The following is a 43,289-nucleotide window of genomic DNA, read 5'->3' as shown; positions in this document are numbered from 1 at the left end:
CCCGACACCCTCCACCGGACACCCATCGGCGTCTTCCGAAGCGTGCGGCGGCCCGTCTACGACACCCTCATGGCCGACCAGCTCGACGCGGCCGTGGAGCAACACGGCAAGGCGGACCTCGGGGCCCTCCTCACGGGGTCCGACGCATACGTTCTCGGACGGGACTGACCACCCCGCGGACGGCACGGAGGGGGCGGCCGCGGGGCCGCCCCCTCCGTACGGCGCCGTGCCGGGCCGCGGCCTCAGGTGCGCGACGGCGCGCCCAGCGGCGGGACGGCCTCGGCGGGGGCGGGCGGTCCCGGCGGGGTGCCGTCCCCGAACGGGCGCCCGCCCAGCGCCTCCCGGCCGTGCGGTTCGAGCCAGCCCGACGGGTCGGGGCCGGCGGGAACGATCCCGGACGGGTTGATGTGGCTGTGCACGACGTAGAAGTGCTGCTTGATGTGGTCGAAGTCGACCGTGTCCCCGAAGCCCGGCGTCTGGAACAGGTCCCGGGCGTACGCCCACAGCACCGGCATGTCCGAGAGCCGCTGCCGGTTGCACTTGAAGTGGCCGTGGTAGACGGCGTCGAAGCGCACCAGCGAGGTGAACAGCCGGATGTCCGCCTCGGTGATCGTGTCGCCGACGAGGTAGCGGGACGACTCCAGCCGCTCCGAGAACCGGTCGAGGCGGTCGAAGAGCGCCCGGTACGCCTCCTCGTACGCTTCCTGGGACTTGGCGAACCCGGCGCGGTAGACGCCGTTGTTCACGTCCGTGTAGATGTCCTCGTTGACCGCGTCGATCTCCGCCCGCAGCGCGGCCGGGTACAGCTCCGGCGCCCCCTCGCGGTGGTACGCCGTCCACTCCAGCGACATGTCCAGGGTGATCTGCGCGTAGTCGTTGGTGACCACCTCGCCGCTCGGCACGTCCACGATCGCGGGCACGGTGATGCCCCGGTCGTAGCCGGGGTCGCGGGCGAAGTAGGCCTCCTGGAGCCGCTCTATCCCGAGTACCGGGTCGCGGCCGTCCGGGTCGAGGTCGAAGGTCCAGCTGCGCTTGTCGTGCGTCGGCCCGGCGACGGCCAGCGGCAGGGCCTTCTCCAGCCCGAGGAGCCGTCGGACGATCGTCGCGCGGTGCGCCCAGGGGCAGGCGCGGCTGACCACGAGACGGTAGCGGCCGGGCTCCACGGGGAAGCCGTCGCGTCCGTCGGCGGTGATCCGGGTGGTGATGTACCGGCTGTCCCGCGTGTACCCCTTGTCGGGGCGTACGTTGCTCATTCCCGGGGCCTACCCAGGAACCGCGGCGGCGAGCGGTCGCTCCACCGGCGCTCCGGCGTTCCTCGTGCCGCGCGAGGGCCCCGCCACAGCCACGGAGACCGACCCCCGCCGCGCACGGGGCACCGGTGAAGTACGGCACCGGAGGCGACGAGAGCCGCCCCGGCGGCCTGCGCGCCCGGACGGCTCTCGTGCGTCTTCCCGTGTCTTCCCGCGTGACGGCTTCCGGCTACTCGGCGATGTAGGTGTGGCCGCTGTAGGCGTACACGAGGAGTTCGAGCTCGAGCTCCGTGTCCACCACGGTGCCCCCGGTGGGCTCGAAGTGTTCGTACCGGTTCCCGTTGAGGACCTTCACCTTCGCGGTGGTGTCCTCCACGTAGCGGATGCGGTCCAGCTCTTCGACACTGGACGAGGGTCCGCCGCTGAGTATGACGTTCGGGCTCTGCACTGTCATGGTCGTCGTCTCCTTCGGCCGGGTGCGGAGGCAGCAGACTCACTGCCTGCCCGCACAGGATCGGGGATACCGCTAAAGCCGGTCTAAAAGCGGAGGAACCGTATGCCCTACGACGCCCACGCGCCCGGGGTGCGGAAGTCCCCGTCCGCTGCGGGCCAATGGGCGCGCAGCGGCCGCGGATCGGGCGGGGCGATCTCGGCGCCCACCATCCGGGCCGTGAGCAGCAGGGCGATGGCCGCGACCTCCTCCAGCGTCGGGGACCCGCCGACCACGTGGAAGGCCGCCTGCTGGAGCTGCGCCTCGGCGGGGCTCACAGGGGGAGGTTCCCGTGCTTGCGGCTGGGACGCGGCACGTGTTTGCCGCGCAGCATCTCCAGCGCGTCGATGAGCCGGGACCTGGTCTCGGCGGGGTCGATGACGTCGTCCACAAGGCCTCGTTCCGCGGCGTAGTAGGGGTGCATGAGTTCGGTTTGGTATTCCTTGATCTTCATCTGGCGCACCGTGTCGGGATCGTCGGAGGCGGCGATCTCGCGGCGGAAGATGACGTTCGCGGCACCCTCGGCGCCCATCACGGCGATCTCGTTGGACGGCCAGGCCAGCGCGATGTCCGCGCCGATGGAGCGGGAGTCCATGACGATGTACGCGCCGCCGTAGGCCTTGCGCAGGATCAGCGAGATCCGCGGCACGGTGGCGTTGCAGTACGCGTACAGCAGCTTGGCCCCGTGCCGGATCACCCCGCCGTGCTCCTGGCCCACGCCCGGCAGGAAGCCCGGTACGTCGACCAGCGTCACCAGCGGGATGCTGAAGGCGTCGCAGAACTGCACGAAGCGCGCGGCCTTCTCGCTCGCCTGGATGTCGAGGACGCCCGCCATGCACGAGGGCTGGTTGGCGACGATGCCGACGGTCCGGCCGCCGAGCCGGGCCAGGGTGCAGACGACGTTCTGCGCCCATGCGGCGTGGACCTCGAAGTGTTCCCCGTGGTCGACGACCTCCTCGATCAGCTCGCGGATGTCGTACGACTGGTTGGGGCGCGCCGGCACCAGGTCGGCCAGGCGCTCGCAGCGCCGGCCGGGCGGGTCCTCGGTGTCGCCGGCCGGCGGCAGCTCGCGGTTGTTGGCGGGCAGCAGCGACAGCAGGTAGCGCACGTCCTCCAGCGCGCTCTCCTCGTCGTCGTACGCGAAGTGCGCGACGCCGGAGGTCCCCGCATGGCTGTCGGCCCCGCCGAGGGTCTCACTGGTGACGGCCTCGCCGGTGACCGCCTGGACCACGTCGGGTCCCGTGATGAACATCTGCGAGGTCCCGCGGACCATGAAGACGAAGTCGGTCAGCGCCGGGGAGTACGCGGCCCCGCCGGCGCACGGGCCCATGACCACGGAGATCTGCGGGATCACCCCGGAGCTGCGCACGTTGCGGGTGAAGATGCCGCCGTAGCCGGCGAGCGCGGTGACGCCCTCCTGGATGCGGGCGCCGGCGCCGTCGCACAGGCCCACCAGGGGAGCCCCGGTGGTCTCGGCGAGGTCCATCAGCTTGTGGATCTTCTGCGCGTGGGCCTCGCCCAGTGCGCCGCCGAAGATCCGGAAGTCGTGGGCGTACGCGAAGGCGGTCCGGCCGTGGACCAGTCCCCACCCCGTGATCACGCCGTCGGTGTGCGGCTTCTTGTACTCCAGGCCGAAGCCGGTGGCACGGTGCCGGCGCAGCCCTTCGATCTCGGTGAACGTCCCCTCATCGAAGAGGAGTTCGAGGCGTTCGCGGGCGGTCAGCTTCCCCTTGGAGTGCTGGGCCTCGGTCGCCTTGTCGCTCGGACCCCGTACCACCTCCTCCCGCAGGACGGCGAGCTCCGCCGTGCGCTCCCGCAGTGACGAGTACCGGATCTCCTCCTGGGTGCTCATGAGAGGGCCCCTTTCGACGCAGACGCGCCGGTCCGGCCGGTGCGCGGCGACGAGCGTCCGGCGGCGGGCTAAAGCCGGGCTTGCACGCGGCCGCCCGGACACCGCCGCCCGGACACCGCCGGCCGCTCCGCCCGGAGCCCGGGGCACCCCTACCTCGCCCGTGCGGACCCCACTGCATGCGCCGCGACCGGGACTTCGGGGGCCGGGATGCGTATCAGTGGAACGTCACGTCCGAACCGCCGGAGGCCTCTGTGAAGGAAATCCTCGACGCGATCGCCGCGTCGACCGCATCTGGCAGCGGCTCCCCCGCTGTCACCGCCGCCGACTTCGCGGCCCTGCCGCTGCCCGAGTCGTACCGCGCGGTGACCGTGCACAAGTCGGAGACGGACATGTTCGCGGGCATCGCGACCCGCGACCGCGACTCCCGCAAGTCCCTGCACGTCGAGCAGGTACCGCTGCCCGAACTCGGGCCCGGCGAGGCCCTGGTGGCCGTCATGGCCTCCTCGGTCAACTACAACACCGTCTGGAGCTCGATCTTCGAGCCGCTGCCGACCTTCGGCTTCCTGGAGCGCTACGGCAGGATGTCCCCGCTCGCCGCGCGCCACGACCTGCCGTACCACATCCTCGGCTCCGACCTGGCGGGCGTCGTGCTGCGCACCGGCCCCGGCGTCAACCGCTGGCACCCCGGTGACGAGGTCGTCGCGCACTGTCTGTCGGTGGAGCTGGAATCGGCCGACGGGCACAACGACACGATGCTCGACCCCGAGCAGCGGATCTGGGGCTTCGAGACCAACTTCGGCGGCCTGGCGGAGATCGCGCTCGTCAAGTCCAACCAGCTGATGCCCAAGGCGCGCCACCTCACCTGGGAGGAGGCCGCCTCCCCCGGCCTGGTCAACTCCACCGCCTACCGCCAGCTGGTCTCCCGCAACGGCGCCGGCATGAAGCAGGGCGACAACGTCCTGATCTGGGGCGCCAGCGGCGGCCTCGGCTCCTACGCCACCCAGCTGGCCCTGGCCGGCGGCGCCAACCCGATCTGCGTCGTCTCCAGCCCCGAGAAGGCCGGCATCTGCCGGGCCATGGGCGCCGAGGCCGTCATCGACCGCAACGCCGAGGGCTACAGGTTCTGGAAGGACGAGCGCACCCAGGACCCGCGCGAGTGGAAGCGCTTCGGCAAGCGGATCCGCGAGCTGACCGGCGGCGAGGACGTGGACATCGTCTTCGAGCACCCGGGCCGCGAGACCTTCGGCGCCTCCGTCTACGTCACCCGCAAGGGCGGCACCGTCGTCACCTGCGCCTCCACCTCCGGCTACATGCACGAGTACGACAACCGCTACCTGTGGATGTCCCTCAAGAGGATCGTCGGCTCGCACTTCGCGAACTACCGCGAGGCGTGGGAGGCCAACCGCCTCATCGCCAAGGGCAAGATCCACCCGACCCTCTCCAAGGTCTACCCGCTGGAGGAGACCGGCCAGGCCTCCTACGACGTGCACCGCAACCTCCACCAGGGCAAGGTCGGCGTCCTCGCCCTCGCCCCCGAGGAGGGCCTCGGCGTCCGCGACCACGAGCTGCGCGCCCGCCACCTCGACGCCATCAACCGCTTCCGCGACGGCCGTACGCTGCCGGAAACAGGATGACGGGTACGAGAGCCGCCGGGGCCGCCCTCCCCGGCGGCCAGGTGGCCCTCGCCCACGACGACGAGCTCCCCCCGGGCGGTGAGCTGCGCGCCCTGCTGGAGGACGTCCTCGCGGAGGTGCGCGGCACCTGCCCGCCCCTGGGCCAGCACCCGCCCGCCGTGGTGAGCGGCGCCCACGTGGTCGACCCGCCGTTCTACGGCAGCGGCGACATCGGGCGGATCGCCGTGTGCGCCACCGTCAACGAACTCGCCGCCGCCGGCGCCCGGCCCCTCGCCCTGACCCTGTCGGCGGTCGTCGAGGCGGGCCTGCCGCTGGAGCGACTGCACCGGCTGGCCCGCTCCGTGCGCGACGCGGCCCGCGAGGCCGACGTGGTGATCGCCGGCCTGGACGTCCGGGTCGTCCGGGCCGGCGAGGCGGACCAGGTCTACCTGCACACCACCGGGATCGGCGCCTTCCACGGCGCCCCGCTGCGCACCCGCGACGCCCGCCCCGGCGACCGCGTCCTGCTCAGCGCCCCGCTCGGCGGACACGGAGCCCACATCCTGTCGGTGCGCCGGGGCCTCGGCTTCGAGAGCCTGGTCCCCAGCGGCTGTGCGCCGCTGGCCGGACTGCTGGAGCGGGCCCGCACGGCCGGGTCCGGCGACGGGATCCGGGCCGTACGGACCGTGGCGCGCGGCGGCCTCGCCGCCGCGCTGCACGCGTACGCCCGCGAACTGGGCCACACCCTGCGCGTCGAGGAAAGCGCGCTGCCCGTGCAGTACGAGGCCCGGATGGCCCTGGAGGCCATGGCCGTCGACCCGCTGCACGCCTCCAGCGAGAGCTGCCTGTGCCTGCTCGTCGCGCCGGACGCCGCGGCCGGTGTCCTGGCCGCGCTGCGCAGCCACCCGTACGGGCGCTTCGCGGCCGAGATCGGCACGGTCGTCGAGGACGGCGCCGCCCCGGTCGAGCTGGTGCGCGACCAGGGCCGCGCGGTGCCCGTCACGCCCGAACCGGCGGCCTTCCCCCGGCTGGCGTGAACCCCGCCGGGGCCGCCGGAGCCGGAGCCGCGGCGGCAGCCGCCGCCCTCGCCGGACCGGCGGGGTGGTCCGGACGGGCCGCGGGCCGGAAGCCGCGCAGCAGCAGCAGTCCGCCCGCCGCGGCCAGCGCCGGGAGCAGCCCCATCCCCGCCAGGACCCCCCACGCGGCACCGGCGCCCTGGCCGGTGGCGTGCCCGGTGTCGGAGGAGACGTAGCCGGACGACTGGAGCACCAGCCCCATCAGGAACGGCCCGACGGCCATGCCCAGCGCCTCCCCGGCGCTGAACAGCCCCGACATCGCACCGGCCCGGCTGTGCCCGGTGCGGACGGCGTCACCGGCCGCGCACTCGGCGAGCATCGCGTACAGGAACAGCAACTGCCCCGCGTGCCCGGTCCCGACGACGAGGAGCGCCACCGGGGCCCAGAACAGCGGCAGCACGGGCGCGGCCGGCAGCAGCAGGGCGCCCCCGGCGAACAGGGCGCAGGACAGACCGAGCACCCGCCGGTGACCGTGCCGGGCGGCCACGCGGGACCACAGGGCCGTGGTGAACAGGTTCGGCAGGACGAACGCGGCGACCAGCACCCCGGTCATCCCGGGCCGCTCCAGGACGTGTTCGGCGTAGTAGGGGCAGCCGGCGAGCAGCACCCCGGTGCCGGCGACGAGGACGGTGGCCCCGCGCAGCAGCGCGGCGAAGTGGGCGTTGCCGCGCAGCACGGCGAACCACGCGCGGGGTCCGGCGGTGCGCGGCTCCCCCGCCTTCCCCGCCTCCCGCGGCGCGCCGGACGCGGTGGCCCGGGAGGTCCCGAAGAACACGCCGAGCGTTCCGACGGCGACCACGAGGGCGCCGAACAGCCCGGCCCAGCGGTGCCCGGACAGGCCCCCGCCGCCCGCCTCGACGACGGCGGGCGCGGCCGCTCCGGCGACCAGGGCGGCGACGGCGATGCCGGCCACCCGGCCCCCCACCAGCCGCACCCGGTCCCGCGCGCTCGTGGCGATCTCGGCGGGCAGGGCGGCGTACGCCACCTGGAAGAACGCGAACGCGGTCGCGGTGAGCAGGAAGCCCGCGGCGGCCCACAGCGCACCCGCCGGCCCCCGCGCGGCCCCCGCGAACATCAGGGCGAAGGCGGCGGCCACACCGAGGCCCCCGCCCAGGACGTGGCCGCGCCGCGGGCCCCACCGGCCGTGGGTCCGGTCGCTGATCCGCCCCGCGTACGGGGTGAGCAGCACGTCCCAGACCTTGGGCACCAGGACGACGGCCCCCGCCATGGCGGCGCCGACGCCGAGGGTGTCGGTGAGGTAGGGCAGCAGGAGCAGACCGGGCAGCGTGTTGAAGGCTCCGGTGACCAGGGAGCCGGAGGCGTAACCGAGACGTGTACGGGCGGACATGCCCCGATCGTCGCCGTGCCGGGCCGGCCCCACCAGTCGGTGCTTCTCCCCTTTTCCGCAGGTCGCGGCGGTCCCCGGGCGGCCGCCCCGGACGGCCCGTCAGGGAACATCCCGACACCCGGGCCCGGGACCCGGGTCGCCCTCCGCAGTAACTGACATGCAGGTAGTGACGGTACGGCGGGTCTGTGCGCGGGGACGCGGGTCGGCGAGGCTGCCGGAGGGGGGAACGCGTACACGAGGGGGATGCCCGTGCTTCACCAGCAGGAGCCGTTGGCGGCGGCCCGGACGCGGGACCTCGCGGTCCTCCACCGCGAGCTGCGGCTGGCCGGCGAGGGTTCCCGGTTCGTCCGGCTGACCGGCGAGCCGTGGAGCGGCAAGAGCCGGCTGCTGCGGCAACTGGCCGCCACCGCGCACAAGGAGGGGTGGACGGTGGCGTCCGGGCGGGTGCCCAGGGCGGGCCGGACCCGGCCCTTCGAGGTGGTGGCCGACGCCCTGGACGACCATCTGGCCCGCGCCGACGGCACCCTGTTCGAGCGGCTCGGCGAGGCGCGCACCCGCGCGCTCGCGCCCGTCCTGCCCGCCCTCGCCACCCTGCCCGGAGCCGGGGAACGGCCCGACCCCGGTGCGGCGGTCCGTGCCCTGCGCGTCCTGCTGGGGCTGCTGGGGGAGCGCGGGACGCTGCTGGTCCTGGACGACGTGCACCGGGCCGGTCCCGAGGTCCTCGACCTGCTCGACCACCTCGTCCGGCACCCCCCGCGGGGTGCCGTGCTGACCGTCTTCGCGCACCGCTCCGTGCCGGGCGGCCGCCACCTGGCGGCCGTGCCGTACGACGCGCCCGGGGTCCGCCACCTCGCCCTGGGTCCGCTGCCCCCGGCCGACGCCCGCGCCCTGCTGCCGCCCGGGACGCCGCCGCTCGCCGCCGAGCTGGTGCTCCGCGACGCGGCGGGCGTGCCGGGGCTGCTGCACGCCCTCGCCCGGGGCGCCGCGCCCGGTCCGTCCTTCCACGCGACGGCCGAACTGGCCACGGGCGTACCGCCGGTGCTCGCGTCCGACTCGATCGACCTGCACACGCTGTCGTCCCTCGGCTGGCGCTGCGCGTGCGCCGCCGCCCTGCTCGGCGACCCGTTCAGCGCCGCCGCGCTCGCCCACACCGCGGGCGTGCCGGTGGAGCACGCGCTGGCCGGGCTGGACGAGCTGCACGGCGAGGGGCTGGTCCGGCCCGAGGGCGCGGCCGGTACGCGGTTCCGCTTCGTCCGCCCGGCGGTCCGGGCGCTGGTCCACCACGCCTCGGGGGCCGGCTGGCGCAGTGCGGCGCTGGGGCGCGCCCTGGAGGCGCTGAGGGCCGAGGCCGGCACGGCGGCCGGTCCGCAGGACGCCCCGCAGGACACGCCGCAGGACGCCCCGCAGGGCGGTGACGCCGGGGCCGCCGGGGCCCGCAGGACGCTGGCCGCGCACCTCGAACACGCCGCCGGGATCGGCCTGGAGGACATCCGCGCCCTGGCGCTGAGCGCCCGCGACGGCCTGTACACCCGGCCCGCCCGCTCCGCCGCGGCCCTGCGCCGGGTGATGGCCACCGGTCCGGTACCGGTGGAGGTCCGCCTCCTGCTCAACAAGGCGCTGGTGCTGTCGGGCCGTCTGGAGGAGGCGGTACGCGGCTACGAGGAGACCGGACCCCGCTCGCACGAGGACCGGCTGCCCGGCGGCCGGACCGACACGGCGGTGTGGCAGGCCCGCGCCCTGCGCTGGAGCGGCCGCCACGCACAGGCCCGGTCCGTGCTCGACGGGGACGGCGGCCTGCCCCCGGCGGGCCCCGCCGCCGACGCGGAACGGGCGGCGCTGGCCCTGGAGCCGGAGGCGGGGGCGGACCCGCAGGAGGCCCGCGCCGCGGCCGAGCAGGCCGTGCGGACGGCCCCGGCGGACGACCCCGGGGCGCGGGCGCACGCGTACGCCCTGCTCGCCGCCGCCTGCGCGGCGGCCGGTGACGGTGAGTCGGCCAGGGCGGCGGCGGACGGGGCGCAGGCCCTGCTGGCGCGGACCGGGGAGCCGGAGCGGGCCGCGCACCTGGAGGCGCTGCGCTGGCTGGGAGCGGCCGAGACCGGGCTGGGCGAGCCCGAGCGGGCGGGCCGGCTCGTCGAGCGGGGCCTGGCGGCGGCACTGGAGCACGGGCAGGCGCATCTGGCGGGGCTGCTGGCCCTGGGGCTGGCGGAGGCCGCGCTGGCCGTCGGCGACACCGAGGGGGCACGGGCGCGCATCCGGCTGGCGGCCGCGCTCGCGGAACAGACCGCCGTGCCCGCTCTCGCCGCCGCGGCGCTCGGGGCGGAGCGCCGCACCGGGGCGCACGCGGGCGGATCCCCCGACGCCAGCCGGCTGTCCCTGCTCAGTGAGCGGGAGCGCATCGTCACCGGGCTGGTGGGAGAAGGCCGTACGAACCAACAGATTGCGGCCCGACTGGACATCAGCGTGAAGACGGTGGAGACGTATATGAGCCGGATCTTCAAGAAGCTCGGGATGAATTCCCGGACACAGGTCGCACACGTCGTCGGGTTGAGCGCCAATATCCGCTGACTACTGCCGGGTGCAAGTGCCATGGGCGGTATGTTTTGCTCATATCCCTGGCGCCCATTCATGCCGAAGCCCCGCTGATTTCGGAAAAACTTTTCCGAAATCAGCGGGGCGAACGGTCCGGCTCTACCGGCGGGGGATCCGGGAGCCCGTGCCCCGGATCATGCCCCCGCGCGCTTGTGGCCTGCTAAAGGCCGGTCCTCACGGGCAGGTGAGCTCCCAGCGGTCGTCCAGCGGGCAGTTGACGACCGTCTCGCTCACGCGCAGGTCGGCGAGGTCCTTCGGCGCGGTCACCGTGATCTTGGTTACGGGCTGGGACGCCTGGGCAACATTGGTCCAGGCCATTCCCCACAGGCCGAACGCGAGAACGGCGGCGGTTGTGGCTTTTCGGATGGAAGTGCTGTTCATGTCTAACCCCCGTGTCGACAACTTTTGTTTGCAGGGACATCCTGACCAGCGGACACGGCGGGCTCCAAGCCGAAAGGGCATGCGTAAAGTTGCCTGGCAGCAAGTCCTGTCAGCACATGGGGGTGTCAAACGGGATGTCGGGGAGTTCCCTACACGGGTCCGAGTTCGGGGAGTTGGACGACGCGAGTGCGTCCGCCTATCAGCACGCCGTCCTGTTGGGACGTTTCGTCCGTACGGAGATCGCGTCCGCCCTGCGCATGACGGAGCAGGAGGCCGGGCGAGTGGAGGAGGCGCTCACCACGCTCCGCCTGCTCCGCCCGATGCCCGGCCGCCCGGACGAGCTGGTCCCGGTGAGCCCGGACGCGGCGGCAGCGGACCTGGTCGGCCCCGCGGAGGCCGAGATCCGCGAGATGCAGCAAGCGGTGAGCAGCGTGAAGACGCAGATGCTGGGACTGCTGCCCGCCTACTTCGAGACCCGCCGCAGGCGCAATCAGGCGGAGGCCTTCGACGTCATCAGTGACGTGGGAGTGCTCCAGTCGATGCTGGACGAATGGGGTACGCGCTGCCGCATCGAGCTGCTGACCTCCCAGCCGGGGGGCTCCCGCCGGCCCGGCGCCATGGAGACGGCCCTGCCCCTGACCCTCGACCGGCTGCACCGCGGCGTGCACGTCCGGCACCTGTACCAGCACACCGTCCGCAGCGACCTGGCGACGACCGACTACGTGCGCGCGGTCACGGCCGAAGGCGCCGACGTGCGCACCACGGACGAACTGGTCGACCGGATGCTCATCTACGACCGCGAGGTGGCCTTCCTCCCCGAGCAGCACGTGGAGGGCCGCTCCCCGGGCGCGATCGTGGTCCGCGAGCCGACGCTCGTCGCCTTCCTGTGCAAGGTCTACGACCACATGTGGGCGGGGGCCGCGCCTTTCACCCCCGGGGAGGAGGACACCGCCGACATCGCCGACGACCTCAAGCGGTCGATCATCCGGCTCATGGCGCAGGGCCACAAGGACGAGATGGTGGCCCGCCGGCTCGGCATGTCGGTGCGCACCTGCCGCCGCCACATCGCCCGGATCATGGAGGAGATGGAGTCCACCAGCAGGTTCCAGACGGGCGTCAACGTCGCGCTCTACGGGCTCCTCGGCGCCGACTTCGCCCCCTCGGGCTCGGCCGCCGGGGAGGCCGCCGGGGACTCCGCAGGGGTGGGTACTAGCTGACGGACAGCAACCTGCCAGGTTCCACGGCTGGTTCCCCCCGCCGGACCCCCGGCAGCCTGATGCCTGCGGCCTCAGCACCCGGTGGGGCCGGAGGGAGGGCCAGCCATGGACACCGCCGTCATCGCCGCGGGACCGACTGCCGCCAGGGCTGCCGCACGGCACCTGGTGCACCGTCCGCAGCCCTGGGACCGGCACGGCGGTGCCGCCGCACCGCCCGTGGCGGAGGAGTTCGTCCTGCTGGGCGACCTGACGTCCGGTCACCCGCTGTTCGACGACGGCCCGGGGCACTTCCACGACGTGGTGGCGGCGGCCGACATGCTCCGGGAAGTCGGCGAGTTCATCGGCCGCACCCACTTCCGCGTGCCCGGGAACCGCACGGGGATCTTCTACCGGGTGGGCATCGAGGTGAGCGACATCGGACCGTGGCGCACCCGGCCCGGGGCCGCCCCCGCGCGGCTGGCCACCACGATGAGCGTCCGCCCCGACAAGGTCATCGACGGGGTGCCGCGCGCGCTGGAGTTCCGTACCGCGCTGGAGATCGACGACGTGCCCTGCGGCACGGGCACGGCGAACCTGGTCTTCCTCGCCCCGATGGTGCACCGCAGCCACCGCGAGCACAGCAGGCTGGCCGCGCTCAGCTCGACGGCCGGACAGGACCGCCCGGCCCCCGCCGGCACCCCGGTCGCCCCCGAGGAGGTGGGACGACGGGATCCGGCCAACGTCCTGCTGCACGGCCCCTCCGGACCGCGCGACGGCCGGCTGTCCGTCGGGGTGACCGTGCCCCCGCACTGGCTCGGCGCGGCCGCCGCGCGGGACGGGCACGTACCCGCGCCGGCCCTGCTGGAATCCCTGCGCCAGACGTCCCTGCTGGCCGTGGGGCGCGGCCACTGCCTCGAACCCGGGCGCAGCGCCCTCGCCTCGCTCCAGGTCCACGTCCGCGGATACGCCGAGGCCGACCTCCCGCTGCGCTGCGCCGCGGTGACCGGCAGGCCGGGGCGGGACGCCGCGGGCCGGCGGACGGCACCCCTCACCCTGACCCTCACCCAGGCCGGCCGTACCGTCCTGGAGGCGACCACGGTGGTCGTGGAGGACCACTGACGGAGACGGACAGGACACCCCCCGGGGTCAGCCGACGGCGGCCCGCAGCGCCCGCCCCAGCGCCTCGGCGGCCTCGGAGTCGAGCATCGTGGTGATCTCGGTGTCCAGGGTGCGGCCGAGCCCCGCGTCGTACACGGCCGCGCTGACGCAGAACGCGACGCCGCCGACGTCGAGGCCATACGTGCGGAAGGCCCACTCGGAGCCCGCGCCGGGGGTGCCGTCCGGCCGGTGCACGCGGGCCGGCCGGTCGTCCGGCCCGAAGCCGAACTCGGTGAACCGGAACTGCATGCCCTGCCCGATGGCCTTGCTGTAGGCCTCCTTCAGGGTCCACAGCCGCACCAGCCGCGGATTGCGCTGCGCCGGGTCCAGCCCGGTGAGGTGCAGGCGCTCGGCCGGGGTGCAGATGTGCCGGTCCAGGCCCTTGCTGTAGATCTGGCGGTCCGCGAGCTCCGCGTCGACGCCGACGAGCCCGCGCGTGGTCAGGCCCACCAGCAGCAGGTCCCCGGTGTGGCTGAGGCTGATGTCGATCTGGTCGCAGCCGCGCAGGTACGGGCGCCCGGTGGGCCCGTAGGTGAGTTCGAGGTCCGCCGCGTCCGCGTGCAGGGCCGCCGCGGCCGCGTGCTTGAGCAGCCTGCGCGAGGCCGCGTACCGCTCCCGGATGTCCTCGTGCGCGATGCCGCTGTAGCGGGTCCAGTCACGGCCCAGCACGGCGCGCAGCGCGGGCCCGTCGGCGTCCCGGGGGCGCCAGTCCGCGAGGGTGCCGTGCACCAGGGCCGTGCCGTGGGTGCGCAGGTCCGCGCGGACCGCCTCCCAGTCGGTGCCCTCGGCGCGCACCGCGATCGGCTCGCCCGGCGACACGGACGCCGGAGCGATCACCGCGCACCGCCCCGGGACACGGGCCGGGCGCCGGAGGCGGCCAGCACCTCGGTGTGGATCTGCGCGATGCTGCGGGCCCGCAGCACGGCGGAGACGGGCACGCGGCTCCCCGTCTCCTGCTCGATCAGCATGACCAGCCGGAGCAGGTGCACGGAGTCCCAGGACGGCAGGGCGTCCAGGTCGGCGCGGGCCTGCTCCTCGGTCAGCTCCAGTCCGAGTTCGTCACTGATCAGGGCGAGGAAGCCCGGGAGATCAGCGGGTGGTTCCGGCAGGCTCATCGTCGTCCCCTCCGAGGCGTGGATCGGTGGTCAAGTGGTCGGGTACGGGGGGCAGCTCCGCCAGGTCGTGGCGGTAGTGCAGCGACCCGTCGGGGTCCGTGACGGTCTCGGCGAAGCCCAGTGAGGGGTAGAAGCCGCCCGACCGGGCGTTCTTGGCGGTCGGCCGGTGGCGGGCGTGCACGGCCGGCAGGCCCAGGGCCGCCGCGTGCGCCAGCAGGGTCGCGAGGACGGCCTGCTCGACCCCGCGCGCGAACACCCGGCAGCTGAGCCAGAAGCCGTTCAGGTGCAGTCCGTCGGCCGCGTACCGGCCGAGGACCGCGCCGGCCAGGCCGCTCTCGCCGAACCGGTCGCCGACGTGCACCCCGAGCAGCAGGCCCGCGCGGTCGGCGGCGAGGGCGGCGACGCGGTCCGCGCCGAGCCGTTCGCCGGTGAGGTTGAACTGGTTGGTGCGCAGCGACAGCTGGACGATCCGGTCGCGCTCGTGCGGCTGCGGCGGCGCGATCCGGACCCGGACGCCCAGACCGCGCAGGTACTCCTCGTACGATCCGCTGCCGCGCTCCAGCTCCGCGCGGGCGGCCGCCTCGTGGTAGCGGGCGGTGCGGGCGAGGTCGTCGCCGGTCAGCCGGGGGGTGTCGAACCAGCCGTCGGCCAGCAGCCGGGTGACGTGCAGGGCCGGTTCCGTGCCCAGCGGCACCACGGCGGCGGCGGGGAGCCGGGCCCGCACCAGGGCCCGCTCGGCGGGGGAGTCGTCGGCGAAGACCAGCGCGTCGGCGCCGATGCCGAGGGCGGCGGCGATGTCCCGCAGATTGCCGTCCTTGGGTTCCCAGTTGGCGTGGACGCGTACGAAGTCCCGCTCGCGCAGCACCATGTCCGGGTGGTCGCGGAGCACGCCGAGGACCGGAGCGGAATCGTTCTTGCTGCTGACCGCGAGCAGCACCCCCTGGGCGGCGAGCTGCCGCGCGGTGCGCTGCAGCGCCGCGTGCGGCTCCCCGGCCAGGGTGCCGGCGGCGGCCGTGATCCCCTCGGGGCCGTCGTCGCCGAGGATCCCCGCCCACAGGGTGTCGTCGAGGTCCAGGACCAGGCACTTGCGGGTCATGCCCCGGTGGGCGCGCAGCACGTGCACGGCCTCCCGGGCGTAGGCGGCGAGCAGCTGCTCCGTGTACGGGGCGTGCGTGTACAGGGCCAGGCGCGGATCGGCGGCCGGGCCGCCGTCGGCGATCAGCGGCTCCAGGTCGACCACGGCCACCGTCGGGTGCTCGCCGGCCAGCCGCAGCAGCCGGGCGTTGAACTCCCGCCACACCGCTCCGAGCAGCGCCCGCTCCCGCTGCCCGACGAGCTGCTGGAGGCGGATCCGGGGCAGGGGCAGGGTGTTCAGGACGAGCGGACCCGCGGCGTCCGCGGCGTGCGCGGCGGTGACCGCGCGCAGCCGCTCCAGCAGCCGGGCGCAGCCGGCCTCCACGTCCTGCCAGGTCCACGGCTCCGGGAGCTCGTCGAAGACGGCGCCCGCGTCGAGTACGCACAGCGTCAGGCCGGGCCGGTGGCGGCGCAGTTCGCCGTCGCCGTCGTGCAGGTCGCGCAGGTAGGCGCCGTGGTCCCCGGACAGCACCCGGGAGAGCAGGCCGTGCCGGGCCAGCTCGGCGACCAGCGGGTCGGTGAGCTGGACCAGGGTGGAGTGCCCGGTGACGGCCACCGTGACCAGGGGGGTGTCCGGGTGCCGGGCGAGGACCTCCGCCGCCGGGAGCGCCGCCAGGACCCGGCCGGCCCGCACCAGATCGGTGCGGACGGCCTCGGGCTCCCGGTCCCCGTGGTCGGTCAGCTCGGCCAGCAGCGCCGCCACGCGGGGCCATTCCCCGGCGAGCCGGCCCGCGCGGTGCAGGGCGCGCAGCTCCCGCACCGGGTCGGGGGGCGCCGGGGGGCCGGCGGGTGCGGTGGGGGAGGCGGGGGCGGTCATCCGGCGCCGTCCGTCTCCGGGACCCGCTGCAGCGCCAGCCCGCCCTTGATCCACTTGCTGGACTCGACCACCACGGCCAGGGCCCGCTCGCCGTCGCCCAGCTCCTCGGCGAGCCGGTCGAGCTGGATCAGGGGCAGGGCGTTGCCGGTGTTCCCGGTGTCGGCCACGCAGGACACCTCACGCAGCTCCGGTACGTCCAGGTGCTCCCTGATGCGGGCCGTCATCCGGCCCGAGAGCTGCGGGGGCAGGACGTAGTCGAGGTCCTCACGGCACCAGCCGGCGTCGGCCAGCAGCTCCCAGAAGATCTCCGAGGCCATGGCGGGAACGCTCTCCTCGATGGCCTTGTAGTCCTCGAACAGCATCTGCCGGCCCGCGGTGTGGCGGACCACGCCCTGCCAGTCGACGATCTGGCCGGGGGCGCGGCCCCGCCCGGTGAAGCGGTGCAGCAGGCTCCGTACGGCGATGGCCTCGCCGACGGGCTCCGAGGCCACCACGGCCGCTCCCGCCCCGTCGCCGAACAGCACGTAGTTGACGAGCTCCTCGGTGGGCAGGCTGACCGCCTCGCGCCCCGGGTCGAGGAAGCGGTCGGTGACGTCCCCGCCGACGACGAGGCCCGCACGGTGGCCGCCCGCGAGCAGCGCGCGGGCCACGTCCAGCGCCTGCACGGCGCCCGAACAGCCCGCCTGGAGCTGGAAGGCGGGCAGGTGGCTGAGGCCCAGCCGGTCGGCCACCACGGTCGCGGTGGTGGGCAGCAGGGTGTCGGGCGTGGCGGTGGCCAGGATCAGGAAGTCGAGGTCGGCGGGGACGAGGCCGGAGCCCGACAGGGCCCGCCCGGCGGCCTCGGCGCACAGGTCGGCGAGGCTGTGGGTGAGGGTGCCGGTGCCCAGGTCCCAGCAGAAGTGCCGGCTGCGGGTCCCCACGAAGAGGTCGATCCACTCCTCGCTGATCCCGAACACCTTGCCCAGCGTGGTGTTGTCCACCGGGTCGCCGGGCAGGGCGGTGCCCGTGCCCACGACGTACAGGGCGGTCTCGGTCACGGGTTTCACGGTCGTACCCCCACACTGATCCACTCGCCGACGAAGTCGGCCAGGGTGCCCACCGAGCGCAGCGCGGGCAGCAGTTGCTGCACCGCGATGCCGCCGGCCTGCGGCAGCGAGGTCTCGATCCGGTCCTTGAGCTGCATGATCATTACAGAGTCGAAGCCGAGATCCTCATAGAACCTGGACCCTCGGTCGACGCGTTCCGGCGCGTAGTCGCCCACCTCCACCACGGCCCGCACGACGGCGGCCAGCACCGGGTCCTCGGACCCGCCGAGCCCCCCGCTGTCCGCGGCGGCCGCGGGCGCGGCCGGGGACGGGGAAGCGGAGGGGGACAGGGGCGAGGAGGGGGCCGGGGCCGAGGGGGCCTGCGGGCGGGCGGTCGCGGCGTGCCAGAAGCGGTGCTCGGTGGAGAAGGCGTACGGGGGCAGCCGCTCGGTGGTGCGCCAGGCGGGCTCGTACAGCTCGTCCCACTGCGGCTCCAGCCCGGAGCGGTACAGGGCGGCGACGGTCTCGGCCAGGTCGCGGGCCGTCGCGTCCCGGCCCGGCGCCGGATGCAGCAGCCGGATCCCGTCGGCCAGCCCGGACCGGCCCACCAGCTGGATCAGCTGCGGCGCCGGGCCGATCTCCACCAGCGCGGTCGGGGCGGTCCGCGCCACCAGGTCGGCCAGCGCGTCCGCGAACAGCACCGGCCCGGCCGCCTGCCCGGCCCAGTAGGCGCCGTCCATCGGCTCGTCGGCCAGCAGCCGCCCGTACCGGGTGGAGGCCACGGGGATGCGCGGCGCGGCGGGCGTGGTCCCCGCGGCGGCGGCGGCCAGCGGCTCCAGGACGGGAGCCATCAGCGGCGAGTGGAAGGCGTGCGAGACGCCGACCGCACGGCAGTGCGTACCGCGCTCGCGCAGCACGCCGGCGACCTGCTCCAGCTCCGCGAGCCCGCCCGACAGGACGGTGTTCCGCGGGCCGTTGACCGCGGCGAGGGACACCCCCGGACCGGTGGTGAGGAACTCCTCGACCGCCTCGCGCCCCGCCCGCACCGACAGCATGCCGCCGCCCTCGGGCAACGCGTCCATCAGCCGTGCCCGCTCCGCGACCAGCCGGGCCGCCTCGTCCAGCGTGAGCACCCCGGCGGTCACGGCGGCCGCGAACTCCCCGACGCTGTGCCCGAGTACGACGTGCGGCCCCGCGCCGAGGCCGCTCAGCGTGGCCGCCAGCGCATGGCCGACGGCGAACAGGGCGGGCTGCGCCCAGCGGGTGCGGTGCAGGGCCGGATCCCCGCCGAGGATCAGGTCGCGCACCGAACCGCCCAGGTGCGGGGCGAGCGCCGCGTCGGCCTCGTCGAGCCGCCGCCGGTACAGCGGCGACTGCCGGTACAGGGCGGCCGTCATCCCGGGCTCCTGGACGCCCTGGCCGGTGAAGAGGAACCCGATGACCGGCGGACGCCAGGCCCGGTCGGCGATCCCGGCCGCGAGCCGCCCGTCCTCGGCCGCCGCGCGCAGCGCCGCCGCCAGCTCGACGGTGTCGGTGGCGGTGAACGCGGCCCGGTAGGGCAGCCCGGTCTTGACCCGGTTGCTGCTCCAGCACAGCGCGGCGGCGTCCCCGCGCGGGCGGGCGGCCACCGCCTCCGCCTGCGCGGCGAGGTTGCGGCGCAGCGCCTCCGGGGTGTCGGCCGAGAGCGTGAACACCCCGGCCGGCGCGGCCGAAGCCCGGCGCCGCCCGGTACGGGCCGCGCGGGGCGCGGCGGCCAGCACCGCGTGCGCGTTGGTCCCGCCCATGCCGAAGCTGCTCACGCCCGCCACGACCTCACCGGCGGGCAGCCGCACCGGGGCCTTCAGCAGGGCCAGGCCCCGTTCGGCGAGCCGCAGCTGCGGGTTCTCGCGGTCCGCGTACCGGCTTGCGGGCACGATCCGGTGGTGCAGCGCCAGCGCCACCTTGATCAGCCCGGCGATCCCCGAAGCCCCCTCCGTGTGCCCGAGGTTGCCCTTGACGGAGCCGATCGCGCACGGCTCCTCGCGCGGCACGTCGTGCACCTCGCCCAGGGCCCCGCACTCGATGACGTCGCCGAGCGCCGTGCCCGTGCCGTGGGCCTCGACGAACCGCACCTGGTCGGGGGTGACCCCGGCCCGCCGGTACGCGGCCGCGACGACCTCCCGCTGGGAGTGCCGGTTCGGCGCGGTGACGCCGTTGCTGCGCCCGTCCTGGTTGACGGCGGTGCCCCGGATGACGGCGTAGACCCGCTGCCCGTCGGCGAGCGCGTCCTCCAGCCGCCGCAGCACCACCACCCCGACGCCGTCACTGCGCGCGATGCCGTTCGCGTCGGCGCTGAACGGGCGGCACCGGCCGTCCGGCGAGGCCAGCCCCATCTGCGCGTACACCAGCCCCAGCGCCGGGGTCAGGATCAGGTTGACCCCTCCGGCCAGCGCCGTCCCGCACTCCCCGGACAGCAGTGAGTTGACCGCCAGGTGGACGGCGACCAGCGAGGAGGAGCAGGCCGTGTCCACCGACAGGCTCGGCCCCTTGAGGTCGAGGTGGTACGAGATGCGGTTGGCGGCCATGCCGGCGCTGGACCCGGCGCCCAGCTGCGGGGTCACCCGGCCGTAGTCGCCCAGGTGCAGCTGGCCCCACTCGCTGCCCATCATGCCGACGAACACCCCGGTGTCGCCGCCCGCCAGGGACCGCGGCGAGCGCCCCGAGTCCTCCAGGGCCCGCCACGCGCACTGGAGCAGCAGCCGCTGCTGCGGGTCCATCGCCGCGGCCTCGCGCGGCGAGACGGTGAAGAAGTCGTTGTCGAACACGTCGGCGTCGTCGATGAAACCGCCGCGCACCGGCGTCTCGTACCCCGGCCCGAACCTGCGCGGGCCGGGCTGCTCCCCGGTCGCGTCGCCGCCGCGCATCAGCAGGTCCCAGTAGGCGTCGGGGCCCGGCGCGCCCGGGAAGACGCAGTCGAGCCCGACCAGGGCCACGGAGGCGGAGCTCACCGGGAGACCCCCGTGACGGGAACCGTCACGCCCCGGGCGCCGAGGTGGGCGACCAGCGCGACGACGGTCGGGTGGTCCCAGGCCAGCGACGGGTCCACGGCGATGTGGAACGTGTCCTCGATGTCCCCGCACAGGCTCAGCGCCCCCACCGAGTCCATGCCGTACTCGGCGAGCGGCACGGTGGGGTCGATGCTGTCCGGCAGCCGGTCGAGGTAGACGGCGAGGCGGTCGGTCAGCCAGTGGTGCAGCGGGGCCGCGCTGTGCGGCGACACGGGCAGGGACATCCCTGGACTCCTTGCGTGCGGGCTAAGGGGGAAGCGGTGGTCGGGGGCGTCGCCCGTCAGCCGGGAAGCGGGGTGTTGTGCAGGTCGTAGCTGCGCCGGTCCCCGAAGCGGGCCAGCACCTCCTGGTGGACGCGGGCCAGGCACTCGGGGGGCAGCTCCACGGGCGCGGTGCCCAGTCTGCTCGTGATGCGGTGCAGGGCGGCCGCCGCCCAGGCCGGATCGGCGAGGAACGGGTCGAGGCCGTGGCGGTTGTGGCGGCGGACGCCGAGCACGGCCGCGGCCGCCAGGACCAGGACGTAGCGGTCCGTCAGCGCGAACCAGGCCGGTCCCACCGGCGTCCCGCCGTCCAGCGGCGGCAGCGCGAGCACCCGCCGGCGCAGGTCCCGCAGCTCCTCGACGAGGTGCTCCGTCATCGTGCGCAGGGCCCGCTCCACCGGGTCGCGGCCCGGCAGTTCCGCTGCGGCGGCCAGCAGCGAGGCGCTGAGGCTGTCGCGTCCGCTCGCCAGCGCGAGCGCGTCGTAGCGGAACGCCGGCAGGGGCGCGTCGGGCTGGAACAGCGCGGCGGGGGCCTCCTCCTCGGTGAACCAGGAGCGGCTCGCCAGCTGCTTCAGCTGCGGGATGATCGTCGCCTGGCAGGCGACCGTCCCCGCGTGGCCGAGGCTGATCACCGGCACGTCCCGGATGTGCTTCTGCAGGACGCCGACGGTGCCTTCCCGCGTGTACAGCTGCGAGCCCAGGACCGTGGACAGGTCGTACATCGTCTCGATCAGCACCCGCGGCAGCAGCAGCTTCACCGCCGCCGAGTACACGCTGGTCTCGGCGGGCAGCAGGTGCAGCGCCCGGGTGGCGACGACCGCCAGGCAGTCGTACAGGAGCAGGTTCACGAACGCGCCGGTCAGCGTGTTCGCGGTGTGCTGCGGGTCCACCGGCGCCGTGCCGGCCGCGCCGGGCCCGCGCCGGCGGTCCACCAGCACGGCCGTGCGCAGGCTCGTGTCCACGGCCGCCACCGACAGGGAGGCCATCAGCGTACGGCTCATCTGGAACGACTGCAGCGAGGTCGCGACCCCGCTGCCGGGCGCGCCGAGCAGCGCGCCGTCGGGCACCGGGCAGTCGTCGAAGCGGACGCCCGAGAAGAAGCAGGACCGCAGGCCCACCGCGGCGGGCCGCCGCTCGGTCCGGTAGCGGTCGGCGGGCAGGGTGCGCGGGTCCAGCAGCAGGGCGCTCTGCGTCCCGCCGGGGAAGTGCTCGCCGGTACGGCAGAACAGCACCAGGGCGTCGGCCCGGTGCAGGTTGTTGACCACCGGCTTGGCCCCGGTCACCGACAGGCCGCCGCCGGGGAGCAGGTCCGCCGAGATCTGGTTGCGGACGAAGTCGTTGGTGTGCGCGGTCTCGTGCTGGGCGATGGCGGCCTTCGAACCGCCCAGCAGCAGGCCGCCCAGCCACGACCGCTGCTCCTCGCTGCCGCGCATCCAGACGTCGGAGGCGGCCATGAAGGTGGTCATGCCGTAGCCCATGCCGAGGGACACGTCCCGGCGGAACACCGGGCGCATCACCCGCAGCAGGCCCTCGGGGGAGTCGAAGCGGCCGCCGAGCTCGCGCGGAACGAACTCGCGGTGCATCCCGAAGTCGTCGAGCAGCCCCTCCGCCTCCGGGGACAGCGCCGCCGCCTGGTCGGAGGCGAGCAGTGCGTGGTGCCCGGCCGGGTTGCCGGGCGCTGCCGGGTCGCCGAGCAGGGCCTCCAGGGCGGCGGCCCGGACCCGGCCGCTCGTCGACTCCGGGGACGGCGCGGGCCGCCGCACCGGCGCCCGGGGGGCCGGTCCGGCGGCGACGGCGACGGCGCTCACCACGCCGTCTCCGCGGCGGCGCGGGCGGAGGGCCGCAGCAGGTCGTTGCCGAGCAGCGTGTCACGCGGACGGACCAGGGCGTGCACGGCCGGGTCGAGGACCTCGTACGCGCCGCTGACCTCGCCGGCCAGGAACAGCTTCCGGATCAGGGTCCGCTGGATCTTGCCGCTGGTGGTACGGCGCAGGGTGCCCGGCCGCACCAGGAGCACATTGGCCGCGGGCACGTCGAAGTCCTGGCCGATCAGGATCTGGATGCGCCGGGCGAGGGCGCGCAGCGTCTCCCAGTCCGCGTTCTCGGGGCGCACCTCGTGCACGACGACGAGCTGCTCGCGGTCCGCGTCCACCGTGAAGACGGCGCCCTGGCCCGCCCCGAGGGCCGGCTCCGTCTCGCGCACCGCCCACTCGACGTCCTGCGGATAGATGTTGCGCCCGTTGAGGATGATCATCTCCTTGAGGCGGCCGGTGACGTACAGCTCGTCCCCGTCGATCACCCCGAGGTCACCGGTGCGGAGGAAGCCGCTGTCCCCGTCGTCCACCATGGCTTCGAAGGTGCGGGCGGTGTCGGTGGGACGGCGCCAGTAGCCCTGGGCGACGCTGTCGCCGCGCACCCAGATCTCCCCGACCCGGCCCTCGGGCACCTCGCCGCCGGTCACCGGCTCCACGATCCGCACGTCGAAGTCGCGTACGGTACCGCTCCCGACCAGGGTCCGCACCGGTCGGCCCGGGCGCGGCGGGCGCAGCTCGTCGTACTCCAGGCCGGCCGCGTCGACGGTCAGGGTGCGCGGGCCGTGGCCGGGCGTGCCGCCGGACACGACGAGCGTGGCCTCGGCGAGCCCGTAGGCCGGGAAGAGGCTCCCGCGGCGGAAACCGGCCGCGGCGAAGCGCCCGGCGAAGGCCTCAAGTGTCTGGTGGCGCACCGGTTCGGCGCCGTTGATCGCCAGCCGCCAGCTGCTCAGGTCCAGGCCGGCGAGCTGCTCGTCCGTGATCCGGCGCAGGCACAGGTCGTAGCAGAAGTTGGGGCCGCCGCCGATGGTCACCCCGTACTCGCCGATCGAGCGCAGCCAGCGCACCGGCCGCTTGACGAAGGCGGTGGGGGACATCTGCACCGACCTGGTGCCCAGCCACAGCGGGTGCAGCAGATGGCAGATGAGTCCCATGTCGTGGTAGTGCGGCAGCCAGCTGCCGAACACGTCCTCGGCGGTGGAACCCAGGACGTTGCGCATGGCCTCCATGTTGGCGAGGAGGTTGCGGTGACTGACCATCACACCGCGCGGCCGGGAGGTCGAACCCGAGGTGTACTGGAGGAACGCCAGGTCGTCCGGACCGGTGCGGGGCGGCTGCCAGGCGTCGGCGTTCAGCCCCTCCTCCACGTCGGTGGCCAGGCACACCGTCTCGCCCCGGCCCGCCATGGCGAGCCACAGCGACACGTCGGGGGCGTTGGCGGAGTCCGTCAGCACCAGCTGCGCGCCGGTGTCGCGGATGATCCCCGACACGCGCTGCAGCCGCTCGCCCCGGTCACCGGGGAGCGGGGCGGGAACGGCGACGGCGCCCGCGTACAGACAGCCGGCGAACGCCTTCAGGAAGCCGGGGCCCGGCGGGTACAGCAGCAGCACCGGCTGCCGCAGGGCGCCGTGCTCGCGCAGCCGCACCGCGATGGCCCGGGCCGCCCGGTCCAGCTCCCCGTACGTGAGGTGCTCGGCGGCGGCGCCCGGGGCGTCACCGAGGAACACGTGAGCGTCGCGCTCGCCCAGCGCCGCGGCCCGGCCGCGGAGCACATCGGTGAACGTAGCGAATCCAGACAACGTCAGCCCCCTTCTGGCGCACCCGGGGCAACTGCCGAACGCCCGGCGCCCCTGCCGCCAACGCCTCGGCATGCTCCACGGCGCGCCTAAAGCATGGCTTGCGGGTCGCGGGCCAGGGTGCGGGGCACCGGATCAGGGGTCCGGCTGTCCGAAGCCGGGGGTGCGCCCGGCCCTAGGGTGACGAGGGCCGGGCAGCTGGGGGAGTCTGCCGCCACCCGTGCCACCGGAGTGCCGAGGAGCGGGGGCTGCATGCGATTTCGGGTGTTGGGGCCACTGGAAGTGGACGCGGCCGGCCCGGACGCGCAGCGCGTCACACCCCGCGCGGCGAAGATCCGCGTGGTGCTCGCGACGCTGCTCGTGCGGCCCAACGAGATCGTGTCCGTGGGCAGCCTCATCGACGAACTGTGGGGCGAGGACCCGCCGCGCACCGCGACGACCACGCTCCAGGTCTACATCTCGCAGCTGCGCAAGCTCCTGCACGCCGCCGACCCCGACGCGGGCCGCGACGGCCTGGTCACCCGGCCCCCCGGCTACCTCATGCGGCTGGACCCGGACCGGCTGGACCTGACCGCCTTCGAGGACCTGCACGCCCAGGGCCGCGCGGCCATGGCCCGCCACGACGCCGCGGCCGCCGCCGACCTCCAGCGCCGCGCGCTCGCGCTCTGGCGCGGCCCCCTGCTGTCCGACACGCCCCACGGGGCACTCCTCGACAGCACCGCGATCCGCCTCGGCGAACTGCGCACGGCCGCACTGGAGCAGCGCATCCGGGCGGACCTGCAACTGGGCCGCCACCACGAACTCGTCGGTGAACTCCGGGCGCTCGCCACCGAACTGCCGATGCGCGAGGAGTTCCACGCCCACCTGATGGTGGCGCTCTACCGCACCGGCCGGCAGGCCGACGCGCTGGAGGCCTTCGCCCGGCTGCGGCGCACCCTCGTCGACGAGCTGGCGATCGAGCCGGGGCCGCCCCTGCAGCAGCTCCACGGCCGGATCCTCGACGGGGACACGGCACTGATGCGCCCCTCGGGCGCCGCAGCGCACCCGGCGGACCCGGCGCGGTCCGCGGTGACCGCGGGCGGGCGCACCACGGCCGCCCCCGCCGCGGCGCCGGCCGCCGGAACGGACACCGGGACGGACCCCGCACTGCCGCCGGCCACCGCGCCGGTCGGTGAACTCCCGCCGACCGACCCCCTGTTCACCGGACGCGACGAGGACCTCGCCGCGCTGGAGACGCTCCTGCGGGACGTCCCCGCGGGCGGCTGCGTCGCGCTCACCGGCCCCGCCGGAACGGGAAAGACCGCCCTCGCCCTGGCCGCCGCGCACCGCGCCGGCGACCTCTTCCCCGACGGCCGGGTGTTCCTGCCCCTGCGCGACGACGGCGGCGAACCGCTCGCCCCCGCCGCCGCCCTCACCCTGCTGCTGCTCCGCTGCCGGGTCGCCGGGCCGCTGCCCGACGACCTCGACGGGCTGCGCCGCACCCTGGACCGGCTCACCCTGGGCCGGCGGATGCTGTTCGTGCTCGACGACGCGGCCGACGCGGAGCAGGCCGCCCGCCTGCTGCCCGCGACCCCCGGCAGCACCGCGCTGCTGACCGGCCGCCGGGCCCCGGCGGTCCCGGTCACCCGGGTGCACCTGCTGGACGTCCTCGCCCCGGCGCAGGCCCGCCGGCTGCTGCTGGCCGCGTCGGGCCGCGAGGGGGAGGACGACGGCCCCGACGGGGCCTGCGCCGCCGTCGTCGACGCCTGCGGGCGGCTGCCGTCCGCCGTACGGGCCCTCGCGGGCCGGCTGGCCGCGCGCCCGCACTGGAGCGTGGCCTCCCTGGCCGCCCGGCTGTCCGGGGAACACGCCCGGCTCGCCGAACTCCGCTCCGCGCAGCCCGGCCTGGACGCCGCCCTGCGAGGCGGGTACGACGAGGCCGGCGAACCGCTGAAGCGCGCCTTCCGGCTGCTCGGGCTGCTGCCCGCCGGCCCCTTCCCCACCGCCGACGCCGCAGCCCTGTTCGGTACGCCCGAACCGGCTGCCGAAGCGGTGCTGGAGAGCCTCGTGGAAGCCCGGCTGCTGCGGGCCGAACCCCGCGGCGCCTACCGCCTGCACGTGCTGTGGCGGCTGCTGGCCGGCGAGCTCCTCACCGCCGAGGAACCCCCCGGCGAGGTGGCGCGGGCCGTGGCCCGGCTCGCCGACGCCCTGGCCGCCGAGGCGCGGGAGGCCGACGGACTGCCGCACGCCCCCGAGTGGTTCGCGGACCGCCGCACCGCACTGACCTCGGCCCTGGGCCGGGCCCACGCGGCCGGACTGTGGGTCCACACCGTGCGCCTCGCCGACGGCCTCACCGCCCCCCTGGAGGCCCACGCGGCCTGGGACGACTGGGAACGCGCGCACACCCTCGCCCTGGACGCGGCCGAACGCTCCGGCGACCTCGGCGCTCAGTCCCGGCTGCTGTGCTCGCTCGGCGACCTGGCCTGGCAGCGCCGCCGGACCGACGCGGCCCGCGGCCTCTACCGGCGCGCCCTGAGGGCCGCCGACGGCGCCGACGCCCGGCCCGAGCGCGACCGCGCCCTGACGGGCCTGGCCGAACTGAGCCTGGACTCCTCGGCCGTCACGGAGGCGGCCCGGCTGATCGGCCAGGTCCTTGACGCGGCACCCGCCGACCCCCGCGACCACTACGAGGCCAGCCGGGTCCGGGCCCTGCTCGCCCTGGAGACGGAGGGCCCCGCCGCCGCGGAGCCGCACTTCGAGCGCTGCCTGGCCCTGGCGGCGCGGCTCGGCGACCGGCGGCGCGAGGCGTACGCGGTCCGCTGGCTGCGCCAGGTGCGCGGCGGCCTCCCGCTGCCGGACTGGACGGAGACCCGGCCCGGGGTGTGGCGCCTGCGCGCCGCCGTCTGACCCGCCCGCCGCCGCACCGCAGAAGTACCGACCGACCGACGGACCGACGCGCCACGCGTCACCACGTACCGACGTAAGGAGAGACGACCGTGCTCACGGCGCTGCAAGGGGTGTACGGGGACCGCGCGGACGCGGTCACCGTCGCCGGCCGGACCGCCTCGTACGAGGAACTGCTGGGCGCGGCCGGAGCGGTGGCCGCCGACGTGGCCGGCGCCCCCGCCGTCGCCGTCGAGGCCACGGCCTGCCTGGAGACCGTCGCCGCGGTGGCCGGCTGCCTGCTGGCCGGGGTGCCCGTGGTGCCCGTACCGCCCGACGCGGGCGTCGCCGAACGCGAGCACATCCTGCGCGACTCGGGCGCCTGCCCCGTGACGGTGGACTTCGCCCGCCGGGCCGACTGGAGCGGCCCCGCACCGGCGGCCGACGCCCCCGCGATGATCCTCTACACCTCCGGGACCACCGGCGCGCCCAAGGGCGTCGTCCTCGGCGGCGCAGCCATCGCCGCCGGTCTGGACGCCCTCGCCGAGGCCTGGCAGTGGAACGCCGAGGACACCCTGGTCCACGGGCTGCCGCTGTTCCACGTCCACGGCCTGATCCTCGGCGTCCTCGGCGCGCTGCGCACCGGCAGCCGCCTCGTGCACACCGGACGGCCCACCGCCGCCGCGTACGCCGAGGCCGGCGGCAGCCTGTACTTCGGGGTGCCCACGGTGTGGTCCCGCGTCGTGGGGGAGCCGGAGCGGGCCCGGGCGCTGCGCTCCGCGCGGCTGCTGGTCTCGGGCAGCGCCCCGCTGCCGGAGCGGGTCTTCCGCGGCCTGGAGGAGCTGACGGGGAGCCGGCCGGTCGAGCGGTACGGGATGACGGAGACCCTGATCACGGTGAGCGGCCGCGCGGACGGCCCGCTGCGGCCGGGTGCGGTGGGGACCCCGCTGCCCGGCGTCCGTACGCGGATCGCGGCCGGGCCGGGGGAGGAGATCGGCGAACTCCAGCTGACCGCGCCCACGTTGTTCTCCGGCTACCTGGGGCGCCCCGAGGCCACGGCGGCCTCGTACACCGAGGACGGCTGGTTCCGTACGGGTGACATCGCGGCGATCGACGCGGACGGCACCCACCGCATCGTGGGCCGGGCCTCGGTCGACATGATCAAGTCGGGCGGCTACCGGATGGGGGCGGGCGAGATCGAGAACGCGCTCCTGGACCACCCGCGCGTGGCCGAGGCCGCCGTGGTCGGGGTACCGGACTCCGATCTGGGCCAGCGCGTCGTGGCGTTCGTCGTGGCCTCGGAGGTGACCGGGGCCGAGCTCACCGACTTCGTCGCCGCACGCCTCTCGGTGCACAAGCGGCCGCGCGAGGTACGGTTCGTCGCCGCGCTGCCGCGCAACGCGATGGGCAAGACCCAGAAGCGGCTGCTGCTGTCGGGCGAGGGGTGAGGCGCGGCGGCCCTCAGCCCGGCCCCGGGGAGCCGGCGGGCGCCGGCTCGCCCTCGGGGCGGTAGTGGCGCAGGAACAGTTCCTCAAGGGTCGGGGGCCGGCTGACGAGGCTGCGTACGCCCGTCCGGGACAGCACCTGCAGGAACGCGCCGAGGTGCTCGTGGTCGACCTGGGCGGTGACCTCCGTGCCCCGCGCCTCCAGGCCGTGGACCCCGGGGAGTTCCGCCAGGCCCTCGACGGGGACGGCCAGTTCGGCCGTGACGTAGGTGCGCGACAGGTGCCGCATCCGGGCGAGCGTGCCCGTCTCGACCGTGCGCCCGTCCCGGACGATGCTGACGCGGTCGCACAGCGCCTCGACCTCGGTGAGGACGTGGCTGGAGAGCAGCACCGTACGGCCCTCGTCGGTGGCCTCGCCGACACAGCTCTGAAAGACTTCCTCGGCCAACGGGTCGAGACCGGAGGTGGGTTCGTCGAAGACGAGCAGTTCGGCGTCGGCGGCGAAGGCGGCGACCAGGGCGAGCTTCTGCCGGTTGCCCTTGGAGTACGCGCGGCCCTTCTTGCCCGGGTCGAGCCCGAAGCGCTCCATCAGCTCTTTGGTTAAACGCGAGTCGGTGTTCTCCCGCAGCCCCGAGAGGAAGCCGAGGGCGTCGCCGCCGGAGAGGTTGCGCCACAGGTGCACGTCGCCGGGCACGTACGCGATGCGCTGGTGCAGCGCGACCGCGTCGCGCCAGGGGTCGCCGCCCAGCAGCCGCACGCGGCCGCGGTCGGCGCGGATCAGGCCGAGCAGGATGCGCAGGGTGGTGGACTTGCCGGCGCCGTTGGGGCCGAGGAAGCCGTGCACCTCGCCCTTCTCGACGCTCAGGTCCAGGCCCTTCAGCGCGGGCGTGCGGCCGAACGACTTGTACAGTCCGGCAATATCGATTGCCATCGTCACATTGTCGGAAGATACCTTAGTTTCAGAATATCGTGAAGCTAGCGGAAGGTATCGTCTGACGATCGATCACGGGGGAGACGTGTGGACGCCAGCGAAAGCGCCAGCGAGAGCGAAAGCGGAACCGGACGGCGGGGCTACAGCGAGGAGGTCTCGGCGTTCGTCGAGCGGTTCTCCGCCGACCTGGTGGCCGCCGGGATGCCCCGGATGCCCTCCCGGATCTTCGCGTGCCTGCTCGCCGAGGACGCGGGCGCGCTGAGCGCCGCCGAGCTCTCGGAGCGGCTCAAGGTCAGCCCGGCCGCGGTCTCGGGAGCGGTCCGCTACCTCGCCCAGATGCACATGGTCGGCCGGGAGCGGGCGCCGGGCGAGCGTCGGGAGATCTACCGGATCCACGCGGACCTCTGGTACGAGACGGTCACCAGCCGGGACCAGATGCTCAACCGCTGGGCGGCCACCCTCAAGCAGGGGGTGGAGGTACTGGGTCCCGGTACCCCGGCGGGCATCCGGGCCGAGGAGACCGCCGACTTCTTCAACTTCGTGAAACTGGAACTGGACTCGCTGATGGACCGCTGGCGCGCTCACCGGGGCGGGTGACCGGCCGGCCGGAGCGGGCCCGACGGCCACCGCCGGGACCGCGCGGCACCGGGACCCCGCGGCACCGGAACTCCCGGTGCCGCGCGGTCCTGACACCTTCTAGTACGTGTGGAAGCCCCGCCCGCTCTTGCGGCCCAGGTACCCCGCGTCCACCAGGTGCTCCAGGTGCCGGGCCGGCACCAGCGACGGCTCCCGGAACGAGGCGTGCAGGCTGTTCTGGATCTGCAGCGACACGTCCAGACCGATCGTGTCCAGCAGCGTCAGCGGCCCCATCGGATAGCCGCAGCCCCGCGTCATCACCGCGTCGATCTCCCCGGCCACCGCCCGGCGCTCCTCCAGCAGCCGCACCGCGCTGTTGAGGTACGGGAACAGCAGGGCGTTGACGATGAACCCGGCCCGGTCGTCGATCCCGACCGGGTGCTTGCCCAGCCGCGCGCACACCTCGTGGACCGTCCCCAGCGCGTCCGGCGCCGTCAGCACCGTGCCGACCACCTCCACCAGCCGCATCACCGGAGCCGGATTGAAGAAGTGCATGCCGAGCACGTCCTCGGGCCGCGAGGTGACCGCCGCGCACTCCACCACCGGCAGGCTCGACGTCGTCGTCGTCAGCACCGCCCCCGGACGGCACACCGCGTCCAGCCCCCGGAAGACCTCCCGCTTGACGGGGAGTTCCTCGGCGACCGCCTCGACCACCAGGTCGCAGTCCGCCACCGCCTCCAGCGAGTCCGCCGGAACCAGCCGCTCCAGCGCGGCCCGGCCGTCCTCGGCGCTGATCCGCCCGCGCTTGACCCCGCGCTCCACGGAAGCCGCGACCTTGTCCAGCGCCTCCTTCGCCCGTACGTCCGTACGCGCCACCAGCCGCGTCGCGTAACCGGACCGGGCGAACACCTCGGCGATGCCCGACGCCATCGTGCCGGACCCGATCACCCCGACGCTGCGCACCGGCCGCGACGGCCGCGCGGAACCTCCCGCCCCGCCCCCCTGCGCGCCGGCCGCTGCCCGGGGACCCGCCGGACCCTCCGGCCACGTGTGGAACCCCCGGCCCGCCTTCGCGCCCAGCAGCCCCGCCGTCACCATGTGGTCCAGCAGCGGCGGCGGCAGGAACTGCGCCTGCCCCGTCTGGTCGTACAGACCGCGCAGGGTGTCGCGCGCCGTGTCCAGACCGATCAGGTCGAGGTGGGCCAGCGGCCCCAGCGGCAGCCCGCAGCCCAGCATCATCGCCGCGTCGATGTCGTCGCGCGACGCGTACCGGCGCTCGTACATCGCGACGGCGCCGTTCAGGTAGGCCATCAGCAGCCCGCCGCCCGTGAAGCCCGGCTGGTCGCTGGAGGCCACGGCCGTCCGGCCCAGCGCACCCACCAGCTCCTCGGCGGCCCGCCCCACCGACGGCTCGGTCAGGGGCGTGGTCACCACCTCCACCACACCGCCGTCCGGGGCGTGCCCGACCGGGTGCAGGCCGACCGTGCGCGGCAGCCGCCCGCACGCCGCCGCCACCCGGGTCACCGACAGCGAGGTCGTCGTCGCGAACACCGCCTCGGGACCGCACAGCCCGTCGGCCCGCCGCAGCACCTCCGTCTTCAGCTCGAAGTCCTCCGGCACCGCCTCCACGACCAGCTCGCTGCCCGTGATGGCGGCGAGATCGGCCGTGTACGTGATCCGGGCCAGGGCCGCCGGATCCTCCAGCCCGCGCCGGACGCGCTCCCGGCCGCCGGCCAGGGCGTCACCGTCGGCCTCCACCGCCACCACCCGGGCGCCCGCCGAGGCGAGCGAGCGGGCCAGCGCGGATCCGACCGTACCGAGGCCGATCACCGCGACGGCGGTGAAGGGCAGGGCACCGGGAAGGGGTGCCGCGGATGCTGCCGTCATGCTGCTGAGTCCTTTCGGGGAGCGGGAGCCGCCTCCTCGTCCCAGCGGACGAGCACCGTGCCCAGGGACATGCCGCCGCCGAAACCGGCGAGCAGCACGACGTCCCGGTCCCGGAACGCCCCGGACCGGTACGCCTCGTCGAGGGCGAGGGGAATGGAAGCGGCACTGGTGTTTCCGTGCTCGGCGACGGTGAGGTGGGTACGGGCGCGGGGCAGGCCGAGGCGGGGCACGGTCTCGCCCAGCATCACGCCGTTGGCCTGGTGCGGGACGAAGTGGTCGACCTCGGAGCGCTCCAGACCGTGCCGGTCCAGCACCTCGCCGACCGCGCGCGGCAGTTCGGCGGCCACGAAATCGCGCACGCCGCGCCCGTTCATCCTGAAGTGGTGCAGCCCCTCCGTGACCGTCTTCTCCGAGGCGGGCAGCCGGCTGCCGCCGGCCTCGACGTGGATCAGCTCCGCCTGGTCGCCACGGCTGGCCAGGTACGAGCCGAGGACCCCGTAGCCGGACCGCACCGGGCCCAGCACCACGGCACCCGCACCGTCACCGAACAGGACGGCGGTGCGCCGGTCCTCGCGGTCGATGATGCGCGAGTACACGTCGGCGCCGATGACCAGGGCGTGACCGCGGACCCCGCCGTCCTGTCCCGGCAGCAGCCGGGCCGCCGCCACCAGACCGAACACGAAGCCGCTGCACACCGAATTCAGGTCGAAGGCGGCCGCGTTCACCGCACCGATCCGGTGCTGGACCAGACAGGCCGTGGCCGGCTGCGGGGAATCCGGCGTGGACGTCGCCACCACGATCCACGACAGCTGCGCCGCCGAGATCCCCGCAGCGTCCAGAGCGGCCCGCGCCGCCTCGACCGCCAGGTCGGAGGTGGCCTCGGACTCGGCCGCGTAGCGGCGCTCCCGGATGCCCGTCTTCTGCAGGATCCAGTCCTCCGTGACCCCCGCCCGTTCCCCGACGAGCCGATTGGAGACCGTGTCGGCAGGCAGATAAGACCCGGTGCCCAGAATTCCGATTGCTGTCATGACGGGCGGCTCCTCACCGTGGCGGTGGGCAGAAAGCGCGGGAAAGTGCGGGAAATGCATTCACCGCGGGGTGCTCGAATGGGACATTCAGCAATGGTTCTCGGAGCCCGAGCCGGGCGGTAACCCTTGCTCCGCCCCCTAGCCGCCCCTAGCGGTCCGGCAGGCCGGTGACCGGGAGCTGTTTTTAGCCGACCTTTAGAGCTGGACGTCAGCGTCTCGACGGTCTGCATGGAATTCCCCCGGTCCTCGGTCCGCCCGCGCGCCCGGCGGATCCCTGAAGACGCATCAGGCAAACAGGCGAAGGGGGAGATCGTGGCTGACCCGCTGAATTCGGCACGGCAGACGACGGCGGCTCCGGAGGAGTCCGGTACACCAGGCCGTGGCACCGGGCCGATCGCGGTCATCGGCATCTCCTGCCGGTTCCCGCAGGCCGACGGGCCCGCCGCGTACTGGCGGCTGCTGCGCGACGGCACGGACGCCGTCACCGACGCCCCCGCGGCGCGCCGCGACGTCGTCCCGGCAGGGTCCGGTCCGGCCGCCGCCCGCGGCGGCTACCTCGACCGCGTCGACACCTTCGACGCCCGGTTCTTCGGCATCTCGCCGCGCGAGGCCGCCGCCATGGACCCGCAGCAGCGGCTCGTCCTCGAACTCGCCTGGGAGGCCCTGGAGGACGCCGGCATCCTGCCGGGCACCCTCAAGAACAGCGGCACCGGCGTGTTCGTCGGCGCCATCTGGGACGACTACGCCGACCTCGTACGCCGCTCCGGCGGCGCGGGCACCGGGCAGCACACCTTCACCGGGCTCAACCGGGGCGTCATCGCCAACCGGGTCTCGTACACGCTCGGCCTGCACGGCCCCAGCCTGACGGTCGACACCGCCCAGTCCTCCTCCCTCGTCGCCGTGCACCTGGCCTGCCAGGCACTGCTCAGCGGGGAGGCCGACCTGGCCATCGCCGGCGGCGTCAACCTCCGCGTCACGCCCGCCAGTTCCGAGATCACCGCCGGGTTCGGAGCCCTGTCGCCCGACGGCCGCTGCCACACCTTCGACGAGCGCGCCAACGGCTTCGTCCGGGGCGAGGGCGGCGGACTCGTCCTGCTCAAGCCCCTCGACCGGGCCCTCGCCGACGGCGACCGCGTCCACTGCGTCCTGCTCGGCAGCGCCGTCAACCACGACGGGGCCACCGACGGCCTCACGGTCCCCAGCCCCACCGCCCAGGCCGACGTCATCCGCCGGGCCCTGGAGGCCGCCGGCACCGACCCCGCCGAGGTGCAGTACGTCGAACTGCACGGCACCGGCACCCCGGTCGGCGACCCCGTCGAGGCCGCCGCGCTCGGCACCGCCCTCGGCGCGGCCCGCGACGCGGCCGACCCGCTGCCCGTCGGCTCCGCCAAGACCAACATCGGCCACCTCGAAGCCGCCGCGGGCATCGCCGGCCTCATCAAGGCGGCACTCGCCGTCGGCCACCGGGAACTGCCCGCCAGTCTCCACCACCGCACCCCCCACCCCGCCATCGACCTCGACGCGCTGCGCCTGCGGGTGCAGACCGAGGCCGGCCCCTGGCCGCACCCCGCCCGCCCCCTCGTCGCGGGCGTCAGCTCCTTCGGCCTCGGCGGCGCCAACTGCCACGTCGTCCTCGCAGAGGCCCCCGCCACCGCCGAGGCCCCCGCCACCGCGCCCGCCCGGGCACAGGACGCCGGGACCGGCCGGACGCTGCTCTTCCCGCTCTCCGGCCGCGGCGAGCAGGCCCTGCGCGCCCAGGCCGCCCGGCTCGCCGCGTACGCCGCCACCCACACCGGGACGGCCGCGGACCTCGCGCACGCCCTCGCCGCCACCCGTACCACCCACGAGGACCGGGCCGTCGTCCTCGCCGAGGACCTCACCGGCCTCACCGCCGGACTCGACGCCCTCGCCTCCGCAGCCGCCTCCCCGCACCTGGTCCGCGGCCGGGCCGACTCCGGCGCCACCGCGTTCCTCTTCTCCGGCCAGGGCAGCCAGCGCCCCGGCATGGGGCGCGAACTGCACGCCGCGCAGCCCGTGTTCGCCGCGGCCTTCGACGAGGTGTGCGCCGCCTTCGACGCACACCTGCCCCGCCCGCTGCGAGAGATCGCCTTCGCCGCCCCGGGCACCGACGAGGCGGCCCTCCTCGACCGCACCGCCTGGACCCAGCCCGCCCTGTTCGCCTTCGAGGTCGCCCTCCACCGGCTGCTCGGCCACCTCGGCGTCCGCCCCGACTACCTCGTCGGCCACTCCATCGGCGAACTCGCCGCCGCGCACGTCGCCGGGATCCTCACCCTCCCCGACGCCGCCGCGCTCGTCGCCGCCCGCGGCCGCCTCATGGACGCCCTCCCCGAGGGCGGCGCGATGGCCGCCCTCCAGGCCGGCGAGGCCGAGGTCGAGCCGCTGCTCGCCGGGCGCACCGACCGGGTGTGCGTGGCCGCCGTCAACAGCCCCCGCTCCGTCGTGGTCTCCGGCGACGAGGAAGCCGTCGACGACCTCGCCCGCCACTTCGCCGCTCAGGGCCGCAAGACCAAGCGGCTGCCCGTCAGCCACGCCTTCCACTCCCCCCACATGGACGGCATGCTCGACGCGTTCCGCACCGTCGCCGCCTCCGTCTCCTACGCTCCGGCCCGCATCCCCGTCGTCTCCAACCTGACCGGGCGGATCGTCACCGACGAGGAGATCGGCACCGCCGACTACTGGGTGCGCCACGTCCGCGAGGCCGTCCGCTTCGCCGACGGCATCCGCGCCCTCGACGCCGCCGGCGTCACCACGTACGTGGAACTCGGCCCCGACGGCGCCCTGTCCTCCGCCGGACGCGAATCCGCGGACGAGGACGCCGCGTTCGTGCCCGTCGCCCGCACCGGCAAGCAGCCCGAGCCGGAGTCGCTCACCACCGCCCTCGCCCGGCTGCACACCCTGGGCGCCGCCCCGGAACTGTGCTGGGAGACCCTCCTCGGCACGACCGGCCCGGCCCCCCGGCTGGACCTGCCGACCTACGCCTTCCAGCGCCGCCGCCACTGGATCGACGCGGCGCCCGCCGCCCCGGCGGCAGCCCCGGCAGCCGCCCCCGCCGCCCCCGCCGCCCACGACGGCCTGGACGGTCTGGACGGCCTGGACGAGGAGACGGACTCCGACGCCGGAGCCCTGCGCGCCCGCCTCACCGCGCTCCCCGCCGCCGACCGCGAACAGGCCGTCCTCGACCTGCTCCGCACGGACATCGCGGTCGTCCTGCGCCACGACGACCCCCGCGACATCGACCTGCGCGAGACCTTCCACGAACTCGGCTTCGACTCCTGGACCGCCGTCGAACTGCGCGACAGCCTCACCCGCAGCACCGGACTGGCCCTGCCCAGCAGCCTGCTGTTCGACTACCCCACGCCCGTCGCCCTCGCCCGCAACCTCGCGGAACGCGCCCTCGGCCGGCCCGCCGACCCGGCCGCCACCGCCCGGCACACCGGCGCCGCGGCCGCCGACGAACCGATCGCCGTCGTCGCCATGGCCTGCCGCTTCCCCGGCGGCACCGACTCGCCCGAGGCGCTGTGGGAGGTCCTCGCCGCCGGCCGGGACGTCACCGGCCCCTTCCCCACCGACCGCGGCTGGGACCTGGAGGGCCTCTACGACCCCGAGGGACGGCCGGGCACGCACTACGTGCGCGCGGGCGGCTTCCTCGACGGCGCCACCCTCTTCGACCCCGCCTTCTTCGGCATCTCCCCGCGCGAGGCCGCTGCCATGGACCCGCAGCAGCGACTGCTGCTGGAGACCTCCTGGGAGGCCCTGGAGCGCGCCGGCCTCGACCCCCTCGCCCTCAAGGGCACGGACACCGGCGTGTTCATCGGCGCCACCTTCCAGGACTACGGCCCGCGCCTGCACGAGGGCACCGAGTCCACCGAGGGCTACCTGATGACCGGCAGCACGCCCAGCGTCGCCTCCGGCCGCATCGCCTACACCCTCGGCCTCGAAGGCCCCGCCGTCACCGTCGACACCGCCTGCTCCTCCTCCCTGGTCGCCCTGCACCTGGCCGCCCAGTCCCTGCGCCAGGGAGAGTGCACCCTCGCCGTGGCGGGCGGCGTCACCGTCATGCCCACCCCCGGCCTCTTCGTCGAACTCACCCGCCAGCGCGCCCTGTCCGCCGACGGCCGCTGCAAGTCCTTCTCCGCCGGAGCCGACGGCACCGGCTGGGCCGAGGGCGCCGGCGTACTCCTCCTGGAGAAGCTCTCCGACGCGCAGGCCAACGGCCACCAGGTACTCGCCGTCATCCGGGGCTCCGCCACCAACCAGGACGGCGCCAGCAACGGCCTGACCGCCCCCAGCGGCCCCTCCCAGCAGCGCGTCATCCGCCAGGCCCTGGCCAACGCGGGCGTCACCGCCGACACCGTCGACGCCGTCGAGGCCCACGGCACCGGCACCAGGCTCGGCGACCCCATCGAGGCGCACGCCCTGCTCGCCACCTACGGCCAGGGCCGCGACGCGGACCGGCCGCTGTGGCTCGGCTCCCTCAAGTCCAACACCGGCCACACCCAGCAGGCCGCGGGTGTCGCGGGCGTCATCAAGATGATCCTGGCCCTGCGCCACGGCGTCCTGCCCAAGACCCTGCACGCCGAAGAGCGCTCCCCGCACATCGACTGGTCGGCGGGCTCCGTCGAACTGCTCACCGAGGCCCGTCCGTGGCCCGCCGCCGGGGAGACCGGCCACCCGCGCCGCGCCGGCGTCTCCTCCTTCGGGATCAGCGGTACGAACGCCCACCTCATCCTCGAGGAGGCGCCGGCCCCGGCGTCGCCCGAGCCTGAGGCGGCACCCGCCGCCGGCCCCGTGGCGTGGCTGCTGTCCGCCAAGACCGAGGACGCCCTGCGCGAGCAGGCCGTCCGGCTGCGCACCCACGCGGCCGAGCACCCCGGTACCCCCGTTTCCGCCGTCGCCGCCGCCCTCGCCGGGCACCGCTCCGTCTTCGGCCACCGGGCGGCGGTGCTGGGCTCCTCCCGCGAGGAACTGCTGGCCGGCCTGGAGGCCCCGCTGGTGTCCGGTGTCGCGGACGCGGGCGGCAAGACGGTGTTCGTCTTCCCGGGTCAGGGCTCCCAGTGGGCCGGGATGGGTGTCGAGCTGCTGGATTCCTCGCCGGTGTTCGCGGCGCGGTTCGCGGAGGTCGCGGCGGCGGTGGAGGCGCATGTCGGCTGGTCGGTGGAGGGGGTGCTGCGCGGGGACGGGGATCTGACCCGGATCGAGGTGTTGCAGCCGGTCCTGTTCGCCGTGATGGTCTCGCTGGCGGAGTTGTGGCGTGCGGCGGGTGTGGTGCCGGACGCGGTGGTGGGTCACTCGCAGGGTGAGATCGCCGCCGCGGTCGTGTCGGGTGCGCTGTCGCTGGAGGACGGCGCGAAGGTCGTCGTGCTCCGTTCGCAGCTGTTCGCCGACGAGCTGGTGGGCCGGGGCGCTGTCGCCTCGGTGTCGCTGGGCGCCGACGCGGTGCGCCGGCGGATCGCCCCGTACGGGGACGCGCTGTCGATCGCCGGGATCAACGGTCCGGGTACGGTCACCGTCGCCGGCGAGGTCGCCCCGCTGGAGGAACTCGTCGCGGCCCTGGAGGCGGAGGGGGTACGGGCCAAGGTCATCCCCTCCACGGTGGCCTCCCACTGCGCCCAGGTCGACCGCCTCAAGGAGCGGATCCTGGACCTGCTGGGCTTCGTGGAGCCCCGGACGGGTTCGGTTCCGCTGTACTCCACCGTCACCGGGGAGGTCCTGGAGGGTCTCGAGCTGACGGCCGCCTACTGGTACGAGAACTGCCGGCGGCCCGTCTCCTTCGAACCCGTCGTCCGCTCTCTCCTGGCGGACGGTTTCCGGGCGTTCGTGGAGTCGAGCGCGCACCCGGTGCTCACGTACGGGCTGGTGGAGACGGCCGAAGCCGCGGGCGCCGAGATCCTCGCCACGGGCACCCTGCGCCGTGGCGAGGGCGGCCCGGCCCGCTTCTACACCTCGCTCGCCACCGCCTGGACCCGCGGCGTCGACGTCGACTGGAGCTCCGTCCTCAACGGCTCCGGCGCCCACGCGGCGACCGAGCTGCCCACCTACCCCTTCCAGCGCGCACGCCACTGGCTCGACGCCCCGGACACCGGCGGCGCCGACGTGTCCGCGGCGGGCCTCGCCGAGGCCCGGCACCCGCTGCTGGGCGCGTCCGTACGGGTCGCCGACGGCGACCGGTTCCTGCTGACCGGCCGGATCTCCCTGCACAGCCACCCCTGGCTCGCCGACCACGGCGCGCTGGACACCGTCCTGCTGCCGGGCACCGCCTTCGTCGAACTGGCCGTCCGGGCCGGTGACGAGGCCGGCTGCGCGCACCTCGAAGAGCTCACGCTCGAAGCCCCGCTCGTGCTCCCGACGCGCGGAGCCGTCCAGGTGCAGGCGGTCGTCGGAGCCCCCGACGGCTCCGGCCGACGCTCCGTCGCCGTCTACGCACGGACCGAGGACTCCGCCACGGACACCGCCTGGACCCGCCACGCCAACGGCTTCCTGGCGCCTGCTGCCGCCCCGGTCCCGGCCGTGGACCTGGCGGTCTGGCCGCCGGCGGGTGCGCGGCCGGTGGACGTCGAGGGGTTCTACGAGCGGGCGGCCGGGGCCGGTTACGGCTACGGGCCCGCTTTCCAGGGCCTCAAGGCCGCCTGGGCGGCCGAGGGCGGGACGGTGTACGCGGAGGTCGCGCTGGATTCCGCGCAGCGGGAGGAGGCGGCCGCCTTCGGCCTGCACCCCGCCCTCCTCGACGCCGCCCTGCACGCCGAGCAGCTCGTCCGCGCCGCACGCGGCGAGGACTCCGGCGTCCGGCTGCCCTTCGTGTGGAGCGGCGTGTCCCTGCACGCCACCGGAGCCGCCTCCCTCCGCCTGCGCATGACCTCCCTCGGCACCGACACGGTCGCGCTGGACGTCGCCGACGCCGAAGGCCGCCCCGTGGCCCGTGTCGAGTCGCTCGTGCTGCGGCCCGTCGCCGAGGGAGCCCTGCGCGGCGCACACCGCGACGGACTCCACCGCGTCGAGTGGTCGGCGGTTCCCGCGGTCGAGGACACCGGCGCGCTCCCCGACCGGACCGAGCTGGGCGGCGCCGCCTACCCGCGCCTCGCCGACCTCACCGCCGCCCTCGACCAGGGGCTCGCCGTCCCCTCGACGGTCGTGTTCTCCTGCGCACCCGCCACGGGTGCGGACACCGACGGAGCCCCGACCGCCGAAGCCGCCCGCGCGGCGACGGCCGCCGCCCTCGGCCTCGTCCGGGACTGGCTCGCCGAGGACCGGCTGGCCGCCGCCCGGCTGGTGATCGTCACGCGCGGCGCCGTCTCCGTACGCGCCGGCGAGGACGTCATCGACCTCGTGCACGCCCCGCTGTGGGGTCTGCTGCGCTCCGCCCAGACGGAGAACCAGGACCGCTTCGTCCTGGTCGACCTCGACCCGTGGGACAGCGGCAGCACCGACCTGACCGCCGCACTTGCCACCGGGGAACCCCAGATCGCCGTCCGCGACGGCTCCCTGCTCGTCCCGCGCCTGGTCCGGGCGGGCGCTGTGCCCGCCGGGGGTGTGGTGTGGGATCCGGAGGGGACGGTGCTGGTCACCGGTGGTACGGGTGCGCTGGGTGCGTTGGTGGCCCGGCATCTGGTGTCGGAGCACGGGGTGCGTTCGCTGGTGTTGGCGGGCCGTCGTGGTGCGGATGCGCCGGGTGCGGTGGAGCTGGCTGATGCGCTGCGGGCTTCGGGTGCCGTGGTGGAGGTCGTGGCGTGTGACGCGGCGGACCGGGAGGCGCTGGCTTCGGTGCTGGCGGGGATCCCGGCGGACCGTCCCCTGAGGGGCGTGGTCCACGCGGCGGGTGTGCTGGACGACGGGCTCGTCGCCTCGCTCACCGACGAGAGGCTGGACGCGGTGATGCGTCCCAAGGTGGATGCGGCGTGGAACCTCCACGAGCTGACCCGCGACCTCGACCTCACCGCCCTCGTGTTCTTCTCCTCCATCGCAGGTGTGTTCGGCAATCCCGGCCAGGCCAACTACGCGGCCGCCAACGCCTTCATGGACGCCCTCGCCCACCGCCGCCACGCCCAGGGCCTGCCCGCCACCGCCCTCGCCTGGGGCCTGTGGGAACAGTCCAGCGGCATGCTCGCCCACCTCAAGGACGGCGACCTCGGCTGGATGACCCGCGCAGGCATCCTGCCGCTGGCCTCCGACCACGCCCTCACCCTGCTCGACTCCGCGCTGCGCGCACCCGGCGAGCCCCTGCTGGTCCCCGTACGCCTGGACGCGGCGACCCTGCGCACCCGCGCCGCCGCCGGCATGCTGCCCGCACTGCTGCGCTCCCTGGTCCGCACCCCCGCCCGGCGCGCCGTCGAGGCGGCCGCCCCGGAGGCCGAGGTCTCCTCGCTGGTCCGCCGCCTCACCGCCCTCGACGGTGCCGAGCGGGAACGTGAACTCCTCGACCTCGTACGCGGCCGGGTCGCGGCCGTGCTCGGCCACGCCGATCCGTCGGCGATCCGCCCCGACAAGGCGTTCAAGGAGCTCGGCTTCGACTCCCTCACCGCCGTCGAACTGCGCAACCAGCTCGGCGCCGCCACGGGCCTGCGGCTGCCCGCCACCATCGTCTTCGACCACCCCACGATCAACGCGGCCGCCCGCTTCCTGCTCACCGAGCTGCTCGGCGCCCAGGACGGAGCAACGGACGCCGGCACCGACGAGCCGGCCGCGGCCGCCCGGACCGCCGCCCCCGACGAGCCGATCGCGATCGTCGGGATGGCCTGCCGCTACCCCGGCGGGGTCGGCTCCCCCGAGGACCTGTGGCGGCTCGTCGCCGAAGGCCGCGACGCCGTCGCCGGCTTCCCCACCGACCGCGGCTGGGACCTCGCCACCCTCTTCGACTCCGACCCCGAGCGGCTGGGCACCAGCTACGCCCGCGAGGGCGGATTCCTCTACGGAGCGGGCGACTTCGACCCCCTCCTCTTCGGGATCTCGCCGCGCGAAGCCCTCGCCATGGACCCGCAGCAGCGGCTCCTCCTCGAAGCCTCCTGGGAGGTCTTCGAACGAGCCGGGCTCGACCTCGACACCGTGCGCGGCAGCCGGACCGGCGTCTTCGCCGGAGCCATGCACCACGACTACGCCTTCCGCGTCGAGGAGAACCCGCAGCGCGTCGAGGGATACGGGCTGACCGGCACCCAGGGCAGCGTGGTCTCCGGCCGCGTCGCCTACACCTTCGGGCTGGAGGGCCCGGCCGTCACCGTCGACACCGCCTGCTCCTCCTCGCTGGTCGCCCTGCACCTGGCCGCGCAGTCCCTGCGCCAGGGCGAGTGCACGATGGCACTGGCCGGCGGCGTCGCCGTCATGGCCACCCCCAGCGTGTTCGTCGAGTTCAGCCGCCAGCGCGGCATGGCCGCCGACGGCCGCTGCAAGTCCTTCGCCGCCGACGCCGACGGCACCGGCTGGGCCGAGGGCGTCGGCGTGCTCCTCCTGGAGAAGCTCTCCGACGCCCGCCGCAACGGCCACCCGGTCCTCGCCGTGGTCCGCGGTACGGCCACCAACCAGGACGGCGCCTCCAACGGCCTGACCGCCCCCAACGGCCCCGCCCAGCAGCGCGTCATCCGCCAGGCCCTCGCCAACGCCCGGCTCGCCCCGCAGGACGTGGACACCGTCGAGGCCCACGGCACCGGCACCACCCTCGGCGACCCGATCGAGGCGCAGGCGCTGCTCGCCACCTACGGCCAGGACCGGCCCGAGGACCGGCCGCTGTGGCTCGGCTCGCTGAAGTCGAACATCGGACACGCCCAGGCCGCCGCCGGCGTCGCGGGCGTCATCAAGATGGTCATGGCGATGCGGGAGGGTGTGCTGCCGCGCACCCTCCACGTGGACGAGCCCACGCCCCAGGTCGACTGGTCGGCGGGCGCCGTGGAACTCCTGACGGAGGCCGTGGACTGGCCCGAGACCGGCCGCCCGCGACGGGCCGGCGTCTCCTCGTTCGGCATCAGCGGCACCAACGCCCACGTGATCATCGAGCAGGGGCCGCAGGAGCCCGCGCCCGCCACGGAGCAGGAGCCCGCCCGGCTGCTGCCCTGGGTGATCTCGGCGCGCAGCACTGGAGCACTGCGCGGCCAGGCCGCACGGCTGCTGGACCTGGACGGCTCCGTCCCGGCCGCGGATGTCGCCACCGCGCTGCTGACCACCCGGTCGCCGCTGGAGCACCGCGCGGTGGTGCTCGCCGAGGACCGCGACGGCTTCGCGGCCGGACTCCGCGCCCTCGCCGAGGGCACGGGCGCGCCCGGCGTCACGCAGGGCCTCACGGGCGCCGGCGAGCGGCTGGCCTTCCTGTTCTCGGGTCAGGGTGCGCAGCGTGCGGGCATGGGGCGTGAGCTGTACTCGGCTCAGCCGGTGTTCGCGGCGGCCTTCGACGAGGTGTGCGTCCACTTCGACCTGCCGTTGAAGGACCTGGTCTTCGGGGGCGGGGACGAGGTCCACCGCACCGAGTACACCCAGCCGGCGCTGTTCGCGGTCGAGGTGGCCCTGTACCGGCTGGCGGAGTCCTACGGCGTCCGTCCGGACTTCGTGGCGGGGCATTCGATCGGTGAGATCGCGGCCGCGCACGTGGCCGGTGTGCTTTCG

The 43,289-nt window shown here is 75.1% G+C and carries 26 protein-coding genes and 1 pseudogene (1 of these 27 cut by a window edge); 10 read left to right on the top strand and 17 right to left on the bottom strand.

Going from position 1 to position 43,289, the window contains the following annotated elements; translation table 11 throughout:
- Positions 1 to 168, top strand: a pseudogene (locus ACZ518_RS33355) (2-oxoacid:ferredoxin oxidoreductase subunit beta); the annotation flags it as partial.
- 74 nt (positions 169 to 242) lie between these two features.
- On the opposite strand, the gene ACZ518_RS33350 reads toward ACZ518_RS33355, so the two are convergent.
- From ACZ518_RS33350 to ACZ518_RS33335, 4 genes are all read right to left on the bottom strand, one after another.
- Positions 243 to 1,253, bottom strand: coding sequence for a glutathione S-transferase family protein (locus tag ACZ518_RS33350; protein WP_469116772.1), 1,011 nt, complete (start codon positions 1,251 to 1,253; stop codon positions 243 to 245).
- Positions 1,254 to 1,479: 226 nt separating this feature from the next.
- Positions 1,480 to 1,704: a DUF5988 family protein gene (locus ACZ518_RS33345; protein WP_469116771.1), complete on the bottom strand. Its 225-nt coding sequence runs from the start codon at positions 1,702 to 1,704 to the stop codon at positions 1,480 to 1,482.
- Positions 1,705 to 1,811: 107 nt separating this feature from the next.
- On the bottom strand, positions 1,812 to 2,018 hold the full coding sequence (locus ACZ518_RS33340; protein WP_469116770.1) for an acyl-CoA carboxylase epsilon subunit: 207 nt from the start codon (positions 2,016 to 2,018) through the stop codon (positions 1,812 to 1,814).
- Positions 2,015 to 3,592 carry an acyl-CoA carboxylase subunit beta gene (locus ACZ518_RS33335; RefSeq protein WP_469116769.1) on the bottom strand — a complete coding sequence of 526 codons (1,578 nt, stop codon included), beginning with the start codon at positions 3,590 to 3,592 and terminating at the stop codon, positions 2,015 to 2,017. Before ACZ518_RS33335 ends, ACZ518_RS33340 begins: the two co-directional genes overlap by 4 nt.
- A 251-nt stretch (positions 3,593 to 3,843) precedes the next feature.
- Between ACZ518_RS33335 and ccrA the strand changes: the two genes are divergently transcribed.
- Entirely contained in the window at positions 3,844 to 5,226 is a 1,383-nt protein-coding gene (gene ccrA, locus ACZ518_RS33330; protein WP_469116768.1) for a crotonyl-CoA carboxylase/reductase, read from the top strand.
- On the top strand, positions 5,223 to 6,242 hold the full coding sequence (locus ACZ518_RS33325) for an AIR synthase-related protein (RefSeq protein WP_469116767.1): 1,020 nt from the start codon (positions 5,223 to 5,225) through the stop codon (positions 6,240 to 6,242). Before ccrA ends, ACZ518_RS33325 begins: the two co-directional genes overlap by 4 nt.
- On the opposite strand, the gene ACZ518_RS33320 is transcribed toward ACZ518_RS33325, so the two are convergent.
- A complete protein-coding gene (locus tag ACZ518_RS33320; RefSeq protein WP_469116766.1) occupies positions 6,205 to 7,629 on the bottom strand; it encodes an MFS transporter in 1,425 nt (474 codons plus the stop codon). The two genes, ACZ518_RS33325 and ACZ518_RS33320, sit on opposite strands and share 38 nt — an antisense overlap.
- Positions 7,630 to 7,872: 243 nt before the next feature.
- Here ACZ518_RS33320 and ACZ518_RS33315 point away from each other — a divergent pair, with 243 nt between their 5' ends.
- Positions 7,873 to 10,194 (top strand): helix-turn-helix transcriptional regulator, encoded by a 2,322-nt coding sequence (locus ACZ518_RS33315; protein WP_469116765.1) that lies wholly within the window; start codon positions 7,873 to 7,875, stop codon positions 10,192 to 10,194.
- Between the two features lie 198 nt (positions 10,195 to 10,392).
- Here the strand turns inward: ACZ518_RS33315 and ACZ518_RS33310 are convergent, their stop codons facing one another.
- Positions 10,393 to 10,599 carry a hypothetical protein gene (locus ACZ518_RS33310; RefSeq protein ID WP_469116764.1) on the bottom strand — a complete coding sequence of 69 codons (207 nt, stop codon included), beginning with the start codon at positions 10,597 to 10,599 and terminating at the stop codon, positions 10,393 to 10,395.
- 215 nt (positions 10,600 to 10,814) lie between these two features.
- Between ACZ518_RS33310 and ACZ518_RS33305 the strand changes: the two genes are divergently transcribed.
- Both ACZ518_RS33305 and ACZ518_RS33300 read left to right on the top strand, forming a co-directional pair.
- On the top strand, positions 10,815 to 11,816 hold the full coding sequence (locus ACZ518_RS33305; RefSeq protein WP_469116763.1) for a helix-turn-helix transcriptional regulator: 1,002 nt from the start codon (positions 10,815 to 10,817) through the stop codon (positions 11,814 to 11,816).
- Between the two features lie 105 nt (positions 11,817 to 11,921).
- Positions 11,922 to 12,914, top strand: a complete 993-nt coding sequence (locus tag ACZ518_RS33300; protein WP_469116762.1) for an AfsA-related hotdog domain-containing protein — start codon at positions 11,922 to 11,924, stop codon at positions 12,912 to 12,914.
- A 27-nt stretch (positions 12,915 to 12,941) separates the two neighbouring features.
- Here ACZ518_RS33300 and ACZ518_RS33295 read toward each other — a convergent pair whose 3' ends face one another.
- Genes ACZ518_RS33295 through ACZ518_RS33260 form a run of 8 tightly spaced genes read right to left on the bottom strand, consistent with a single transcriptional unit; the run spans position 12,942 to position 23,961 of the window.
- Positions 12,942 to 13,790: a 4'-phosphopantetheinyl transferase family protein gene (locus tag ACZ518_RS33295; protein WP_469116761.1), complete on the bottom strand. Its 849-nt coding sequence runs from the start codon at positions 13,788 to 13,790 to the stop codon at positions 12,942 to 12,944.
- Positions 13,787 to 14,068 (bottom strand): acyl carrier protein, encoded by a 282-nt coding sequence (locus ACZ518_RS33290; RefSeq protein ID WP_469116760.1) that lies wholly within the window; start codon positions 14,066 to 14,068, stop codon positions 13,787 to 13,789. Before ACZ518_RS33290 ends, ACZ518_RS33295 begins: the two co-directional genes overlap by 4 nt.
- Positions 14,043 to 16,019, bottom strand: a complete 1,977-nt coding sequence (locus ACZ518_RS33285) for an HAD-IIIC family phosphatase (RefSeq protein ID WP_469116759.1) — start codon at positions 16,017 to 16,019, stop codon at positions 14,043 to 14,045. Before ACZ518_RS33285 ends, ACZ518_RS33290 begins: the two co-directional genes overlap by 26 nt.
- Entirely contained in the window at positions 16,016 to 17,056 is a 1,041-nt protein-coding gene (locus ACZ518_RS33280; protein WP_469116758.1) for a 3-oxoacyl-ACP synthase III family protein, read from the bottom strand. The genes ACZ518_RS33285 and ACZ518_RS33280 overlap by 4 nt, the downstream gene beginning before the upstream one ends.
- A gap of 5 nt (positions 17,057 to 17,061) precedes the next feature.
- Positions 17,062 to 20,031: a type I polyketide synthase gene (locus ACZ518_RS33275; RefSeq protein WP_469116757.1), complete on the bottom strand. Its 2,970-nt coding sequence runs from the start codon at positions 20,029 to 20,031 to the stop codon at positions 17,062 to 17,064.
- Positions 20,028 to 20,315: an acyl carrier protein gene (locus ACZ518_RS33270; RefSeq protein ID WP_469116756.1), complete on the bottom strand. Its 288-nt coding sequence runs from the start codon at positions 20,313 to 20,315 to the stop codon at positions 20,028 to 20,030. Before ACZ518_RS33270 ends, ACZ518_RS33275 begins: the two co-directional genes overlap by 4 nt.
- Before the next feature lie 56 nt (positions 20,316 to 20,371).
- On the bottom strand, positions 20,372 to 22,159 hold the full coding sequence (locus ACZ518_RS33265; protein WP_469116755.1) for an acyl-CoA dehydrogenase: 1,788 nt from the start codon (positions 22,157 to 22,159) through the stop codon (positions 20,372 to 20,374).
- Positions 22,156 to 23,961 (bottom strand): fatty acyl-AMP ligase, encoded by a 1,806-nt coding sequence (locus ACZ518_RS33260; protein ID WP_469116754.1) that lies wholly within the window; start codon positions 23,959 to 23,961, stop codon positions 22,156 to 22,158. Before ACZ518_RS33260 ends, ACZ518_RS33265 begins: the two co-directional genes overlap by 4 nt.
- A gap of 249 nt (positions 23,962 to 24,210) precedes the next feature.
- Here ACZ518_RS33260 and ACZ518_RS33255 point away from each other — a divergent pair, with 249 nt between their 5' ends.
- Positions 24,211 to 26,844, top strand: coding sequence for an AfsR/SARP family transcriptional regulator (locus ACZ518_RS33255; protein ID WP_469116753.1), 2,634 nt, complete (start codon positions 24,211 to 24,213; stop codon positions 26,842 to 26,844).
- A gap of 89 nt (positions 26,845 to 26,933) precedes the next feature.
- Positions 26,934 to 28,268 (top strand): AMP-binding protein, encoded by a 1,335-nt coding sequence (locus tag ACZ518_RS33250; RefSeq protein ID WP_469116752.1) that lies wholly within the window; start codon positions 26,934 to 26,936, stop codon positions 28,266 to 28,268.
- A 13-nt stretch (positions 28,269 to 28,281) separates the two neighbouring features.
- Here ACZ518_RS33250 and ACZ518_RS33245 read toward each other — a convergent pair whose 3' ends face one another.
- Entirely contained in the window at positions 28,282 to 29,202 is a 921-nt protein-coding gene (locus tag ACZ518_RS33245; protein ID WP_469116751.1) for an ABC transporter ATP-binding protein, read from the bottom strand.
- Between the two features lie 81 nt (positions 29,203 to 29,283).
- Here ACZ518_RS33245 and ACZ518_RS33240 point away from each other — a divergent pair, with 81 nt between their 5' ends.
- Complete coding sequence (locus tag ACZ518_RS33240) at positions 29,284 to 29,793, top strand: GbsR/MarR family transcriptional regulator (protein ID WP_469116750.1); 510 nt, start codon at positions 29,284 to 29,286, stop codon at positions 29,791 to 29,793.
- 99 nt (positions 29,794 to 29,892) lie between these two features.
- On the opposite strand, the gene ACZ518_RS33235 is transcribed toward ACZ518_RS33240, so the two are convergent.
- Positions 29,893 to 31,659, bottom strand: coding sequence for a 3-hydroxyacyl-CoA dehydrogenase family protein (locus ACZ518_RS33235; protein WP_469116749.1), 1,767 nt, complete (start codon positions 31,657 to 31,659; stop codon positions 29,893 to 29,895).
- Positions 31,656 to 32,687 carry a 3-oxoacyl-ACP synthase III family protein gene (locus ACZ518_RS33230; protein ID WP_469116748.1) on the bottom strand — a complete coding sequence of 344 codons (1,032 nt, stop codon included), beginning with the start codon at positions 32,685 to 32,687 and terminating at the stop codon, positions 31,656 to 31,658. The genes ACZ518_RS33235 and ACZ518_RS33230 overlap by 4 nt, the downstream gene beginning before the upstream one ends.
- Positions 32,688 to 32,999: 312 nt before the next feature.
- On the opposite strand from ACZ518_RS33230, the gene ACZ518_RS33225 reads away from it, so the two are divergent.
- Positions 33,000 to 43,289: the 5' portion of an SDR family NAD(P)-dependent oxidoreductase gene (locus ACZ518_RS33225; protein ID WP_469116747.1), read on the top strand. 4,515 nt of this gene lie beyond the right edge of the window; the window shows 10,290 of its 14,805 coding nt (coding positions 1–10,290); it begins with the start codon at positions 33,000 to 33,002; its stop codon lies off the right edge, out of view.

It is taken from the genome of Streptomyces sp. NPDC033966, assembly GCF_055575955.1.
The sequence above is the reverse complement of the archived record's forward strand: the minus strand, read 5'-3'. Positions and strand labels throughout refer to the sequence as shown.

Bases quoted from the DNA above. Each gene is read 5' to 3' on its own strand.
- ACZ518_RS33345 (WP_469116771.1), bottom strand. From the start codon at position 1,704: ATGACAGTGCAGAGCCCGAACGTCATACTCAGCGGCGGACCCTCGTCC.
- ACZ518_RS33350 (WP_469116772.1), bottom strand. From the start codon at position 1,253: ATGAGCAACGTACGCCCCGACAAGGGGTACACGCGGGACAGCCGGTAC.
- ACZ518_RS33300 (WP_469116762.1), top strand. From the start codon at position 11,922: ATGGACACCGCCGTCATCGCCGCGGGACCGACTGCCGCCAGGGCTGCC.
- ACZ518_RS33310 (WP_469116764.1), bottom strand. From the start codon at position 10,599: ATGAACAGCACTTCCATCCGAAAAGCCACAACCGCCGCCGTTCTCGCG.
- ACZ518_RS33230 (WP_469116748.1), bottom strand. From the start codon at position 32,687: ATGACAGCAATCGGAATTCTGGGCACCGGGTCTTATCTGCCTGCCGAC.
- ACZ518_RS33290 (WP_469116760.1), bottom strand. From the start codon at position 14,068: ATGAGCCTGCCGGAACCACCCGCTGATCTCCCGGGCTTCCTCGCCCTG.
- ACZ518_RS33335 (WP_469116769.1), bottom strand. From the start codon at position 3,592: ATGAGCACCCAGGAGGAGATCCGGTACTCGTCACTGCGGGAGCGCACG.
- ACZ518_RS33315 (WP_469116765.1), top strand. From the start codon at position 7,873: ATGCCCGTGCTTCACCAGCAGGAGCCGTTGGCGGCGGCCCGGACGCGG.
- ACZ518_RS33325 (WP_469116767.1), top strand. From the start codon at position 5,223: ATGACGGGTACGAGAGCCGCCGGGGCCGCCCTCCCCGGCGGCCAGGTG.
- ACZ518_RS33320 (WP_469116766.1), bottom strand. From the start codon at position 7,629: ATGTCCGCCCGTACACGTCTCGGTTACGCCTCCGGCTCCCTGGTCACC.
- ACZ518_RS33255 (WP_469116753.1), top strand. From the start codon at position 24,211: ATGCGATTTCGGGTGTTGGGGCCACTGGAAGTGGACGCGGCCGGCCCG.
- ACZ518_RS33285 (WP_469116759.1), bottom strand. From the start codon at position 16,019: ATGACCGCCCCCGCCTCCCCCACCGCACCCGCCGGCCCCCCGGCGCCC.
- ACZ518_RS33270 (WP_469116756.1), bottom strand. From the start codon at position 20,315: ATGTCCCTGCCCGTGTCGCCGCACAGCGCGGCCCCGCTGCACCACTGG.
- ACZ518_RS33235 (WP_469116749.1), bottom strand. From the start codon at position 31,659: ATGACGGCAGCATCCGCGGCACCCCTTCCCGGTGCCCTGCCCTTCACC.